52 protein-coding genes (2 of these 52 only partly in view) are annotated in these 55676 nt (G+C 73.1%); 28 read left to right on the top strand and 24 right to left on the bottom strand.

What is annotated here, in order from left to right; all coding sequences use genetic code 11:
• The 3 genes from ACMT9T_RS14835 to ACMT9T_RS14845 all read left to right on the top strand — a co-directional run.
• On the top strand, positions 1–1162 hold the 3' portion of the coding sequence (locus ACMT9T_RS14835) for a tyrosine-protein phosphatase (protein ID WP_414746271.1). It extends 365 nt beyond the left edge of the window; the window shows 1162 of its 1527 coding nt (coding positions 366–1527); the start codon falls outside the window, past its left edge; its stop codon occupies positions 1160–1162.
• Positions 1159–1815 carry a sortase family protein gene (locus tag ACMT9T_RS14840; RefSeq protein ID WP_414746272.1) on the top strand — a complete coding sequence of 219 codons (657 nt, stop codon included), beginning with the start codon at positions 1159–1161 and terminating at the stop codon, positions 1813–1815. The genes ACMT9T_RS14835 and ACMT9T_RS14840 overlap by 4 nt, the downstream gene beginning before the upstream one ends.
• A 69-nt stretch (positions 1816–1884) precedes the next feature.
• Positions 1885–2982, top strand: coding sequence for an FUSC family protein (locus tag ACMT9T_RS14845; RefSeq protein WP_414746273.1), 1098 nt, complete (start codon positions 1885–1887; stop codon positions 2980–2982).
• Here ACMT9T_RS14845 and ACMT9T_RS14850 read toward each other — a convergent pair.
• Positions 2968–3945: an EamA family transporter gene (locus tag ACMT9T_RS14850; RefSeq protein ID WP_414746274.1), complete on the bottom strand. Its 978-nt coding sequence runs from the start codon at positions 3943–3945 to the stop codon at positions 2968–2970. The two genes, ACMT9T_RS14845 and ACMT9T_RS14850, sit on opposite strands and share 15 nt — an antisense overlap.
• A 73-nt stretch (positions 3946–4018) precedes the next feature.
• Here ACMT9T_RS14850 and ACMT9T_RS14855 point away from each other — a divergent pair, with 73 nt between their 5' ends.
• The gene (locus ACMT9T_RS14855) at positions 4019–4579 is read left to right on the top strand and encodes a CGNR zinc finger domain-containing protein (protein WP_414746275.1); all 561 of its coding nucleotides are present in this window, start codon (positions 4019–4021) and stop codon (positions 4577–4579) included.
• 10 nt (positions 4580–4589) lie between these two features.
• Here ACMT9T_RS14855 and rsmI read toward each other — a convergent pair whose 3' ends face one another.
• Genes rsmI through ACMT9T_RS14870 form a run of 3 tightly spaced genes read right to left on the bottom strand, consistent with a single transcriptional unit; the run spans position 4590 to position 6244 of the window.
• The gene (gene rsmI / locus ACMT9T_RS14860; protein ID WP_414746276.1) at positions 4590–5405 is read right to left on the bottom strand and encodes a 16S rRNA (cytidine(1402)-2'-O)-methyltransferase; all 816 of its coding nucleotides are present in this window, start codon (positions 5403–5405) and stop codon (positions 4590–4592) included.
• Positions 5402–5743: a hypothetical protein gene (locus ACMT9T_RS14865; protein WP_414746277.1), complete on the bottom strand. Its 342-nt coding sequence runs from the start codon at positions 5741–5743 to the stop codon at positions 5402–5404. The genes rsmI and ACMT9T_RS14865 overlap by 4 nt, the downstream gene beginning before the upstream one ends.
• 3 nt (positions 5744–5746) lie before the next feature.
• Positions 5747–6244, bottom strand: coding sequence for an SRPBCC family protein (locus tag ACMT9T_RS14870; RefSeq protein ID WP_414746278.1), 498 nt, complete (start codon positions 6242–6244; stop codon positions 5747–5749).
• 123 nt (positions 6245–6367) lie between these two features.
• On the opposite strand from ACMT9T_RS14870, the gene ACMT9T_RS14875 reads away from it, so the two are divergent.
• Complete coding sequence (locus ACMT9T_RS14875; RefSeq protein ID WP_414746279.1) at positions 6368–6718, top strand: hypothetical protein; 351 nt, start codon at positions 6368–6370, stop codon at positions 6716–6718.
• Between the two features lie 214 nt (positions 6719–6932).
• Positions 6933–9191, top strand: a complete 2259-nt coding sequence (gene treS, locus ACMT9T_RS14880; RefSeq protein ID WP_414746280.1) for a maltose alpha-D-glucosyltransferase — start codon at positions 6933–6935, stop codon at positions 9189–9191.
• A 25-nt stretch (positions 9192–9216) separates the two neighbouring features.
• On the opposite strand, the gene ACMT9T_RS14885 is transcribed toward treS, so the two are convergent.
• Together ACMT9T_RS14885 and ACMT9T_RS14890 are read right to left on the bottom strand one after the other, a co-directional pair.
• Positions 9217–9753, bottom strand: coding sequence for a hypothetical protein (locus tag ACMT9T_RS14885; RefSeq protein WP_414746281.1), 537 nt, complete (start codon positions 9751–9753; stop codon positions 9217–9219).
• 1 nt (position 9754) lies between these two features.
• Complete coding sequence (locus tag ACMT9T_RS14890; protein WP_414746282.1) at positions 9755–10312, bottom strand: hypothetical protein; 558 nt, start codon at positions 10310–10312, stop codon at positions 9755–9757.
• A gap of 237 nt (positions 10313–10549) precedes the next feature.
• Here ACMT9T_RS14890 and ACMT9T_RS14895 point away from each other — a divergent pair, with 237 nt between their 5' ends.
• From ACMT9T_RS14895 to ACMT9T_RS14920, 6 genes are all read left to right on the top strand, one after another.
• Positions 10550–12244, top strand: a complete 1695-nt coding sequence (locus tag ACMT9T_RS14895) for a dolichyl-phosphate-mannose--protein mannosyltransferase (protein ID WP_414746409.1) — start codon at positions 10550–10552, stop codon at positions 12242–12244.
• The gene (locus tag ACMT9T_RS14900) at positions 12244–13248 is read left to right on the top strand and encodes a YeiH family protein (RefSeq protein WP_414746283.1); all 1005 of its coding nucleotides are present in this window, start codon (positions 12244–12246) and stop codon (positions 13246–13248) included. The genes ACMT9T_RS14895 and ACMT9T_RS14900 overlap by 1 nt, the downstream gene beginning before the upstream one ends.
• Positions 13249–13612: 364 nt before the next feature.
• A complete protein-coding gene (locus ACMT9T_RS14905; RefSeq protein ID WP_414746284.1) occupies positions 13613–14116 on the top strand; it encodes a hypothetical protein in 504 nt (167 codons plus the stop codon).
• On the top strand, positions 14109–14642 hold the full coding sequence (locus ACMT9T_RS14910) for a hypothetical protein (RefSeq protein WP_414746285.1): 534 nt from the start codon (positions 14109–14111) through the stop codon (positions 14640–14642). The genes ACMT9T_RS14905 and ACMT9T_RS14910 overlap by 8 nt, the downstream gene beginning before the upstream one ends.
• 348 nt (positions 14643–14990) lie before the next feature.
• Complete coding sequence (locus ACMT9T_RS14915; RefSeq protein WP_246929624.1) at positions 14991–16286, top strand: O-acetylhomoserine aminocarboxypropyltransferase/cysteine synthase family protein; 1296 nt, start codon at positions 14991–14993, stop codon at positions 16284–16286.
• 224 nt (positions 16287–16510) lie between these two features.
• On the top strand, positions 16511–17041 hold the full coding sequence (locus ACMT9T_RS14920; RefSeq protein ID WP_414746410.1) for a CoA-binding protein: 531 nt from the start codon (positions 16511–16513) through the stop codon (positions 17039–17041).
• Between the two features lie 36 nt (positions 17042–17077).
• On the opposite strand, the gene ACMT9T_RS14925 is transcribed toward ACMT9T_RS14920, so the two are convergent.
• A complete protein-coding gene (locus ACMT9T_RS14925; protein WP_414746286.1) occupies positions 17078–17587 on the bottom strand; it encodes a DUF427 domain-containing protein in 510 nt (169 codons plus the stop codon).
• A 184-nt stretch (positions 17588–17771) separates the two neighbouring features.
• Between ACMT9T_RS14925 and ACMT9T_RS14930 the strand changes: the two genes are divergently transcribed.
• The 3 genes from ACMT9T_RS14930 (at position 17772) to ACMT9T_RS14940 (ending at position 20190) form a co-directional block, all read left to right on the top strand.
• Positions 17772–18032 (top strand): GlsB/YeaQ/YmgE family stress response membrane protein, encoded by a 261-nt coding sequence (locus ACMT9T_RS14930; RefSeq protein ID WP_414746287.1) that lies wholly within the window; start codon positions 17772–17774, stop codon positions 18030–18032.
• 121 nt (positions 18033–18153) lie between these two features.
• Positions 18154–18813, top strand: a complete 660-nt coding sequence (locus tag ACMT9T_RS14935; RefSeq protein ID WP_414746288.1) for a hypothetical protein — start codon at positions 18154–18156, stop codon at positions 18811–18813.
• 9 nt (positions 18814–18822) lie between these two features.
• The gene (locus ACMT9T_RS14940) at positions 18823–20190 is read left to right on the top strand and encodes an L-serine ammonia-lyase (RefSeq protein ID WP_414746289.1); all 1368 of its coding nucleotides are present in this window, start codon (positions 18823–18825) and stop codon (positions 20188–20190) included.
• Between the two features lie 73 nt (positions 20191–20263).
• Here ACMT9T_RS14940 and ACMT9T_RS14945 read toward each other — a convergent pair whose 3' ends face one another.
• Complete coding sequence (locus ACMT9T_RS14945; protein WP_414746290.1) at positions 20264–20698, bottom strand: hypothetical protein; 435 nt, start codon at positions 20696–20698, stop codon at positions 20264–20266.
• Between the two features lie 175 nt (positions 20699–20873).
• On the opposite strand from ACMT9T_RS14945, the gene ACMT9T_RS14950 reads away from it, so the two are divergent.
• Entirely contained in the window at positions 20874–21269 is a 396-nt protein-coding gene (locus ACMT9T_RS14950; RefSeq protein ID WP_414746291.1) for an SdpI family protein, read from the top strand.
• Here the strand turns inward: ACMT9T_RS14950 and ACMT9T_RS14955 are convergent.
• Genes ACMT9T_RS14955 through ACMT9T_RS14970 form a run of 4 tightly spaced genes read right to left on the bottom strand, consistent with a single transcriptional unit; the run spans position 21266 to position 26871 of the window.
• The gene (locus ACMT9T_RS14955) at positions 21266–23179 is read right to left on the bottom strand and encodes a thioredoxin domain-containing protein (protein ID WP_414746292.1); all 1914 of its coding nucleotides are present in this window, start codon (positions 23177–23179) and stop codon (positions 21266–21268) included. The two genes, ACMT9T_RS14950 and ACMT9T_RS14955, sit on opposite strands and share 4 nt — an antisense overlap.
• A gap of 38 nt (positions 23180–23217) precedes the next feature.
• Positions 23218–24384 carry a magnesium and cobalt transport protein CorA gene (locus ACMT9T_RS14960; protein ID WP_414746293.1) on the bottom strand — a complete coding sequence of 389 codons (1167 nt, stop codon included), beginning with the start codon at positions 24382–24384 and terminating at the stop codon, positions 23218–23220.
• A gap of 58 nt (positions 24385–24442) precedes the next feature.
• Positions 24443–25282 (bottom strand): aldo/keto reductase, encoded by an 840-nt coding sequence (locus ACMT9T_RS14965; protein ID WP_414746294.1) that lies wholly within the window; start codon positions 25280–25282, stop codon positions 24443–24445.
• Entirely contained in the window at positions 25279–26871 is a 1593-nt protein-coding gene (locus ACMT9T_RS14970) for a long-chain-fatty-acid--CoA ligase (protein WP_414746295.1), read from the bottom strand. Before ACMT9T_RS14970 ends, ACMT9T_RS14965 begins: the two co-directional genes overlap by 4 nt.
• A gap of 144 nt (positions 26872–27015) precedes the next feature.
• Here ACMT9T_RS14970 and hrpA point away from each other — a divergent pair, with 144 nt between their 5' ends.
• From hrpA to ACMT9T_RS14985, 3 genes are all read left to right on the top strand, one after another.
• Positions 27016–30834 carry an ATP-dependent RNA helicase HrpA gene (hrpA, locus tag ACMT9T_RS14975; RefSeq protein ID WP_414746296.1) on the top strand — a complete coding sequence of 1273 codons (3819 nt, stop codon included), beginning with the start codon at positions 27016–27018 and terminating at the stop codon, positions 30832–30834.
• A 66-nt stretch (positions 30835–30900) separates the two neighbouring features.
• On the top strand, positions 30901–31371 hold the full coding sequence (locus ACMT9T_RS14980) for a shikimate kinase (RefSeq protein ID WP_414746297.1): 471 nt from the start codon (positions 30901–30903) through the stop codon (positions 31369–31371).
• Between the two features lie 138 nt (positions 31372–31509).
• Positions 31510–32676 (top strand): PP2C family protein-serine/threonine phosphatase, encoded by a 1167-nt coding sequence (locus ACMT9T_RS14985; protein ID WP_414746298.1) that lies wholly within the window; start codon positions 31510–31512, stop codon positions 32674–32676.
• Here the strand turns inward: ACMT9T_RS14985 and ACMT9T_RS14990 are convergent, their stop codons facing one another.
• The gene (locus ACMT9T_RS14990; RefSeq protein ID WP_414746299.1) at positions 32677–33525 is read right to left on the bottom strand and encodes a sulfurtransferase; all 849 of its coding nucleotides are present in this window, start codon (positions 33523–33525) and stop codon (positions 32677–32679) included.
• A 48-nt stretch (positions 33526–33573) separates the two neighbouring features.
• Here ACMT9T_RS14990 and ACMT9T_RS14995 point away from each other — a divergent pair, with 48 nt between their 5' ends.
• The 5 genes from ACMT9T_RS14995 (at position 33574) to ACMT9T_RS15015 (ending at position 38615) form a co-directional block, all read left to right on the top strand.
• Positions 33574–34314, top strand: coding sequence for a response regulator transcription factor (locus tag ACMT9T_RS14995; protein ID WP_414746300.1), 741 nt, complete (start codon positions 33574–33576; stop codon positions 34312–34314).
• Positions 34311–35393, top strand: coding sequence for a sensor histidine kinase (locus ACMT9T_RS15000; protein WP_414746301.1), 1083 nt, complete (start codon positions 34311–34313; stop codon positions 35391–35393). Before ACMT9T_RS14995 ends, ACMT9T_RS15000 begins: the two co-directional genes overlap by 4 nt.
• 156 nt (positions 35394–35549) lie before the next feature.
• Positions 35550–36179, top strand: a complete 630-nt coding sequence (locus ACMT9T_RS15005; RefSeq protein WP_414746302.1) for a M15 family metallopeptidase — start codon at positions 35550–35552, stop codon at positions 36177–36179.
• A 211-nt stretch (positions 36180–36390) separates the two neighbouring features.
• The gene (gene alr / locus ACMT9T_RS15010) at positions 36391–37584 is read left to right on the top strand and encodes an alanine racemase (protein WP_414746303.1); all 1194 of its coding nucleotides are present in this window, start codon (positions 36391–36393) and stop codon (positions 37582–37584) included.
• Positions 37581–38615: a D-alanine--D-alanine ligase gene (locus ACMT9T_RS15015; protein ID WP_414746304.1), complete on the top strand. Its 1035-nt coding sequence runs from the start codon at positions 37581–37583 to the stop codon at positions 38613–38615. Before alr ends, ACMT9T_RS15015 begins: the two co-directional genes overlap by 4 nt.
• Here the strand turns inward: ACMT9T_RS15015 and ACMT9T_RS15020 are convergent.
• From ACMT9T_RS15020 to ACMT9T_RS15030, 3 genes are all read right to left on the bottom strand, one after another.
• The gene (locus ACMT9T_RS15020) at positions 38578–39114 is read right to left on the bottom strand and encodes a GNAT family N-acetyltransferase (RefSeq protein WP_414746305.1); all 537 of its coding nucleotides are present in this window, start codon (positions 39112–39114) and stop codon (positions 38578–38580) included. The genes ACMT9T_RS15015 and ACMT9T_RS15020 overlap by 38 nt on opposite strands.
• 125 nt (positions 39115–39239) lie before the next feature.
• Positions 39240–40235, bottom strand: a complete 996-nt coding sequence (locus ACMT9T_RS15025; RefSeq protein WP_012039117.1) for a ribonucleotide-diphosphate reductase subunit beta — start codon at positions 40233–40235, stop codon at positions 39240–39242.
• A 168-nt stretch (positions 40236–40403) separates the two neighbouring features.
• A complete protein-coding gene (locus tag ACMT9T_RS15030) occupies positions 40404–42908 on the bottom strand; it encodes a ribonucleoside-diphosphate reductase subunit alpha (RefSeq protein ID WP_414746306.1) in 2505 nt (834 codons plus the stop codon).
• A gap of 362 nt (positions 42909–43270) precedes the next feature.
• Here ACMT9T_RS15030 and ACMT9T_RS15035 point away from each other — a divergent pair, with 362 nt between their 5' ends.
• Positions 43271–44482: an MFS transporter gene (locus ACMT9T_RS15035; protein ID WP_414746307.1), complete on the top strand. Its 1212-nt coding sequence runs from the start codon at positions 43271–43273 to the stop codon at positions 44480–44482.
• A 99-nt stretch (positions 44483–44581) separates the two neighbouring features.
• On the top strand, positions 44582–45046 hold the full coding sequence (locus ACMT9T_RS15040; protein ID WP_414746308.1) for a hypothetical protein: 465 nt from the start codon (positions 44582–44584) through the stop codon (positions 45044–45046).
• A 66-nt stretch (positions 45047–45112) separates the two neighbouring features.
• Here ACMT9T_RS15040 and ACMT9T_RS15045 read toward each other — a convergent pair whose 3' ends face one another.
• A complete protein-coding gene (locus tag ACMT9T_RS15045; RefSeq protein WP_414746309.1) occupies positions 45113–46105 on the bottom strand; it encodes an aldo/keto reductase in 993 nt (330 codons plus the stop codon).
• Positions 46106–46259: 154 nt separating this feature from the next.
• Between ACMT9T_RS15045 and ACMT9T_RS15050 the strand changes: the two genes are divergently transcribed.
• A complete protein-coding gene (locus ACMT9T_RS15050) occupies positions 46260–47780 on the top strand; it encodes a S1C family serine protease (RefSeq protein ID WP_414746310.1) in 1521 nt (506 codons plus the stop codon).
• Positions 47781–47852: 72 nt separating this feature from the next.
• Here the strand turns inward: ACMT9T_RS15050 and arfA are convergent, their stop codons facing one another.
• The 5 genes from arfA to ACMT9T_RS15075 all read right to left on the bottom strand — a co-directional run bounded on the left by arfA (position 47853) and on the right by ACMT9T_RS15075 (position 53850).
• Positions 47853–49391 (bottom strand): arabinosylfuranosidase ArfA, encoded by a 1539-nt coding sequence (gene arfA, locus ACMT9T_RS15055; RefSeq protein WP_414746311.1) that lies wholly within the window; start codon positions 49389–49391, stop codon positions 47853–47855.
• Positions 49392–49473: 82 nt separating this feature from the next.
• A complete protein-coding gene (locus tag ACMT9T_RS15060; protein WP_414746312.1) occupies positions 49474–50394 on the bottom strand; it encodes a carbohydrate ABC transporter permease in 921 nt (306 codons plus the stop codon).
• Positions 50391–51335: a carbohydrate ABC transporter permease gene (locus tag ACMT9T_RS15065; RefSeq protein WP_414746313.1), complete on the bottom strand. Its 945-nt coding sequence runs from the start codon at positions 51333–51335 to the stop codon at positions 50391–50393. The genes ACMT9T_RS15060 and ACMT9T_RS15065 overlap by 4 nt, the downstream gene beginning before the upstream one ends.
• Positions 51336–51394: 59 nt before the next feature.
• The gene (locus tag ACMT9T_RS15070) at positions 51395–52744 is read right to left on the bottom strand and encodes an extracellular solute-binding protein (RefSeq protein ID WP_414746314.1); all 1350 of its coding nucleotides are present in this window, start codon (positions 52742–52744) and stop codon (positions 51395–51397) included.
• Positions 52745–52848: 104 nt separating this feature from the next.
• Complete coding sequence (locus tag ACMT9T_RS15075; RefSeq protein ID WP_414746315.1) at positions 52849–53850, bottom strand: LacI family DNA-binding transcriptional regulator; 1002 nt, start codon at positions 53848–53850, stop codon at positions 52849–52851.
• A gap of 119 nt (positions 53851–53969) precedes the next feature.
• On the opposite strand from ACMT9T_RS15075, the gene ACMT9T_RS15080 reads away from it, so the two are divergent.
• On the top strand, positions 53970–54407 hold the full coding sequence (locus ACMT9T_RS15080; protein WP_414746316.1) for a pilus assembly protein CpaE: 438 nt from the start codon (positions 53970–53972) through the stop codon (positions 54405–54407).
• 7 nt (positions 54408–54414) lie between these two features.
• Here the strand turns inward: ACMT9T_RS15080 and ACMT9T_RS15085 are convergent, their stop codons facing one another.
• A complete protein-coding gene (locus tag ACMT9T_RS15085; RefSeq protein WP_414746317.1) occupies positions 54415–54810 on the bottom strand; it encodes a DUF3054 domain-containing protein in 396 nt (131 codons plus the stop codon).
• Positions 54811–54819: 9 nt separating this feature from the next.
• Positions 54820–55676 carry the 3' portion of a DUF7059 domain-containing protein gene (locus ACMT9T_RS15090; protein WP_414746318.1) on the bottom strand. It continues 766 nt past the right edge of the window, so the window shows 857 of its 1623 coding nt (coding positions 767–1623); its start codon lies off the right edge, out of view; the stop codon is at positions 54820–54822.

Here is a 55676-nt window from a genome sequence, read left to right on the forward strand (position 1 = left end):
GCCGATCCCCGGCGCGAAGACCGTCGCCATCTCCCTCTTCGGCGCCGACGGCGACTACCCGGACGACACGGTCATGTACCAGGACCTCATCGACAAGGGCCACGTCGACGCCGCCCACCCGGGCGTCATGATCAGCGCCTACCGCCAGGTGCTGCAGGCCATCGCATCGCACACCGGGAACGGCACGATCCTCATCCACTGCTCGCACGGCATGGACCGCACGGGCACCGTCGTCGACCTGCTCGACCGGATCCTCGGCGTCGGCAGCTCCGACATCCTCCACGACTACCTGCTCTCGAACACGCAGCTCGGCGTCGACTGGGCGAAGCCCGCGCTCCTCCAGGGCACGTTCGAGGCGGGCATCGCGTCGCGCTACGCCGGCATGGACTCCTACATCCGCACGACCCTCGGCGTGGACGACCAGGAGATGCGGGCCCTGCGCGCGGAGTTCCTCGTCTCGGACGACGCGTCCGCGGCCTCCATCACCGTCGGCGGCGTGACCGTGCCGCTCGGCGACGCGGCCGGATCCGCGGGCGCCGTCGTGCCCGTCGGCCTCCCCGCCCTCACGGCCGGCGACGTCCGGGTGACCACCGCGGACGGATCCGCCACCTCGTCCGTCGCCATCGACGGCCGCACCGTCACCGTCACGGTGACCGCGGCGGACGGGCGCACGACGCGCACGTACCGCGTCACGGCCGGGCTCGCGGAGATCGCGCTGCCGGGCGGATCCGCGCCCGCCGCGGGAGGCACCGTCGCGTTCCGCGCGGCGGGGCTCACCCCGGGCGCCGCCTACCGTGTGGTCCTCCACTCGACGCCGACCGACGTCGGATCCGTCACCGCGGCCTCCGACGGCACCGCGTCGGGCACCGTCACGATCCCCGTGGGCACCGACCCGGGCGCGCACACGCTGACGCTCGTCGACGCGCAGGGCCGGGCGGTCACGGATCCCGCGACCATCACGGTGAGCGACTCGGCCGTCGCCTCGGTCACGGCCACCGCGACCGGCGCGCGCCACGCGGGCCCCGCGGTCGCGACGGGCGGCACCTCCGTCGCGTCCGACCCGTGGCCGGGCGTCGCGCTGGCCGCCCTCGGCCTCGCGGGCCTCGCCGCGCTCGCGGGCCGGGCGGCCGTGCGCCGTCGCGTCGCGCAGCGCCAGCGGTGACGACCGATCCCCGGGCGACCCGGCGGCGGCTCCTCGCCGCCGCCGGGGTCGTCGTCGCATCCGCGGCCGTCGTCGTCGGCACGCTGATGGCCGTGGGCGCCCTGCCCGCGGCGGACGCCCCGCGCGACCTCGCGGGCGCCCCCGTCCAGGCCGACGTGCCCGCGTCCGCGTCCGCGGCGAGCGCGGACGGATCCCCCGACACGTCCGTGGACTCCGGCCTCGGCCGCCTCCTGGCGCCGTCGGTCGGGCTCGACGTGCCGCTCGGCGGGGTCGACGTGGTCGGCGGCGTCGTGGATCCCCCGGGCTTCGCCTCCGCCTACCGCGTGCGCGACCTCGGGGTCGCGCCCGAGGACGCGGCGACGGGCACGGTGTTCGTCGTGATGCACTCGGTCCGCGGCGGGGGCGTCGGCCCGGGCGACCTCCTCATCGATCCCGGCTCCGGCACCGCGCGCATCGCCGCGGGCGCGCGGATCGAGGTCGCGGGCGTCGACTACGCGGTGGGCTCCAGCCGTGCCGTGCCGAAGGGCGCCCTCCCCGACGACGCCGAGGTCTGGGCGGACACCCCCGGCCGCCTCGTCGTCATCACGTGCCTCCAGCGCCCGGACGGCAGCCCGTCCCGGGACGACATGGTGATCGAGGCCACCCGGGCCTGATCCCCACGGGAGCGCGCGACGGCCGATGCGGTCGCGCGCTCCCCGCGTCGCTAGCCTCAGGACATGAGGATGGACAGGGCACGTCACGAGGTCGCGCGCGCCTGGCACGCGGCCGTCTCCCCCGACCGCCTCCTCCTCGCCGCGAAGACCGCGCTCGCGGTCGGCATCGCCTGGGCCGTCGCGCCGTACGTGCCCGGCGTCGCCAACGAGTACCCCTACTACGCGCCGCTCGGCGCGCTCGTGAGCATGTACCCGACCCTCATGGGATCCGCGCGCACGGGCCTGCAGACGCTCCTCGGGCTCGCGGCCGGCATCGTCCTCGCCACCGCGGTGATCATGACGACCGGCCCCTCGTGGTGGTCGATCCCCGTGATCGTCGGCATCGGCGTGGTCCTCTCCGGCTCCGGCTGGTTCGGCGCGGGCCGCGAGTACGTGCCGATGGCGGCGCTGTTCGTGCTCATCATCGGCGGCCAGGACGCCGACACCTACTCGCTCGGCTACCTCGTCCAGATGGGGGTCGGCGTCGTCACGGGCCTCGTCATCAACGTGCTCATCGCGCCGCAGCTCTCCAGCGGCGCGGCGAGCGCGCGCATCAGCGCGTTCCAGCGCGAAGTCGCCCAACGGCTGCGCGAGGTGGGCGACGCCGTCGAGTCCGAGTCGCCGCCCGAGCACGCCGCCTGGATCCGCGCCAGCGAGGACCTCGCCGGCACCGCCCGGGCCGTGCGCGTCGACCTCCGCGAGGCCGACGAGAGCCGCAAGGGCAACCCGCGCGCGCTCGTGAACAAGCGGGACGTGCGCATCGACCACGCGCGGCTCGAGGCGATGGACCAGATCGTCTTCCACGTCCGCGACGTCTCGGCGGCGCTCGCCGACACGATCTGGCAGCAGCCGGGCGCCCTGGGCCTCGACCACGAGATCACCGCGCCCATCCGCGACGCGTGCCACGCGGTCGCGGGCGTGCTCGACCTCGAGGACCCGGACTCCCCCGAGCGCCACCGCGCGATGGGCGAGGCGGCCCGGAGGGTGCGCCTGCTCGTGGAGGCGGTCGACCGTCGCGCCCAGGAGCTCGGCCAGGCGATGGGCCCGGGCGTGCTCACCGCCATGCACCTCAAGCGCGTGCTGCGCCACCTCGAGCCGGTGGACGCGGCCGAGTCACCGGCCCCGTAGCGCGGGATCCGCGGACCCCGCCCCGGTCGCGACCTCCGCGGCAGCCGGCAGCGCATCCGCCCGCGCGTCGAACCGCACGGCCACGATGCCGGCGACGATCAGCACGCCGCCCACGAGCTGCAGCGCCGTCAGCTCCTCGCCGAGCAGCAGCCACGCCCAGGCGCCGGCGGCCGCCACCTCGAGCAGGCCCACGAAGGACGCGAGGCGGGATCCGAGCATCGCGCTCCCCGTGATCCCCGCCCCGTACGCGAGTGCGGTCGCGACCACGCCCACCACGAGCATGGGCACCCACCACGGCACGACGTTCCCGAGCACGGTCACGTCGGCGACCGACCCCGTGAACGGCAGGATCCCCGTGATCCCCACCAGCCCCAGCACGACGGCCGCGACGAGCAGCCCCGCCGCGGCGAGCGCCACCGGCGGCAGTCCGTCCGCACCCCGGGCCGCGATCGCGAAGTAGCCCGCGCAGCCCACCATCGCGCCGAGCGCGAGCAGCACGCCCACGGGATCCAGCGCCCCGCCGCCCGACGGCGCCACCACGAGCGCGAGCCCGCCCGCCGCCGCGACGGATCCGAGGAGCACCGGCACCGCGGGCCGCCGCCGGGTCATCGCCCACGCCATCGCGACGAGCAGCAGCGGCGCCATGAACTCGATGAGGATCGCCGTGCCGACGGGGATCCGCTCGATGGCCGCGAAGTACATGGCCTGCGCGCCGGCCACGCCCACGAGCGCCATGCCGAGCACGCGGCGCCAGGCCCGGAGGACGGGCCGCAGGTCGCCGCGCAGCTGCGCGAGCGCGACGGGCGCGAGCACCACGCCGCCGATGAGCGCCCGCAGCGCGACCGCGGCGACGGGGCTCCAGCCCGACTCGAGCAGCGGCTTGACGAACGCGCCCGACAACCCGAAGGACGCGGCGGCGACGATCGCGAGGACCAGTCCGCTGGTGAGGTGGCGTCGTTCCATGGTCAGCTCGTCTCGTCAGGGGCCATGCGGCCTACGGTCCTGACGTTAGACTGGTCGCGGATAAGGAGTCAACTTGCTTTTCGCCCCTGACACCGAGGACGTGCTCACGTTCGACGCGGTGATCCTCAACACGGCCCCGCGCGCCACCCGCTCCGGCGACGACCTGCTGGCGACACCCGAGCAGCTCGCCAACCTGATGACCCGCAGCGGCTTCTCCGGCCGCTTCGACCGCGACGAGCGCGAGCTCCGCGAGGTGCACCGCGCCCGCGCCCGCCTGCGGGAGATCTGGGGCCTCGACCGCGACGCCATGGTGGGTCCCGTCAACGAGCTGCTCGCCCGCCACCGCGCCTCGCCGCGGCTCGTCCGGCACGACGCCCTCGACTGGCACCTGCACGCGACGCCCGACGACGCGCCGCTCGCCGACCGGATCCTCGTGGAGGCCGCCATGGCCCTCGTCGACGTCGTGCGCTCCGACGCCACCGACCGCCTGCGCGTCTGCGCGGCCGACGACTGCGACGGCGTGCTCGTCGACCTCTCGCGCAACGGCTCGAAGCGCTTCTGCAGCGTGCGCTGCGGCAACCGGATGAACATGGTCGCGTTCCGCGAGCGCCGCGCGCAGGATCCGCTGGGCTAGGCCCCGGAGGTCACCGCGCCTGGAGCGCCGCCTGGTACAGGTCGCGCTTGCCGAGGCCGGTCGCCTCGGCGATGGTGCCGGCCGCGTCCTTGAGGCGCGCGCCGTCGGCCACGAGCTCGAGCACTTGGGTCACGCCCGTGGCGAGGTCGACCTCGAGCGCCGCGGCGCCCTCCGCGACCACGACGATCTCGCCGCGCACGCCCTCGGCGGCCCAGGCGGCGAGCTCGGCGGCGGATCCGCGGCGCACCTCCTCGTAGAGCTTCGTCAGCTCCCGGCACACGACGAGCCGGCGATCCGGACCCCACTCGGCGACGACGTCCTCGAGCGACGCCTGCAGCCGGTTCGGCGACTCGAAGAAGACCATGGTGCGGCGCTCGCGCACCAGATCGCGGAGCACGCGGCGCCGGTCGCCGCCCTTGCGCGGGAGGAAGCCCTCGAACGTGAAGCGGTCGGTGGGGAGGCCGGAGACGGCGAGCGCGCTGAGCACGGCGCTCGGGCCGGGGATCACGGTGACGCGGACGCCCGCCGCGGCGGCCGCCTCCACCAGGTGGAAGCCGGGGTCGGAGATCGCGGGCATGCCGGCGTCGGAGAGCACGAGCACGTCGGTCTCGCGCGCCAGCTCGACGAGGTCGGCGGAGCGCTCCTGCTCGTTGTGGTCGTGCAGCGCGATGAGGCGCGGCCGGTTCTCGACGCCGAGCGCCGTGAGCAGGCGGATGGTCGTGCGGGTGTCCTCGGCCGCGATCACCGTGGCTGAGGTGAGCGCCTCCACGAGCCGCCGCGACGCGTCGCCCAGGTTGCCGATGGGGGTCGCGCCGAGGATGATCACCGGTCGATCATCCCATCCGGGGCCGGGCGGTCGGGGCCCGTGGCGCCGGAGCCGGGAGCCCCCTCGTCGTGCAGGCCGGCCCGATCGCCCACGAGCGCGGGGTCGTCGACCTCCTGGTCGCCCGGGTCGCTCCAGCCGCGGATCCAGTTCGCGATCCCGCAGCCGATCGAGAGGAGTCCGAGGGGCACGCCGAACAGGACGATGGTGTCGAAGCGCCCGGCGCTGCTGATCTCGCCGAAGGCGCCCGTGAGCCCGAGGACCGAGATCACGCACAGGGCGATCCCCAGGATCCACAGCCCCAGCGTCGCGCGCCACCGGGCCCGGCTCCGCAGGAACACGCGTCAGCCCGCCGCGGGCGCGCCCGCGCCCACCGCCGCCAGCACGACCGGGTCCGCGCAGCCGCGCGCGTAGCCGTCGATGCGGCGGTCCATGTCGCGCTGCAGGATCCACGCCCCGATGCGCTCGGCGACGGGCGCGAGCCACGCGGGCCGGCACGCGAAGTTGTAGCGCCAGATCGCGAGCGTCTGCCGCGGCTCGCCCTCGACGGGCGCGAACCGCCAGCCGCCGCCCATGCGCGCGAAGAACCACGACCCCTGCGTCATCCTCATGCCCACGTTCGACGGCGGCTGGTGCGAGACGTACTCGCTCACCATGCTGAGGCCGAGGCGCGAGACGGTGAACGTGCGGACGCCCTTGGCGGGCTCGGTCGCGCCGCCCATGAGGTGCTGGTGCGCGATGAAGGGATCCCACCGCTTCCGGATCTCCCCCTGGGTCTGCGAGATCGCGAACGCCACGGCGGGCTCCACGGGGACGATGCGGCGGGACTCGACGACGGGCACGGATCCATGCTGGCACGGCGCGCTCGGGTGGCGGCGGTCGGGCGCCCCCGTCCGCGCGGGCGTCCCGGTCCCCGCGCGCCGTCGGGCCTACCGTGGAGCGAACCTCGGAAGGGACGGGACGACATGGTGATCCACGCACCGGCGCGGCAGGACAGGTGGGCGGACGTCTCCCTCGTCACCGGCATCGTGGCCCTCGGCGCCTACGCGCTGCTCTGGTGCGTCATGTGGATCCCGTACCTCCTCGACGGAAGCGGCCTGATGATCCTGTACCCCCTCTTCCTCCTCGCCTGGGTCCCCCTCGAGGCCCTGGCGCTGGTGAGCCTCGTGTTCGCGATCATCGCCCTGTCGCTGCGGCAGGGGCGGAGGGGCGCCACCATCGCCGTCCTCGTGGCGGACGCCGTGTTCGCCGTCGTCTCGCTGCCGGCGCTGTGGACGGGCTTCCCCCTGTACCTCTTCCTGCCCGTCCCGGGCTGAGGCGGCTGCCTCCACGGGACCGAGACCGCTCGACCCCGCAGGTCCGCACCCGGATCCCCGGGGCGACCGCGGGTGCATCCCGCCCGCGGCGCGCCCGGACGCCCCGCCACCCCGCACGGCGCCGCCGCATCCTGCGTACGCTCGTGGGAGCGGCCCCCGAGGGGCCGGCGGCGTTCGGATCGGGCGCCACGCACCACCACCCCGAGGAGCACCAGTGGACGACGCCATCGAGACGAACGCGATCCCCGAGCCGGAGCCCACGGAGATCACGTACGACGAGGACCGCTTCCCGGCGCGACCTGCCCGGCTCCGTTCGCGTCCCCAGCTGCGCGCCAGCGGGATCCGCCGCTCGTCGCACGACCCGCGCGCCGCCGACGCGTCGAACCCCTCCTACGTGGAGTGGCTCCGCCGCCAGGCGATGCTCGGCGACGCCGACGTGCTGAGCCGCGGCCTCTCCGGCTCGCCCAGCATGTGGTCGAACCCGTACGCGCGGCCGGACGCCCGCCGCGCCATCGACACCGCGTCGGTCTGGTTCACCGCGTACCCGATCTCGCTCATCACGAAGGACGGCGAGTCCTACCTCGGCGCGCTCGGCGACCCGCAGCTGTGGCAGATCTTCCAGTCGATCGGCATCGAGGCCGTGCACACCGGGCCCGTGAAGCTCGCCGGTGGCATCACCGAGTGGTCGCAGACCGCGAGCGTCGACGGCCACTTCGACCGCATCAGCACCCAGATCGACTCCGCGTTCGGCACGGAGGACGAGTTCCGCCGCCTCACCGAGGTCGCCGACCAGCACGGCGGCAGCGTCATCGACGACATCGTGCCCGGCCACACCGGCAAGGGCGCCGACTTCCGCCTCGCGGAGATGGGCTACAAGGACTTCCCCGGGATCTACCACATGGTCGAGATCCCCGAGGAGGACTGGAACCTGCTGCCCGACGTGCTGCCGGGCCGCGACGCCGTGAACCTCGACGTGGCCGCCGAGCAGGCGCTCGCCGACCAGGGCTACATCATCGGCCGCCTGCAGCGCGTGATCTTCTACGCGCCCGGCGTCAAGGAGACCAACTGGAGCGCCACCGCGCCCGTGCTCGGCGTCGACGGCCGCACGCGCCGCTGGGTCTACCTGCACTACTTCAAGCAGGGCCAGCCCTCCATCAACTGGCTCGACCCCACGTTCGCGGGCATGCGCATGGTCATCGGCGACGCGCTGCACTCGCTCGGCGACCTCGGCGCGAGCGCGCTGCGGCTCGACGCGAACGGCTTCCTCGGCGTGGAGAAGAGCGTCGAGGGTCCGGCCTGGTCCGAGGGCCACCCGCTCTCGGAGGCCGCGAACCACCTCATCGCGAGCATGGTGCGCAAGGTCGGCGGGTTCTCCTTCCAGGAGCTGAACCTCACGATGGAGGACATCCGCGACACCGGCCGCGTCGGCGCCGACCTCTCCTACGACTTCATCAACCGCCCCGCGTACCAGCACGCGCTCGCGACCGGCGACACCGAGTTCCTGCGACTCACGCTCCGCACCTCGCTCGAGGTCGGCGTGGAGCCCGTCACCCTCGTGCACGCGCTGCAGAACCACGACGAGCTCACCTACGAGCTCGTGCACTGGGCGACCGAGCACTGCGCCGACGTGTTCCCGTTCCGGGGCGACGAGGTGACCGGCGCGGACCTCGCCGTCACGATCCGCGGCGACCTCCTCGAGGAGCTCACGGGCGAGAGCGCCGACTACAACCACGTGTTCACCACGAACGGCATCGCCTGCACGACGGCGTCCGTCATCGCGGCCGCGCAGGGCTTCACCACCCTCGACGCGATCGGCGATGGCGACGTCGACGGGATCCGCGCCGCGCACCTCCTGCTCGCCAAGTTCAACGCGTGGCAGCCGGGCGTCTTCGCGCTCTCCGCCTGGGACCTGCTCGGCGTGCTGCCGCTGCACGCGTCGCAGGTGGCCGACCTCATCGAGGGCGGCGACACCCGCTGGGTGCACCGCGGCGGCCACGACCTGCTCGACGCGGCGCCCGAGGCGACCACCTCCGGATCCGGCATGCCGCGCGGACGCTCGCTCTACGGATCGCTGCCGGCCCAGGTCGACGACCCCGCGTCGTTCGTCTCGGGCCTCCGCGGCGTGCTCGAGGTGCGCGAGCGCTTCGACGTGGCGGTCGGCACGCAGGTCGACGTCCCGGACGTCGGCCACCCCGGCATGCTCGTCATGGTGCACCGCCTCGACAACGGCGACCCGGAGGCCGACGCCCGCCTCCAGCTGACGGTGCTCAACTTCACGGGCGAGTCGATCCTCGCGACCGTGCGCTCCGAGCACCTGCCCACCCGGCGCGCCGTCCGCGACGCCACCACGGGCGAGGAGGTCGGCACGGTCGACGACCTGTCCAGCTTCCCCGTGCAGCTCGAGCCCTACGCGGGCCTGTTCCTGCTGCTCGACGAGGAGCCGGAGGCCGACGAGGAGGACGCCGAGAGCTAGCGGTCCCCCGCCGCGCGCCGGCGGATCAGCACCACGCCTCGAGGGCGAGGTCGCGGATCCGCCGGTCGCGGATGTCCGCCCACTCCACCGCGATGCGCGGCGCGGCGATCGGGTGCCGCACCAGGTCGACGACCCGGTTCGTGAGCAGGCGGGGCGTGACGCAGCCGGACGCGAGGATCCCCGTCACGGCGACGTCGGCCGCGCGCGTGCGCTCGAGGTCGGCGTGCGCGCGGACGACCCAGGCGTCGAGCGCGCGGAGGTCGGGCCGGATCGCGCCGATGCGCCCGCCCACCACGACCACGAGGTGCCGCAGCTGCGTCAGGTGCTCGGGCACGCTCACGGCGCGCAGGGACCGGGCGGCGGCGTGCACCCCGCGGATCCCGGGGGCCGCCGCGTCGACGCCGACCACGAGGGCCCGGACGGGACGCGGATCCGCGACCTCCGGCTCCCCGAGGGCCGCGCGGAGGTCGGCGAGCACCGGGAGCGCGTCGCCCGCGAAGGCGACGCGCGGCGTGCGCGGGCGGATGGAGCCTGCGGACGGGTCCGCGACCGGCGTCCGCATGTCAGCGCCTCCTCCGGCGACGCGGCGGGACGCGGCGCTCCCCCGCGCCGCGTCCGCCCCGCACGCGTCCCGTCCCCACCGGCCGCCCGCTGAGCCGGACGTCGTGCAGCGCCGGCGCTCCCCCGCACGGCACGACGACGAGGTCGCCGACCGCGAGGTCGACCGGGAGCGCGACCGCGCCCGGATCCGCCGCCGCGCCGCCCGCGACGACGCACGCCGCGCGGCCGAGCCCGGGACCCCGCCCGAGGACGCGCGCCTCCGCCCAACGCGCGTCCACGCCGTCGAGGTGCCCGTCGACGCACACGACGCGCTCCCCGTCGGCCCCCGCGAGGACGGCCGTCACCGCCACGACGACGAGCGCGCCGCATCCGGCCGCCTCGCCGCCCCCGCGGATCTCCCCCGCCTCGCCCGAGTGGACGCACGGGGTGCCGCACACCTCCACGAGCCGGCGCATGGACACCCCCGCGACCACGACGTCATCGAGCGCGGCGACGGGCGCGGCGCCCTCCGGGAGGCGCGGCGCGCGGGCCGGCGCGACCGCCGGCGCGAGGACGCTCATCGCCGCACCCCCGTCGCGCCCGCGGGCACGGGTCGGAGGCGGACGGGGACCGGGGGCACGCGGCACGGGAAGGGCATGCGCCCAGTCCACCCGCCGCGCGGCGTCCCGCGCGAGCGCGCTCACGGGACCCCTACGGCTCCCGCGGGGAACCTCACGGGGTCCCGACGGGCGCCGCCCGCGGAGCGTCCGCGGCCCGGGCGCGCACGCACGTGCATGCGATGATGAGCCGTGCCCGACATGCCCCACCGCCCCGCCGAGCACGGCGACCACGACGCCCGTCCGGCCGAGGTCCAGGATCCCGGATCCGCCGCCCCCACGCGCATGTCGCAGCGCGCCGACGAGCGCGCGGTCACGGCCCGCGGATCCCGCCTCGACGACGTCGGGGCCCGCCTCGTCTCCACGCCCGCCCGCCGCCGCGCCTGGCACTGGGGCGCGCCCATCGCCATCACGCTGCTCGCCGCGGTCCTCCGCATCCAGAGCCTCGGCCACCCCGCGACCCTGATCTTCGACGAGACCTTCTACGTGAAGGACGCCTGGACCCTCCTCCACCTCGGCTACGAGGGCTCGTGGCCGAACGACCCGAACCCCGACTTCATCGCGGGCCAGACCGACGGCTACCTCCAGGCGCCCGCGTTCGTGGCGCATCCGCCGCTCGGCAAGTGGATCATCGCGCTGGGCCTCGCGGTCTTCGGCGCGGCGGATCCGGCCGGCTGGCGCATCGCGACGGCCGTCGTCGGCACGCTCGCGGTCGTGCTGCTCATGCTCATCGCCCGCCGCCTCACCGGATCCGGGGTCGTCGCCGCGATCGCCGGCTTCCTCTTCGCGATCGACGGCCACGCCATCGTCATGAGCCGCGTCGCGCTCCTCGACACGCACGTCATGTTCTTCGGCCTGCTCGGCTTCGGCGCGATCCTCCTCGATCGCACCTGGCACGAGCGCCGGTTCGAACGGCTCCTCGCCCTCCGCCGCGACGCCCGCCCCGACGACGCGCGCCCGCTGGAGTTCGGCCCCGTCGTGCTGTGGCGCCCGTGGCTCATCGCGGCGGGCGTCGCGTTCGGCGCGACCTCGTCGGTCAAGTGGTCGGGCGTCTTCTTCCTCGCGGGCTTCGGCCTCTACGTGGTGCTCACCGACATGCTGCTGCGCCGCCGACACGGGCTCGCCGCGTGGTTCACGGCGGGCGCCGCGGTCCAGGGCCCGATCTCGTTCCTCCTCCTCGTGCCGCCCGCGATCGCCGCGTTCCTCGCCTCCTACGCGGGCTGGTTCGCGACCTCGAACGGGTACTTCCGGAACTGGGCCGCCGAGGGCGCGAACGCGTGGCAGGGCTCTCTCGCGTGGGTGCCGCTGCCGATCCAGAGCCTGTGGCACTACCTCGCCCAGCAGTACGCGTTCAACGTCGGCCTCGACGTGACGCACCCGTACCGGGCGGATCCGCGCCTCTGGCTCCTGCTCTACCGGCCGACGCAGTTCTACTACGAGGGCTACGGATACGGCGAGGCGGGCTGCACGGTCGACGCGTGCTCGGCGTCGATCACGTCCATCGCGAACCCGATCATCTGGTGGCTCTCGGTCGCCGCGATGCTCTACCTCGTCTACCGGCTCGCCGCCCGCCGCGAGTGGCGCGTGGGCCTCGTGCTCATGGGCATGGTCGTCGGCTACCTGCCGTGGCTGCTCTACGTGAACCGCACGGTCTTCCAGTTCTACTCGATCGCCTTCGAGCCGTACCTCCTCCTCAGCCTCGCGATGGTGCTGGGGTTGATCCTCGGCGACCGCGGGGACCCGCGCGGCCGACGCACGCGCGGCCTCGTGATCGTCGCCGTGGTGCTCGTGGTGTGCGCGCTCGTCAGCGTGTTCTTCTACCCGCTCTGGACGGGGCAGCTCGTGCCGACGTGGTTCTGGCGGCTGCACGCGTGGATCCCCTCGGGCTGGATCTGATGCCCGCCACCGCGGCGCGCGTCCACCCCGCGCTCCCCGGCCTCGGCGCCGCGGCCGCCGCGGCGCTCGTCGCGTGGGCCGTGCACGCGCTCGTCCCGGCGATCCCGCTGCTCACCGTCGCGGTCGCGCTCGGCATCCTCGCCGCGCAGATCCCCGCCGCACGCCCCGCGCTCACCGGCCCGCTCAAGCCCGGCCTCACGCTCGCGTCGAAGCGGCTGATGCGGATCGGCGTGGTGCTCCTCGGCCTGCAGCTCGGCCTCTCCGACATCGTCGGCCTCGGCTGGCGGGCCGTGCTGCTCGTGGTCGCCGTCGTGGTCCTGTCGTTCGCGGGCACCTACGCCATCGCCCGCGCGCTCCGGATGCCCGGCCAGCAGCCGCTCCTCCTCGCGACCGGCTTCTCCATCTGCGGCGCGAGCGCGATCGGCGCGATGGCGGGGGTCACGCGCGCCAAGCCCGCCGACCAGGGCGCGCCCGTCGCGCTCGTCACGCTCTGCGGCACCCTCGCGATCGCCGTGCTGCCGCCGCTCGCCGGGCCGCTCGGCCTCGACGACGTCGCCTTCGGCCACTGGGTGGGCGCGGGCGTGCACGACGTGGGGCAGGTGGTCGCGACCGCGCAGATCGCGGGATCCGCCGCCCTCACCATCGCGATCGCCGTGAAGCTCACGCGCGTGCTCCTGCTCGCGCCCGTGGTCGCCGTCGCGGGCGTCGTGATGCGCCGCCGCGAGGGCCGGATCGAGGGCGCCGCGCGTCCGCCGATCGTGCCGCTGTTCGTGCTCGGCTTCCTCGCCGCCGTGCTGATCCGCACCTTCGTGCCGCTGCCCGAGGGCGTGCTCGACGCCGCGCAGGTCGCGCAGACGGCGCTGCTCGCGGTGGCGCTGGTCGCGCTCGGATCCGCGGTGCGCCTCCGCGAGCTCGTCGGCCAGGGCGGATCCGCGCTCGCCGCCGGCCTCCTCTCCTGGGCGCTCATCGCGGGCCTCGCGCTCGCGGCGGTGCGGCTGTCCTGACCCGTCGGCCTGTGAACGCCGGCCGCTCGAGTACCGGTTCCAGCTGCTATCGCGGCAAGCAGACAGCCCAATAAACGCTGAAGCGTGTAATGACTGTGTATTCGAGAGGGCCTGGCGGGCTCTTCAGGCCAAGTCGCTGCCGTTAGCGACGCTGACTCTCCAGGCTTTATGAGCTTGAAGCAGCTCGGGCTGCTGTTCGTCAGCCTGGCCGAGCCTGCCCAGCGAAGCAGGCCTCCGCTGCTGCGGTCCAGCGGCCGCATACATAACACGCTCGCCCGCGCTCGCCTTTGCCCCCCCGAAGGAGGCCGGAACGGGGTTCGTATCACCACCCCGTCCACACGTGCTGGGCCACTAGGCTCTGGCTATGACAGATCGGCGTCCGGTGTTGCGCTTCGCACGGACCGAGCTTGTCCTTGGACCTAAGGTGTGGTGGGGCTGCCTAGTGGCAGTTGCCCTGATCGGGCTCGGCATCTCCGTCACGCCTTCAAATGGCTGGGCAGGTGCTGGGATCGGTGTGGCGGGCATCCTGGGAGCCACTCTAAGTGCTCTCTTTCAAACCACACCGCGCGAGCGTGATCTATCACCCAATGGAGCAAGCGCCGTACGCGGATTACTGCACATTGCACAGGATGTCGACAACACCCAGGTACTAATCACACAGCTAGCGCAAGCGAACACAAGAAATACGCGGCTCACGCTAGGACTAGTTGACGCCCAAGATCGTTTGAAATCAATCAATTCATCTATATATTCGGCGATGGCCGAGTGGGATGCCGTCGCCCCAGGCGCCTTGAAAGAAGTTAATCGCCTTCGAGACGAGGGGCAACGGGCCTTCGAAATGCTGGCAAAGGAGAGTCAAAATGAGTGACGACAACACAGGTGCTAGCTCGAAGGCCCGAGGCACGGGAGCCGGCGAGGATTCCGAGACGCGACTACGCGGAAAAGTGGCGGAGGTGGTAAGCGATCGCGAAGTTATTCTCAACCGCGGCGCGGACCACGGAGTGCAGGTGGGAATGTATTTTGCGATACTGGATCCTGGTGCTGTCGGCATTACAGATCCAGACACAAACGAACCACTAGGTGACATCAAAGTAGTAAAAATCGTGGTGCGAGCCATCGAAGTGGCTCCAAAAATAACACTCGCCCGCACGTTTAGAACGCGGACTATAAATGTTGGAGGGACTGGGGCCCTCGGATTGCGCGGGCTCGCCTCTGCCATGCAGGAGCCGAATTTCGTGGAAAAGGTGGAAAAGCTCACCCTTGATCGAAACTCCCCTCGCAAAATCGACCCAAAGGACTCCGCCGTGGGGCGCGGAGATCCGTTTGAGTCAGCTCAGCCAGAAGAAGTTGAAGATGTCCGATCAATTACGGTATGGGAGGAGCCCACGTTCTGATCAAATTGCTTTCATGTGCCATGCCCGACTACTGGCCTACATCGATTAGACGTACGAGTCGCGCATTTATGTCGACGAAGCCACAATGCCTGCTGTTCAGCTCAATGTCTTGGCGCCGATACCAGGAGCGATGTCTCGTGTTCTCGAGGTCCGCTGATCGGCACGTATCGTGGCGATGTCCGCTATCAGAATTCCGAAGTCGACATCTCTCATCCACAATGACGGGTGACTGCAGCAGACCCCCCTCCCTTTCTCGGCAATCCACGCCTCATGTGAAGCCGCAGCCGACGAGTCGTTGTGTTACGCACGGTCGGCCGACACCCGGGAGCGCGGGTTAGCGTGAGGAACATGGTCGATCGCGAGTACGGGTTCAAGACGAGGGCGATCCACGCGGGCAACATCCCCGACGCCACCACCGGCGCTCGCGCCCTCCCCATCTACCAGTCGAGCGCGTTCGTCTTCGACGACACCGCCGATGCCGCCGCGCGCTTCGCGCTGCAGAAGTACGGCAACGTCTACTCGCGCCTGTCGAACCCCACGGTCGCGTCGTTCGAGGAACGCGTCGCGAGCCTCGAGGGCGGCCTCGGCGCGGTCGCCACGGCCAGCGGGCTGAGCGCGCAGTACATCACCTTCGCGTCGCTGGCCGGGGCCGGCGACCACATCGTCGCCTCCGCGAACCTCTACGGCGGATCCATCACCCAGCTCGACGTGACCCTCCGCCGCTTCGGCGTCGAGACCACGTTCGTGCAGTCGAGCGACCCGGCCGACTACGCCGCCGCGATCACCGACCGCACCAAGCTCGTCTTCGCGGAGACGGTCGCGAACCCGTCAGGCGAGATCGCCGACATCGAGGGCCTCGCCGCGGTCGCCCATGCGGCCGGCGTGCCGCTCGTCATCGACTCCACCATCGCCACCCCGTACCTCAACCGGCCCATCGAGTGGGGCGCCGACATCGTCATCCACTCGGCCACCAAGTTCCTCGGCGGGCACGGCACGACGCTCGGCGGCGTGGTCGTCGAGTCCGGCCTCTTCGACTGGGAGAGCGCGCGGTTCCCGCTCCTCGACCAGCCCGTGCCGAGCTACGGCGGCCTCAACTGGACCGGCAACTTCGGCGAGTACGCGTTCCTCACCCGCCTCCGCGCCGAGCAGCTCCGCGACATCGGGCCCGCGCTCGCGCCGCACTCCGCGTTCCTCCTCGCGCAGGGCGTCGAGACGCTGCCGTACCGGATGCAGGCGCACATCGACAACGCGCGGGCCGTGGCCGAGTGGCTCGATGCGGATCCGCGCATCACCGCCGTCAACTGGGCCGGCCTCCCCGCGCACCCGCACCACGAGCGGGCGCGCAAGTACCTGCCGACGGGCCCCGGATCCGTGTTCACGTTCGAGGTCGCGGGCGGCCGCGCGGTCGGCCAGCGCTTCATCGAGTCGGTGGAGCTCGCGAGCCACCTCGCCAACATCGGTGACGCGAAGACCCTCGTCATCCACCCCGCGTCCACGACCCACGCGCAGCTGAGCGAGTCGCAGCTGGTGGACGCGGGCGTGCTGCCCGGCATCGTCCGCATCAGCGTCGGGATCGAGGACGTCGCCGACATCATCCACGACCTGGACCAGGCGCTGGCCGCCGCCACGGAGGGAGCGAAGTGAGCTTCGACACCGGCGGGGTGCCGCCCGAGCAGACCGGATCCACGCCCCACCCGGCTGCGGACGCCGCCGACCTCGACCCGCTCGACCCGGCCGAGGAGGCCGCCGACCGCGCCGCCGGTGACGCGGCCGAGGCCCAGGACGTCGGCGCGGACGCCGCCGCGCCCGTCGAGCCCGTGTCGGATCCGGACGCCGACGGCACGCAGACCACACAGCTCCAGAACGGCCTGACCTGCGCGATCCCCCGCTCCAGCCCGCTCGCCGCGCTCCTCCGCAGCGAGCGCACGTGGACCGGCCCGAGCGCGAAGGAGCGCCAGGCGATCCTCCGCCGCGCGAAGAGCGTCGCCATCGTCGGCGCCTCGCCGAACCCGGCGCGCTCCAGCTACTTCGTCGGCACGTACCTCCAGCAGTCGAGCGACTACCGCGTGTACTTCGTGAACCCGAACGCCACCGAGATCCTCGGCCAGAAGGCCTACCCCGACCTCGCGTCGCTGCCCGAGGTGCCCGACATCGTCGACGTGTTCCGCAAGGCGAGCGACATCCCGTCCGTGGTGGACGACGTGGTCGCCGTCGGCGCGCCCGTCATCTGGGTGCAGCTCGGCATCTGGAACCAGGAGGCGGCCGAGGACGCGGAGGCCCGCGGCCTGACGGTCGTCATGGACCGCTGCGTCAAGGTCGAGCACGCGCGCTTCCACGGCGGCCTGCACCTGCTCGGCTTCGACACGGGCGTCATCAGCTCGCGGAAGGCGACCGCCTAGCCGAGCCGCGCGGGCGGACGACGGCGCCCGCCCGGATCACCAGCCGAGCGTGCCCGGCGCGCCCTTGAACGGGCCGACCACGCGCGGCGTGATCCAGCCGCCGTAGAAGTCGCCCTCCTGCGCCTCGACCTCGGTGCCGTCGACCGTGATCCGGTCCATCGCCGAGGGGTACACGGCGATCATGTCGGCCAGCACCTCGAAGCCGCGCGTGGGCGACGGGTACCACCAGGCGGACCGCTCGGCCGTGACGCCGCCCGCCGTGAGGGAGAGGTACGACGCCTCCCCCTTGTACTCGCACCACGACCGGCCGGCCGCGGAGGAGAGGACGCCGGCCGCGAAGTCGGCGGACGGGATGTAGTAGACGGGCGGGTGGCTCGTCTCGAGCACGCGCACGGCGGCGCGGGAGTCGGCGACCACCTGCCCGCCGAGCTCGATCACGACGTGCTCGCCGCTCGGATCCACGCGCGGCGGACGCGGGTAGTCCCACACCGACTCCTGCCCTTCGCCGGGGATCTCGCGGGGACGTCGGGCGGGTGGGATGCGCATGCGCCGACGGTACCCGGGCCTCCTGAGCGCCCCGGATCCCGCCTCCGTTCACGGCTGGGGCCCCCATCCCGTAAAGACGTATCCACTAAACGTTTTTGCACGAATGGTCCTCAGGGTGCTTGACTGGAGCACGTCCACCCGCATTCGGGTGTCACACAGCACGTCATCTTGAGGAGTAACGCACATGGGCATCATCGGTTTTCTGGTTCTGGGTCTGATCGCCGGAGCGCTCGCCAAGCTGATCCTCCCGGGCAAGCAGGGTGGCGGAATCATCGTCACGCTGATCCTGGGTGTCGTCGGCGCCTTCATCGGCGGCCTGATCGGCAGCGCGCTGTTCAGCAAGCCGGTCGACAGCTTCGACCTCGGCTCGCTCGCGCTCGCCATCGTCGGCTCGATCATCGTCCTGCTGGTCTACGGCGCGATCGTCGGCCGCAAGAAGGCCTAGTCCTTCCTGCACCACGGAGCCCTCGCCGCCTGATCCGCACCGGATCGGCGACGGGGGCTCTCCGCATGTCGGGCTCCTGATCCCGGGCGGATCCCCCGCCCGCCGTGCCTACGATGACCGCATGCCCGACGCCGTCGCCCCGCCCTCCTCCCGCTCCCGCACCGCCGCCGTCCTCGTCGCCGTCGCGCTCCCGCCGCTGGCCCTCGCCGCCGCGGGCCTCTCGCATCCGAGCTCGCTCACCGACGACACCGCCATGCACTGGCGCGACATGCACATCGCCCTGCTGCCGGTCTTCCCGCTGCTCGCGATCGCGCCGATCCTCCTCACGCGCCGCCACGACCGCCGCCTCGGGATCCTCGCGGTCGTCCTCGGCTTCGCCTACGCCGTCTGCTACCAGGCCCTCGACATCCTCGCGGGCATCGCGGCCGGCGCCCTGGAGATGGAGGGCGGCCAGGGCGTGACCACCATGTACGCGCTCGCGGACGGCATCGTCGTCACGGGCGTCTGGGCCTACGTCGCCGCGACCGTGCTGGCGAGCGCGCTCGTCATCCGGCACGCGGGGTGGCGTGCGCTGCCGGGCGCGGCGATCGCCGTGGTCGCGGCCGTCTCGTTCGTCGACAGCCACATCTTCTTCCCGCGCGGCGTGATCACCATGCTCGGCCTCGCCGTCGGCTGGACCTGGCTCGCCCTCTGCTCGTACGGGGCCGCGCGCCGGTCGGCCCGCGCGTCCGCCGGCCCCGCGGGCGCCCCCGCGCCGGACCGCGCGGAGGCCGCGGCATAGTCTGGCGGGATGACAGCGTACGTCTCGGCACTCGACCTCTTCTCCATCGGGATCGGGCCGTCGAGCTCGCACACCGTCGGCCCCATGCGCGCGGCCCGGATGTTCGCCGAGGAGTGCGCGGGGTCGGCCCGGCTGACCGAGATCACGCGCGTCACCGTGCGGCTGTTCGGCTCGCTCGGTGCCACCGGCCTCGGCCACGGCACGCCCGACGCGGTCGTCGCGGGGCTGGCCGGGCTCGCGCCCGAGACGTGCGACCCGGACGAGGTGCGCGGCCGCTGGTCCGGGCTCGGCGAGGGCGTCGACGTGCCGCTCGCGGGGATCCACCCGGTGCGGATGGTCGGGCGCGACCTCACCTTCGAGCCGTTCACGCGGCTCCCCCGGCACCCCAACGCCATGCACCTCGCCGCCCTCGACGCCGACGGCGGCACCGTGCTCGAGAGCACGTGGTTCTCGGTGGGCGGCGGATTCGTGCTGCGCGAGGACCAGGCGCCGTCGGCCGTGCTGCCCACCGGGCTCCCCCACTCCTTCTCCAATGCCGACGAGCTGATCGCGCTGGCCGAGTCGACCGGGCGCTCCATCGCGGACGTCGCGCGCGACACCGAGGAGTCGATCCACGGATCCCGCCGCGCGGTGGCCGGCCTCGACGCCATCTGGGACGCCATGGCCGCATGCGTCGCCTCCGGCCTCGACGGCCAGGGCACGCTGCCGGGCGGGCTCAACGTGCGGCGGCGAGCGGCGCGGGTCGCGTCGCAGCTCGCGACCATCGACGCCGAGGGCCAGCGCGACACCTCCCACGAGTGGCTGCACGCGTTCGCCCTCGCGGTCAACGAGGAGAACGCGTCCGGCGGGCGCGTGGTCACGGCGCCGACGAACGGCGCGGCCGGCATCATCCCCGCGGTCGGCTCCTACTACCTGCGGTTCGTGCCGGGCGCCGACCGCGACGGGATCCGCGACTTCCTGCTCACGGCCACCGCCATCGGCTCGCTCGTGAAGGCGAACGCCAGCATCTCGGGCGCCGAGGCCGGCTGCCAGGGCGAGGTGGGCACGGCGTGCGCGATGGCAGCGGGCGCGCTCTGCGCGGTGCTCGGCGGATCCCCGCGGCAGGTCGAGAACGCCGCCGAGATCGCGATGGAGCACCACCTCGGCCTCACGTGCGATCCCGTGGGCGGGCTCGTGCAGATCCCCTGCATCGAGCGGAACGCCATCGCCGCGTCGACCGCCGTGAACGCCGCGCGCATGGCGCTGCACGGCGACGGCACGCACCTCGTCTCGCTCGACACCGTGATCGAGACCATGCGGCAGACGGGCCTCGACATGTCCACCAAGTACAAGGAGACGTCCACGGGCGGGCTCGCGGTCAACGTCATCGAGTGCTGAGCGCGCCGGGAGCTGACGCCGGACGCGAAGCGGCCCCGCCCAGGAGGGCGGGGCCGCGCGGATCACCTCGGGATCAGATGTGCCACCAGGAGAACACGGGGTTCCTGACCGGGTGGAGACGGTCGTTGGGGGACGTGAACTTGTAGATGGCGTTCGTCGTCAGGTTGTAGCAGGGGTCGCCGCCGCTGCCGATGCGCTTCCCGAGCTCCTCGCACGAGATCATGTAGAACGAGTCCCCTGCGTGCGAGCCCTGCCAGGCGTTGCCGTAGTAGGAGATCATGAAGCCCAGCTTCTGCTGGCAGGTGTCGCCGCCGCGCTTGTAGACCTTCGTGACGAGGCCCGAGCCGATCTCGCCCGGGGACGCTGCCGAGTTCCAGACGCCGCACACGCGGTAGTTGTCCTGGGCCTGGGCCTCGGGCACGGGCCCGGCCGTGAGGAGGGCCGCGGAGAGGGCGAGGGCGGCGAGGCCGCCGGCGAGGAAGCGCGGGAGGGCGCGGGGGAACGTCATGGATCTTCCGTCCTGTCGGGGAGCCACGTGAGGGTGGTGCCCGGATCGTAGGGCCGGACTCATCGGCCGGGAGCGGACGCTCCCCACGACCGGACGTGCGACTGGACGTGCGAGGCCGGTCGCTGCGGGTCGATGTCCCGCGCGCGCTTCGCGGCCGGCGTGTCAGGCTGGGCGCATGGGCATCCCCGCGCTGCTGCTCGCCGTCGCGGCGCTGCTCGTCCTCGGCACCACGCAGCTCGCGGCCTGGGGCGCCCTCAAGCGCAACGGCTGGATCGGGATCCGCACCCGCCCGCTCCTCGCGAGCGACGCCGCCTGGCGCGCCGGCCACCGCGCCGCGCTGCCCGCCCTCCGCGGAACGTGCCTGCCCGTCGCGATCGGCGGGGTCATCGGCAGCATCGCCGCCGGCGCCGGCATGAACAGCGTCGCGAGCTGGGGCGCTCTGCTGCTCGTGGCCGGGATCGCGGTGGGCACGTTCCGGGCCGGGCGCGCCGCGAAGGCCGTCACCCGTCGGAGCGAGGCCGAGCGGTACGCGCCGCGCCCGCCCGAGCGCCCCGGCCCCTCCCGCCGCTAGGCGCCGCGGACCGGCGCCTCGGCGAGCTGGTCGCGCAGGCCGTCCACCGCCGTGACCGGCAGGCGGCACACGAAGTCGGCGCAGAGGTACGCGGTGCCGGCGGATCCGGCGGTGCGGTCCGCGAGGAGCTCGAAGCCGGCGTCCGCCCACTCCCCCGCAGCGGTCTCGGAGACCACGAGCGCCACGTCCGGCGGACGGATCCGGCGGCGCGCGACGTCGGCCAGCGGATCGGCCGCCGCATCGACACCGTCGGGCAGCACCACCACGAGCTGCCGGGCCGCCGCGTCGACCGCGACCGCCTGCTCGAGCGCGCCGCCGAACGCGATCGGCCGGGTCGCGCCGCCGGCCGCGACCGTGGCGAGCGCGGCGCGGGCCGCACGGTCGTAGCGCGGATCCGCCGTCAGCTGCCCGAGCACGCGCGCGGCCGACGACGCCGCGGTGAGCCCCGACGGGTAGGCGCCCTCGGACGCGTCGGCGGCGAGGTCGAGGCCGAAGCCGGCGAGCACCGGATCCGCGCCCGTCGGCACGCGGAAGCCGGCCGCACCCGGCTGCGGGTCGGCGTCGGCGGCCGCGATCAGCGCGTCCACGATCCCGCGGGCGCGCGCCCCGTACGCGACCTCGCCCGTCGCGAGCGCGAGCGCGAGCAGCCCGTCGGCGAGCATTCCGTGGTCCTCGAGCGTGGCGACGGCGGGCGAGACGCGGCCGTCGATGGAGGCGCGCACGAGGGATCCGTCGGCGCGCACGTGCTCCGCGAGCAGCATGTCGGCGGCGTCGCGCGCGGCCCGGATCCACGCGGGCCGGTCGAACGCGCGCCCGGCCCGCGCGAGCGCGCCGATCGCCAGCCCGTTCCACCCGGTGAGCACCTTGCCGTCGACCGCGGGCGGATCCTCGGCCGCGCGGCCGGCCGCGTCCAGCGCGTAGTAGCCGCCCTCCACGCGCTGCCCGCCGACCGTGCTCTCGGAGTCCTGCGCCGACGCGAACCCGCCCGACGCCCGGCGCAGCGTGGTCGTGAGGAACGCGACGATGCCGGCGGCCACGTCCTCGTCGCCCGCGCGCGCGTACGCGTCGAGGAGCAGGGCGTTGTCGTAGAGCATCCGCTCGTAGTGCGGCTCGGACCAGTCGCGGCGCGTGGAGTAGCGGAAGAAGCCGCCCTCGACGGGGTCGCGGAGGTCGGATCCGGCCATCGCGTCGAGAGTGCGGCGCACGAGCGCGCCCGTCGCCGCCGCACGCTCGGGCGCCAGCGCGCCCGAGGTCGCGAGCGTGTCGAGCAGCAGCACGACGGGCGCGACGGGGAACTTCGGCGCCGACCCGAACCCGCCGTGCTCCGGGTCCTCGAACGAGGCGAGCTCGGCGGCGACCCGGTCGAGGGCGGCGGCGTCAGGCAGGGGCGAGGGGGCGGATCCGCGCTCCGAGGCCTCGCGGATCGCCGCGCTCAGCTGCCCCGCGCCCTGCTCGACCTGGTCGCGCCGCGTGGTCCACGCGTCGGCGACGGCGTCGAGCACCTGCCGGAACGACGGGTGCCCGGCGCGCGGCTCGGGCGGCGAGTACGTGCCCGCGTGGAAGGTGCGGCCCTCGGGCGTCGTGAAGACGTTGAGCGGCCAGCCGAGCTGGTCCGTGAACGCGCCGGCCGCCGTGATGAGCGCCGAATCCACCTCGGGGTGCTCCTCGCGGTCGACCTTGATCGCGACGAACCGCTCGTTCAGCGCGGCGGCGAGGGCGGGATCCGAGAACGTCTCGCGCGCCATGACGTGGCACCAGTGGCAGGTGGCGTAGCCGACCGAGACGAGCACGGGCACGTCGCGCCTGGCGGCCTCCGCGAACGCCTCGGGGCCCCACGGCCGCCAGTCGACCGGGTTGTCCGCGTGGCTCTGGAGGTACGGGCTGACGGCGTCGGCGAGGCGGTTGGGCATGCGTCCACGCTACGCGCGGGGCCGGCGGCGGACGGGCGTCAGATCCAGTCGCGCTTGCGGAAGATGCCGTAGAGCACGCCGCTCACGCCGAGCATGAGCACGAGGGAGAAGGGGTAGCCCCAGTCCCAGTGCAGCTCCGGCATGATGTCGAAGTTCATGCCGTAGACGCTCGAGACCAGCGTGGGCGCGAAGAGGATGGCCGCCCAGCCGGAGATCTTGCGGGTCTCCACGCTCTGCCGGTTGCTCGACTCGCTGAGCTCCCGCATCTCCTCGTTCTGGCGCTGGCCGACGAGCGTCGAGTTCACCGTGAGGATGTCGCGCAGCAGCACGCGGAACTCCTCGACACGCTCGTTGACGACGATGACGTGGTCGGCCACGTCGCGGAGCGCCTGCTGCAGCTCCTCGCCCACGCGGTACTTGCCGGATCCCGCCTGCAGCTGCAGCAGCATGCCGGTGAGCGGACGGACCGCGCGCTGGAAGTCGATGACCTCGCGGCTCAGCTCGTAGATGCGGCGGGACACGGCCGGATCCCCGTCGAACACCTGGTCCTCGATCTCGTCGATGTCGTTCGCGAGGCCCGTGACGACGGGCGCGTAGCCGTCGACGACCGCGTCGAGGATCGCGTAGAGCACCGACTCGGGGCCGTTGGCGAGGAGCTCGGGACGCTCCTGCATGCGGGTGCGGACGGCGGAGAGGTCCGGCGACTCCGCGTGCCGGACGGTGATCACGAAGTTGCGGCCGAGGAACACGTGCAGCTCGCCGAACTCCACCTCCTCGCGGTCGTCCACGTAGCGGGCGGCGCGCAGCACGGTGAAGAGGGTCGAGCTGTAGCGCTCGGTCTTGGGGCGCTGGTGGGCCTGCACCGCGTCCTCCACCGCCAGCTCGTGCAGGTCGAACTCCTCGGCGAGCGCCTGCAGCTCCTCCACGGTCGGGCGGTACAGGCCGATCCACGCCATGGCGTCGGGCCGCGCGTCGAGCTCGCGGAAGGTGTCGGCGAGCGTTGCGGGCGAGGCGACGCGGCAGCCGTCGACGTACACGCCGTTGTCGACGAGGCTCGGGCGGCGCGGGCCGCCGGGCGTGCCGTGCGCGACCCCGTCCGCATCCGACCTCACGACGCCGCCGGCGCTCCCGCCGAGGGGCGCGACGCCCCGGGCGACCACGGACTTCAAGCGCGTGCGGATGCGGTGCTGGGACATGACGGACACCGTACCCGGCCGACATGACGCGTCCCCGGCGTCGTCCCGGGGCGCGCGTCCGGACGGGTCAGACCACGGCGTCCGGGTGGCTGCCCACGCGTCCCGCGGCCTCGAGCGCGGTGATCCCCGCCATCTCCTCGTCGGTCAGCGCGAAGTCGAAGACGTCGGCGTTCTCGACCAGCCGCTCGCGCCGCGTCGTCTTGGGGAAGACGATCGTGCCCTGCTGCACGTGCCAGCGCAGCACGACCTGCGCGTCGGTGCGGTCGTGCGCGCGGGCGGCGTCGCGCACCACGTCGGCGTCCGCGACGGCGCCGCGCGCGAGCGGGCTCCACGCCTGCACCGCGATCCCGTGCTCCGCGAGGTAGGAGGTCGTCTCCCGCTGCTGGTGCCGCGGGTGCAGCTCGATCTGGTCCACCGCGGGCGCGGGCAGCCCGGCGGCGGCGAGCGCCTCGAGGTGCGGCACGAGGAAGTTGGAGACGCCGATCGAGCGGGTCAGCCCCTCCGCGCGCGCCTGGGCGAGCGCCTCCCACGTCTCCACGTAGAGGCCGCGCTCGGCGGCCGGCCAGTGGATGAGGATCAGGTCGACGGCGGGCAGGCCCAGCCGCTCGAGGCTGCGGTTCATGGCGTCGTGGGCCCGGTCGCGGCCGTGGTCGTCGTTCCAGACCTTGGTCGTGACGAACAGCTCGTCGCGCGGGATCCCCGAGTCGCGGATCGCCCGCCCGACGCCCTCCTCGTTGCCGTACATGGCGGCGGTGTCGATGTGCCGGTAGCCGACCTCGAGGGCCTCGGAGACGACGCGCTCGGCGTCGTCGTCGGAGACCTTGTAGGTGCCGACGCCGAACTGCGGGATGGGGATCCCGTCGCCCATCGGCACGGACGGGATCGGGGTGCGGAGGACGCCGCTCATGCCCCGAACCGCTCGACGAGGGTCCGCTTGAGGACCTTCCCGCTCGGCCCGAGCGGCAGCGCCTCCACCACCTCGACCCGCCGCGGGTACTTGTAGGAGGCGACGCGCTCCCGCATGTACGCGACGACCTCCTCGGCGTCGACCTCCGCGTCCGCCTTCACCACGATCGCGGCGACGACCTCCTGGCCGTGCAGCTCGTGGGGCACGCCGAAGACAGCGCACTGCGCGACGGCCTCGTGCCGGGCGAGCACCTCCTCGACCTCGCGCGGGTACACGTTGTAGCCGTTGCGCAGGATCATGTCCTTCGTCCGGTCGACCACGCGGATGTAGCCCTCGTCGTCGACGGTGCCGAGGTCGCCCGTGCGGAACCAGCCGTCGACGATGGCGCGGGCCGTGTCCTCGGGGCGGTGCAGGTAGCCGTTCATGAGGTTGTGCCCGCGGATCACGATCTCGCCGAGCACGCCGCGCTCGACGAGCTCCACGCGGTCCTCGTGCTCGGGGTCGGCGATCTCGATCTGCACGCCCCAGATCGGCTTGCCCACGGTGCCCGGTCGCGCCGGGAGCCCGACGTGGTTGAACGACGCGACGGGCGAGGTCTCGGTGAGGCCGTAGCCCTCGTGGATTTCCGCGGCGAAGGCCTCCCGGAACGCCTCGATCACGGCCACCGGGAGCGCGGCGCCGCCCGAGATCGCGTACCGGAGCGGCGGACGGGCCGCGTTCCGGGCGGCGGCTCCGAGAAGCGCGATGTACATGGTCGGCACGCCCATGAACACCTGCGTCTCGTGCTCGACCATGAGCGCGAGCGCGGCGTCGCCGTCGAACCGCGGCACCATGACGATGGTGGCGCCCGCGCGGAACGACGCGTTCATGGTGCAGGTCTGGCCGAACGTGTGGAACAGGGGCAGGCAGCCGAGGATCCGGTCGCCCGCGCGCAGGTCGAAGGTGTCGAGCAGCAGCACGTCGACCTGCATGACGAGCGCGAGGTGGGATCCCTCGGCGCCCTTCGGCTGGCCGGTCGTGCCCGACGTGTAGAGGATCGTCGCCGTGTCGGACGGCCGGCGCGGCACGTAGGTGCGGATGGGCGTCGCCGCCTGCGCGAGCTCCTCCAGCCGGTCGGGCCCGCCCTCGGTGGCGGCCGGCACGAGCACGCTGATCACCGGCACGTCGGCGAGCGCCGCGCCCTTCCCGCCCTGCTCGAGCAGCGGTCCGGCGCACACCAGCAGCGCGGATCCGGAGTCGCGCAGCACGTACGCGATCTCCTCGCCCTTGAGCAGCGCGTGCACGGGCACGACCACGCCGCCGAGCGCGAGCACCGCGTAGTAGACGCGCGGGAAGTCGGCCACGTTCGGGATGAGCATCGCGACGCGCGTGCCCTCGCCCACCCCGCGCGCGGCGAGCGCCCCGGCGTAGGCGCGGGTCTCGTCCCAGAGCTCGCGGTAGGTGGTGGAGACGTCGCCGACGACCACGGCGACCCGGTCGGCGTGCCGCTCGGCGGACTCGGCGAGGACGGCGGCGACCGACATGGAGGCGAACCCCTGCGGCGGCTGGGCGTCCTCGTGCTCGGCGAGGAGGGGGCTGTCGGAGGTCATGGGCGGATCCCGTCGGTCGTGGTCGTCGTCGACTCGGACAGCGGATGCCGCCCCGGCGCCGCACGGACCGACGCCTTCCTCCCGACGATAGCCACCGGCACCCGCCGTGGGGCCGGATCGGGCCGCCGATAGGATGGGACCAGCATGGAATTCAGCATCGCGTACCCGCCGGAGCTCCCCGTCAGCCGGATGCGCGACGAGATCGCCGAGGCCATCCGCGACAACCAGGTCGTCATCGTCGCGGGCGCGACCGGCTCCGGCAAGACCACGCAGCTGCCGAAGATCTGCCTCGAGCTCGGCCGCGAGAGCATCGGCCACACGCAGCCCCGCCGGCTCGCCGCGCGCACCATCTCGGAGCGCATCGCGGAGGAGCTCGGCGGCGAGGTGGGCCAGCTCGTCGGCTACCAGGTGCGCTTCACCGACAAGGTCTCCGCCGACACCCGCATCAAGCTGATGACCGACGGGATCCTGCTCAACGAGCTGCAGCGCGACCGGCTGCTCAGGAAGTACGACACGATCATCATCGACGAGGCCCACGAGCGCAGCCTCAACATCGACTTCCTGCTCGGCTACCTCAAGCAGCTGCTGCCGCGCCGGCCCGACCTCAAGGTCATCATCACCTCGGCCACCATCGACCCGCAGAGCTTCTCGAAGCACTTCGGCGACGCGCCCATCGTCGAGGTGTCGGGGCGCACGTACCCCGTGGAGATCCGGTACCGGCCGCTCGTCGCGGAGGCGCCCGCCGCGGGCGACGACGACGACCTCGCCGACGCCCCGATGGAGCGCCCGGCCGACGACCGCGACTACCTCGAGGGGATCAACGCGGCGCTCGACGAGCTCGCGGGCGAGTCCTCGGGCGACGTGCTCGTGTTCCTCAGCGGCGAGAACGAGATCCGCGACGCCGAGGACGCGATCCGCAGCCGCAACCTCCCGCACACCGAGGTGCTGCCGCTCTACGGCCGCCTCTCCTCCGCGGACCAGCACCGCGTCTTCCAGCCGTCGACGCAGGCGGGCGTGCGCCGCCGCATCGTGCTGGCCACCAACGTCGCCGAGACGAGCCTCACCGTCCCCGGCATCAAGTACGTCATCGACGCCGGCACCGCGCGCATCTCCCGCTACTCCGTGCGCTCCAAGGTGCAGCGCCTCCCCATCGAGGCCGTGTCCCAGGCGTCGGCGAACCAGCGCTCGGGCCGCTCCGGCCGGACGAGCGACGGCATCGCGATCCGCCTCTACTCGGAGGAGGACTTCCTCCGGCGGCCCGAGTTCACCGAGCCGGAGATCCTCCGCACGAACCTCGCGGCCGTGATCCTGCAGATGGTGTCGCTCGGCCTGGGCGACATCGCCGCGTTCCCGTTCCTCCAGCCGCCGGACTCGCGCGGCATCAAGGACGGCGTCGACCTCCTCACCGAGCTGGGCGCGGTCGTCCGCTCCCCCGACGGCACGCCCGCCCTCACCAAGGTGGGCCGCGACCTGTCGCGCCTGCCCATCGACCCGCGGTTCGCCCGCATGGTCGTCGAGTCGCGCAAGCACGGCGTGAGCCGCGAGGTCATGATCATCGTGGCCGGCCTCACCATCCAGGACGTCCGCGAGCGCCCGCTCGAGAAGCGCCCGCAGGCCGACCAGCAGCACGCGCGCTTCGTGGATCCGTCGAGCGACTTCATCACCCTCCTCAACCTCTGGAACCACCTGGAGGAGAAGGAGGCCGAGCTCTCCTCGAGCGCGTTCCGCCGCATGTGCAAGGCCGAGTTCCTCAACTACGTGCGCGTGCGCGAGTGGAAGGACGTGTTCCGGCAGCTGCGCCAGCTCGCCCGCCCGCTCGACCTCCAGATGAACGAGCCGAAGGCCGACCCGGACGGGATCCACAAGTCGCTCCTCGCGGGCCTCCTCTCCCACATCGGGCTGAAGGACGCGCAGAAGAAGGACTACGTGGGCGCCCGGCAGGCCCGGTTCGTGGTGTTCCCGGGATCCGCGCTCGCGAAGAAGCAGCCCGACGCGATCATGAGCGCCGAGCTCGTGGAGACCAGCCGCCTGTTCGCGCGCACCAACGCGGCCATCGACCCGGCGTGGGCCGAGCCCATCGCGGGCTCCCTCGTGAAGCGCACCCACAGCGAGCCGCACTGGGAGAAGAAGCAGGGCGCGACCGTGGCGTGGGAGCGGGTGACGCTGTACGGCGTGCCGATCGTGCTCAAGCGCCGCGTGCAGTTCTCCCGCATCGACCCCGCGTACGCGCGCGAGCTCTTCATCCGGCACGCGCTCGTCGAGGGCGACTGGGAGTCGCAGCAGGCGTTCGACCGCGCCAACCGGAAGCTCCGCGAGGAGCTCGCCGAGGTCGAGGAGCGCACGCGCCGACGCGACATCCTCAACGACGACGAGGCCGTCTTCGAGTTCTACGACAAGCGGATCCCGCGCGACGTCGCCTCCACGCGCGCCTTCGAGGGCTGGTGGAAGAAGGCCCGGCAGGAGACGCCCGACCTCCTCACGATGACCGCCGAGGAGCTCCTCGCGGAGGACGCCGTCGACGTCGACGAGGCCGCCTTCCCGCCCACCTGGCAGCAGGGCGACCAGCGCCTCTCGCTCACCTACCGCTTCGAGCCGGGCGCGCCCGACGACGGCGTGACCGTGCAGGTGCCGCTCGCGCTGCTCGCGCGCCTCAGCCCCGCCGGCTTCGACTGGCAGGTGCCGGGCATGCGGCGCGACCTCGTCACCGCGATGATCAAGGCCCTGCCGAAGGCGCTGCGCAAGAACGTGGTGCCGGCCGCCGACTGGGCCGACCGGCTGCTCGAGGGGCTGCCCGAGCCGGATCCGCAGCACCCCGTGGCCTTCACCACCACCATCGCCGGGCTCATCATGCGGAAGGCGCACGTGCGCGTCGCCGACGACGACTTCGACCTCGACCGGATCCCCGCGCATCTCCGCATGGCGTTCCGCGTGGTCGACGAGCGCGGCCGCGAGGTCGCCGCCGGCCGCGACCTCACCGAGCTGCAGGCGCGCCTGTCCAGCCGCGCGCGCGACAGCGTCGCCCGGGCCACCGCGCGACCCGTCGAGCGCGTCGCCGGCGCGACGGCCGGCGCGACCCGCGGCATGGAGCGCACGGGCCTCACCACGTGGGACCTCGACGAGCTGCCCCGCTTCGTCGACACCGCGCAGGGCGGCACGGGCGACAGCCGGCACGTCATCCGCGCCTACCCGGCGCTCGTCGACGAGGGATCCACCGTCGCGATCCGGCTCATGGCGACCGCCGAGGACCAGGCGCGCGCGATGCCCGGCGGCGTGCGGCGCCTGCTCGTGCTCGCCATCGCGAACCCGTCGGCCTACGTGAAGCAGCACCTCACGAGCCAGGAGAAGCTGATGCTCGCGACGAGCCCGTACGCGAACGTGCAGGCGCTCTTCGACGACTGCCTGCTCGCCTGCATCGACCAGGTGCTCGAGCGCGTCGCGCCGGGCGGGGCCATCTACTCCAAGGAGCTGTTCGAGACCGCGCGCGACCGCGTCTCGGGCGTGGTCATGGACTCGATGTTCGACACCGTGGCCCTCGTCAACCGCGTGCTCACGGGTGCGCGCGATGCCGAGCGGGCCATCAAGCAGGCCACGAGCATGCAGCTGATCGGCGCCCTCACCGACGCGCGCGAGCAGCTCGCGGGCCTCGTGCACCCGGGCTTCGTCTCGGCCACCGGGCTCGCCCGGCTGCAGCGCCTGCCCGCCTACCTGTCCGGCCTCACGCACCGCGTGCAGCGCCTCCCCGACCAGCCCGCGCGCGATCGCGCGTGGATGACCGAGGTGCAGAAGGCGACCGACCTCTACCGCGAGGCCGACGGCGTCATCCCGTCCGCGCCGCACGCGCCCGAGTCGCTCGTGCACGCCCGCTGGATGCTCGAGGAGCTGCGCCTCAGCCTCTTCGCCCAGCACCTGCCGACGGCCGAGCCGGTGTCGCTGCAGCGGATCCGCAAGGTGCTCGCGGGCTGAGGCCCGGGCGGCGGTCGACGTCCGCGCGCGTGGCGGCTCCCCGCCGACGCCGCGTACCGTCGACGCATGACGCGGATCCTCCTCACCGGCATGTCCGGCGCCGGGAAGTCGACGGTCCTCGCCGAGCTCGCGCGCCGCGGGCACCGCACGCTCGACACCGACCACGACGGCTGGACGCTCCCGGACGGCCGATGGGACGAGCCCCGGATGGCGCGCCTGCTGGACCGGGAGCCGCGCATCGTCGTCTCCGGCACGGTCGAGAACCAGGGCGCGTTCCGGGACCGGTTCGCCCACGTCGTGCTCCTCAGCGCGCCGCTCGACGTCCTGCTCGCCCGTGTCGCCGCGCGCACCGGGAACGACTACGGGAAGGATCCCTCCGAGCGCGAGGAGATCCGCCGCGACACCGCGGAGGTGGAGCCGCTGCTCCGGCGCTCGGCCGACGTCGAGCTCGACGGGCGCCGCGCGATCGGGGACCTCGCCGACGAGATGGATCGGCTGCTGCAGGGACGCGCCGGACCGGGCCGCGCCGGTTCCTAGGCCTCCGCGCGCCGCGCCGGCGGCGCCCGGACGGATTCCCTCGGGCGCGTAGGCTCTGAGGAGCGCGTGCGGCCGGTCCGACGTCACGCGCGATGCGCGGATCGGGGGATCCGCCGAGGAGCACAGGGGGAGCACGGGATGGACACGGAGCTCCGGGAACGCCAGCGCCTCGAGTCGCTCGAGTCGCTGCACGTGTACGGCACGGGGCCGGAGACGCGGTTCGACCGGATCACGATGATGATCGCCGAGTTCTACCGCGTGCCGATCGCCGCGGTCGGCATCATCGGCGCCGACGCCATCTGGATGAAATCGAGCATCGGCCTGCCCAGCCCGCGTTGGGCGCGCAACGGCACGTTCACCGAGGCGGCCCTCGACGCGGACGGCATGCTCGTCGTCGAGGACGCGCGGGAGGATCCGCGCCTCGCCTCCTCGCCCAGCGCCACGGGATCGCTCGGCGTCCGCTTCTACGCGGCGCAGCAGCTGCGCGCGCCCGACGGCAACGTCATCGGCGTCTTCTTCGTCGCCGACACGGCGCCGCGGTCCTTCGACGAGTCCGACCGCGCGCGGCTCGCCCTCATCGGCGACTTCTTCGCCGAGGAGCTGGCGCGCGAGACCGACAGCCAGCGCGCCGCCGACGTCGCCCGCGCGCTCTCGCCGCAGCCGGCCCCGCACCTCGACGGCTACGAGGTCGCGGGCACGAGCATCCCCGCGCAGACGGTGGGCGGCGACGTGCACGACTGGTTCCTCGAGGGCGGCGACCTCCGCTTGACGCTCGCCGACGTGATGGGCAAGGGCGTGGGCGCCGCGATCCTCGCCGCCGGCGTCCGCGCGACCGTCCGCCTGGCGTCCCGCACGGAGGGCGTCCGCAGCACGATGGTCCGGACGGCCACCGCGCTCGTCGACGACCTGGCCTCCGCGGGATCCTTCAGCACGCTCTTCCACGCCCGGCTCGAGCTCACGACGGGCGTGCTCACCTACGTCGACGCCGGGCACGGGCTCACCCTGGTGATCCGCGCCGACGGCAGCACCGTGCGCCTGCGCGGAGACCACCTGCCGCTCGGGCTGGAGGCGCCGGACGCGTGGCAGGAGGAGTCGATCCGGCTGGAACCCGGCGACACCCTCCTGATCTTCAGCGACGGCCTCCTCGACTTCTTCGAGGACGAGGAGGCCGCCCAGGCGTACCTGGCGGAGTTCCTGACGCTCCAGGGCTCGCCGCGGCGGTTCATCGACGCGCTGAACGCGCGCACGCCGGTGAGCCAGGCGGACGACTGCACGATCATCGCCGTGCAGCGCCTGCCCCGCTGATCAGCGGTCGCCGCCCGGCTCCGCACCCGTCGCGACGGGCCGCTCGGGCCGGTTCGACCACGCCGACCAGGATCCCGGGTACAGCGCGGCGTCGATGCCCGCGATCGCGAGCGCCGCGACCTCGAGGGCCGCGCTGACGCCCGACCCGCAGTAGACCGCGACCTCGCCCGCGTCGGGCACGCCGAGCGCCTGGTAGAGGGCGCGCAGCTCCGCGGCCGGACGGAAGGTCCCGTCGGCGGCGAGGCCGTCGGTGGAGGGCGCGCTGAGGGCGCCCGGGATGTGGCCGGCGCGCGGATCCCACGGCTCGACCTCCCCGCGGTACCGCTCGCCCGCGCGGGCGTCGAGCAGGACGCCGTCGTGCGCGACGCGGGCGGCGCCGGTCTCGTCCAGGACGGCGAGGAGGCCGGAGGTCAGCGTCACGTCGCCGGGCGCCGGCATCACGGCGCCCGTCTCGAGCGGCAGGCCGGCGGCGGTCCAGGCCGGCAGCGCGCCGTCGAGGATCCGCACGTCGGCGATCCCCGCGTCGCGCAGCACCCACCACGCGCGCGCCGCCGCGAGGCTGCCCCCGCCGTCGTAGGCGACGACCACGTCGCCCTCCCGGATCCCCCAGCGGCGGGCCGCCTCCTGCAGCGCTTGGGGATCGGGCAGTGGATGCCGCCCCTCCTCGGGCGCGCCGTGCCCGGCGAGCTCCGTGTCGAGGTCGACGTACACGGCGCCCGGGATGTGCCCGGCCTCGTGCAGCGGACCGCCGGGCGGACCCCCGAGCGACCAGCGCACGTCGAGGACGCGGACGTCGTCGCGGGTGCGCAGGGCCAGGTCCAGCTCGGTCGGCGTGATGAGGATCTGCATCCGCCCATGCTGCCAGGAGGTCCCGCGCCGGACCGTAGGCTCGGGGGCATGCGCGTGCTCATCGTCGAGGACGAACCCCTGCTCGCCGCCTCGCTCCGCGACGGCCTCCGGCTCGAGGCCATCGCCGCCGACATCGCCCCGGACGGCGAGCGCGCGATGGAGGCCCTCGCCGAGAACGCGTACGACGCGATGCTCCTCGACCGCGACCTCCCGGGCATCCCCGGCGACGAGGTGGCCCGCCGCGTGGTCGCCGCGGGCATCCCGTGCCGGATCGTCATGGTCACCGCCGCCGACCGCCTGCACGAGAAGGTGCGCGGCTTCGAGCTGGGCGCCGACGACTACATCACGAAGCCCTTCGAGCTGAAGGAGGTGGTGATGCGGCTGCGCGCCATCGGACGCCGCCCCGCCGCCGCCGCGCCGCCCGTGCTCGAGCGCGCGGGCCTCCGCCTCGACCCGTTCCGCCGCGAGGTGTACCGCGACGGCCGGTACGTGGCCGTCACGCGCAAGCAGTTCCAGGTGCTCGAGGTGCTGCTGTCCGCGCAGGGCGGGGTGATCAGCGCGGAGGACCTGCTCGCCCGCGCCTGGGACGAGAACGCGGACCCGTTCACGAACGCCGTGCGGATCACCATCTCCTCGCTCCGGAAGCGGCTCGGCGACCCGTGGATCATCCACACCGTCGCGGGCGTCGGCTACCGGCTCGACGCGCCCGACGCCGGGCCGCGCGGAACCGGCACCGGCACCGGTGACGACGACAGCGACGGCGCGGCCCCCGCCGACCCGCCCGCATGAGCGCCCGCCTCCGCCTCACGCTCAGCTACGCGGGGTTCCTGCTCCTCGCGGCCGCGGCGATGCTGCTCCTGCTCGTCTACATCCTCCGCTTCGTCCCCTCCGAGCCCATCGACGCGGCCGACGGCTTCGTCCCCAGCCGGGGCGACCTGCTCACGGCGCTCTGGCCGCGGGCGCTCCAGGTGACGGCGGCGTTGCTCGTGGTCGGCCTCGTCGGCGGCTGGTTCCTGGCCGGCTGGATGCTGCGGCCGCTGCAACGCCTCGGCGCCGTCGCCGACCGGGTGGCCGACGGATCCCTCGACTCGCGCGTCGGGCTGTCCCTCGACGACGAGTTCGGCCGTCTCGGCACCGCGTTCGACTCCATGCTCGACACCCTCCAGGCGGCGTTCGCGGAGCAGGAGCGCTTCACCGCGAACGTCTCCCACGAGCTGCGGACGCCGTACGCGATCTCGCGCATCGTGCTCGACGTGGCGCTGGCGGATCCCTCGCGCGTCGACCTCCCGCAGCTCCTCGGCCGGCTCGACGCGACGACCCGGCGCGGCACCGAGGCCGTCGAGGCGCTGCTCACCATCGCGACGCTCGACCACCTCGTCGAGCTGCAGCGGCGGCCGGTCGACGTCGCCGAGCTGGTCGCCCGGGTGGTGGAGGAGGTCCAGCCGCTCGCCGCCGAGGCGCGCGTGCGGATCCGCACGGAGCTCGGCGAGGGCGACTTCGACGGCGACGAGGTGCTCGTCGGTCAGCTCGTGATGAACCTCGTCGTCAACGGCATCCGGCACAACCTGCCGGAGGGCGGCGACCTGCTCGTCACGGCCGCGACCCTCGACGACGACCGGGTCGAGGCGCGGTTCCGGAACACCGGGCCCGTGATCCGCGCGGACGTCGCCCGGACCCTCAGCGGCGCGTTCGTGCGCGGCGCCGGGCGGACGACGACGCCCGACGCCCGCTCCGCCGTCGCGGACGGCAGCGGCTTGGGGCTCACGATCGTCGCGCGGGTCGCGCGCCTGCACGGCGCCGAGCTGACGATCGACCCGCGGCCGGGCGGCGGGCTCGACGTCCGCGTGGTCTTCCCCGCGCCGCGCTGAGCGCCCGCGGCCGCGGCTCCCCGACGCGGTCCGCACCCCGCATCCTGCCCGACGCGACGTATCGCGGGCGTATGCGGAAACGGCGACGCCCCTGCGACACGGCCCCTGGTGGTGTGGACCCGCACCCCGCCCGAAGCGGCGTGCGGAAAGGCACCCGTGACCCGCATCCCCGCCCGCTCCCCCGCGCCCCGCCTCCCCCGGCGACGCCCCGCCGCCGCCCTCCTCGCGGCCGTCCTCCTCGCCCCGGCGCTCGCGGGCTGCGTCGCGACGGATCCCGCCGGCGCGCTCCTCGAGGGCTCCGACACCGGCACCGGCATCGACGCCGCCGGGTCGACCGGCGACCCGCGCACGCCCGAGGAGGGCTGGATCCCGCTCGAGGCCCCCATCTCCCCCTTCGACGACGAGCACCCCGGCATCGCTCGCATGGATCCCGACCTCCGCGCCGCCATGCAGGACGCCGCCCGCGACGCCGCCGCCCAGGGCGTCGACATGGTCGTCGCCTCGGGCTGGCGCAGCGCCCGCTACCAGCAGCGCCTCCTCGACGACGGCCTCCGCAAGTACGGCAGCGCCGCCGAGGCGCGCAAGTGGGTCAGCACGCCCGAGCGCTCCGCCCACGTCACGGGCGACGCCGTCGACATCGGCCCGACGGATGCGGACAGCTGGCTCCAGCAGCACGGCGACCGCTACGGCCTCTGCCAGACCTACGCCAACGAGATGTGGCACTTCGAGCTCGCGACGGAGCCGGGCGGCACCTGCCCGCCCGGCGAGGAGGACGCGGCGGGATGAGCGCATCCACCGGCGCCGAGCGGCCCGCGCTCGGCCGGCACCCGGCCGTCGTCGAGGGCCGGGAGCGCGTGATCCGGGTCGGCCGACGCGACGGCCGTCCCCACCCGTCAGCCGCCCCCGGGTGGCCCGACCCCGCGACACCCTATGGTTGCCGGATGCGCGGTCCCGGGCTCGAGGACGGTCTCCCGTCCTGCCAGGGCGGTGCCGGCCGATGAGCGACCCCCACGGCGGCGCGCGCGTCGAGGTCGACGCCGACGCGATCCGGCACAACACCCGGGCGTTCGTCGCACGCACCGGGACGCCCGTCATGGCCGTCGTCAAGTCCGACGGCTACGGGCTCGGAGCCCTCACCGCCGCGCGGGCGGGCGTCGAGGGCGGCGCGACCTGGATCGGCGTGACCGCCGTGCAGCACGCCGTCCGCCTCCGCCTGGCCGGGATCCGCGTGCCCGCGCTCAGCTGGCTGAACACGACCCCCGTGGACTTCGCGCTCGCGGCGGAGCACCACGTGGACGTGGCGGTGGGCACCTCCGCGGAGCTCGCGCACGCGATCGACGCGGACGGCGCCCCCCGCGTCCACCTGCAGCTCGACACCGGGCTCACGCGCGAGGGCTTCCCCGAGGCGGACTGGGAGCTCCTCGCCGCCCGCGCCGCCGAGGCCGAGCGGCGCGGCCGCATCCGCGTCGTCGGGGCCATGACGCACATGGCGTCGGCCGACCGTCCGGCCGCACCCGCGAACGAGGCCCAGCGCCGGGCGTTCGACCGCGCCTGGGACGTCCTCCGCGACGCGGGGCTGGATCCCGAGGAGCGCCACGCCGCCGGGTCCGCCGCCGCCCTCCTCGACCCCGCCTCGCGCGGCACGCTGGTGCGGATCGGCGCCGGGCTCGCCGGGATCGACGCGAGCGGCACCGCCGGCCTCCGGTGGGCGCTCACCCTCCGCGCCCCGCTCATGGACGTGCGCCGGGTCGAGGCCGGGACGTCCGTCGGGTACGGCGGCGCCTGGACCGCCGAGCGCGACACGATGCTCGGGCTGCTCCCCGTCGGCTACGCGGACGGGCTCCCCCGCGCCGCCTCCCCGTCCGCCTCCGTGCAGGTCGCCGGCCGCCGCGTGCCGGTCGCCGGCGTGCTGTCCATGAACCAGACCGTCGTCGACCTCGGGCCGGGCTCCACGGCGTCGGTCGGCGACGAGGCCGTCGTGCTCGGCGACGGATCCGACGACGCGCCGACCGCGGGCGACTGGGCCCGCTGGGCCGGCACCATCCCGCACGAGGTGCTCACCGCCGTCGGCAGCGCCCTGTCGACGCACGCCGACGGCCCGGACGCGGGATCCGCATCCGGCCTGCCGATCGCGACCGCCCCGCTCGCCACCCCCGACCCGCCCCTCGTCCGGACGGAGATCCGCGCATGACCACCACCCCGCACGCACCCCGCACCTCGCCCGACGCCCCTGCGGACGCGGACGCCGTCGCCGCGCGCACGCGCGTCGCCGTCATCGGCGGCGGGAGGAGCACCGAGCACGACGTGTCGCTCGCGTCCGCCGCGGGCGTCGCCGCCGCGCTCGACGCGGAGCGCTTCGACGTCGTCCCGCTCACGCTTCTCCGCGACCACGGCTGGCGCGACGCCACCGGCCGCGCGCTCACGCTGGCCGGCGCGGTCGACGTGCTCGCCGGCTGCGACGTCGCCATCCCGATGCTGCACGGGCGGGACGGGGAGGACGGCACGATCGCCGCGCTCCTCGAGCTCGCGGGCATCCCCTACGTCGGATCCGGCGTGCGCGCGGGAGCCATCGGCATGGACAAGCTGCAGACCAAGCTCCTCGCGACCTCGATCGGCATCGCGGTCGCGCCCGGCGTGCAGCTCACGCGCGACGCGGCGGCCGCCTACGCGTGGGACCACCCGGTCATCGTGAAGCCGGCCGTGGGCGGATCAAGCCACGGCGTCGGCCTCGCGACCACCGCCGCCGATCTCCCGGCCGCGCTCGCGGACGCCTTCGACGTCGACGACCGCGTGCTGGTCGAGGACCTGATGTCGGGCCGCGAGATCGACCTGCCCGTCATCCGCACGGCGGACGGCACGGTGCGGATCGGGCCCGCGGTGGAGATCCTCGCCGACGGCGTGTTCGACGCGGAGACGAAGTACGGCGGCGAGGCCCGGTTCCGGATCCCCGCCCCGCTCGCACCCGCCGAGCTCACCGCCCTCCACGACGCCGCCACGCGCATGGCGGAGGCGCTCGACTGCCGCGGCGTCGTGCGCGTGGACTTCTTCCTGACCGCCGACGGCCCCGTCCTCAACGAGGTGAACACGACCCCGGGCTGCACCGCCGCGTCGCAGGTCCCGCGGAGCTTCGCCGCCGAGGGCGTCGCCTTCCCCGACCTGCTCGCGCTCCTCGTCGACGACGCCCTCAGCGCAGCGGCTTCTCGAAGCAGATCGAGTTCGTGACGGGGATGTACGGCGGGTACACGTCGATCGGCAGCCAGCCCGCGGTCTCGTAGAGCCGCACGGCGTCGGGCTGCCGGTCGCCCGTCTGGAGGATCAGCCGGCTCGCGCCGCGCTCCCGCGCCACCCGCTCGAGCTCGGCCATGAGCACGCGCGCGAGGCCCGTGCCGCGGTGCGCCGGATCCACGACCACCTTCTTCAGCTCCAGCTCGCCCCGCAGCCGTCGGATGACGCCGTGCGCGGCCGCCTCGCCGTCGTCGCCCTCGGGCACGAGCAGCACGACCGCCTCGACGTCGGCCGGGTCGAGCGCGAACGCGACCGCCGCCTTCACGGGCCAGTCGGGGTCGTCCGCGTGCCGGCCCTCGTAGCGGGCGTCCATCTCGTCCTCCATGGCGCGGCGGATCCGGGCGCCGCGCGGGTCGTCCCACCCCACGACCTCGGTGCGGTACGCCCGCCCGTCGCGGGCGAGGTGACGGGCGGCGGTGTCGTGCGGGTGGTCCATGGTCCCTCTCGGTGGCGGTGGCGGTGGTGCGGGTGGCGGCACGACGCCGCCCGCCCCGGCATCCGATGGATGCGCGGCGCGGGCGGCGTCGGGTGGTGCGGTGCCGCGTGGCGCGGCGGCCGGTGCTACTTGGCGCCGACCGTGGCGGACGCGTTCGACTCGTACGACGTGTTGGTCGACTCGAAGAAGTTGACGAGCTGCAACGTGTCGTTCGCCGTCGCCATCCACTTGGCCGGGTTCGAGACCTTGTACTCGGCCTCGAAGCCGAGCTCCTCGAGGCGGCGGTCGGCGAGGTACTTCACGTACTGGTTGATGTAGTTCGCGTTGAGGCCGAGGATGCCGTTCGGCAGGAGGTCGCGGTTGTACTGCTCCTCCATCTCGACGGCGTCGAGGATCATCTGCTTGATCTCGGCGGCGAACTCCTCCGTCTGCAGGTCGGGGTTCTCCTCGAGCACCGTGAGGATGAGGTTGATCCCGAACTTGAGGTGCAGCGACTCGTCGCGGACGATCCAGTCCATGAGCGAGCCGAAGTTGCGCAGCAGGTTCCTCTGGCGGAACGACAGCGACACCATGAAGCCCGAGTAGAACCAGATGCCCTCGAGGATCACGTTGTACGCGACGAGGTTCCGGACGAAGTCCTTCTTGCCCTCGGTGGTCGTGATGTCGAGGGTCTGCTCGGTCATGCGCTTGATGAACTTGACCTCGAACTCCTCCTTGCGCGCCATCGACGGGATGTCGACGTGGGAGTTGTACGCGGCCTCGCGGTCGATCGGGAACGTCTCCAGGACGTACTCGAACGACATGCAGTGGTTCGCCTCCTCCCACATCTGCTTCGCCAGGTAGAGGTGGCACTCCGGCGCGTTGATGTAGGGGTAGACGCCGAACGCGAGCGCCTTGTTCACGAGGAGCTCGTTCGGGTTGAAGTAGCTCATGAGGAACGTGATCGCGTGGCGCTCCTCGTCCGTCATCTTCTTGAAGTCCGCGATGTCCTCGCCGAGCTGGATCTCGTTGGGGAACCACGTGTTGGCGACGGCCTGGTCGTACAGGTCCATGGCCCACTGGTAGTTGACGGGCTTGAGGAGGAGGCCCTCCTGGATTCCCGTGCCGAGGATCTTCGACATCTGCTTCTTCTTCCCTGTTGCTTCTAGCTCGTCGTTCGTGTGGGGGCGGGCCGCGCCGCGATGGCTGCGCGGCCCGCTGCGGCGGTCCTGCCTACTGGCAGGAGTCGCACTGGAGCTCGTCCATGGGGTCCATGGGGACGACGTAGTCGCCGAACGTGTCGTCGTTCATCAGCGTGCACCTCCCACTCCGCCGAAGCCGAAGCCCTTGCGGGGCGCCGGGGCGGCCTGCGGCGCCGGGGCGTCCGCGGTCGCGGTGGATGCGGGGGCAGCCGAGGCAGGGACGGCCGCGGGTGCGCCGCCGCCGAATCCGCCGAAGCCCTTGCGCTTGGTGCCGTCGGCGTCCTGCGACTTGTCGACCTTCACGGTCGACTGCTCGGCCGTGTGGCGCGGCTTCATGTGCAGGTAGTACGTGGTCTTGACCCCGCGCTCCCAGCCAGCGAAGTAGATGTCCATCATGTCGCCGAGGTCGCGCGTCTCGAGGTACATGTTGCGGCTGATGGCCTGGTCGATCCACTTCTGCGCGCGCGCCGCGACCTCGAGGAACGCGTACGGCGAGAGCTGGAAGCTCGTGCGGTACGTGGCCTTGACCGAGTCCGGGATGGCGGCGATGTTCTGGATGTCGCCCTGGCTGCGGAGAATGCTCTCGCGCACCGTCTCCCAGAGGCCGAGCTCCTGCAGGTCCTTCACCAGGTTCCGGTTGACCTCGAGGAACTTGCCCGAGGAGGTGGAGCGGCTGAAGATCTGCGAGAACTGCGGGTCGAGGCCGGGCGTGGTGCCGGCGACGAGGCCGATGGACGCGGTGGGCGCGATCGCCATGAGCGTCGCGTTGCGCATGCCGCCCTTGACCTTGGCGCGCAGCGCGTCCCAGTCGAGGCGCGTGGTGCGGTTGACCTTGACGGGCACGCCGCGGTCGGCCTCCATGAGAGCGATCGAGTCGAGCGGCACGAGGCCCTCCGACCAGCGCGAGCCCTCGAAGTTCGGGTACGCGCCGCGCTCCTGGGCGAGGTCGGCCGACTCGTCGATGGCCGCGTAGGAGACGTGCTCCATGATCTCGTCGATCAGGTCGTACGACTCCTCGGACTCGTACGAGAAGCCGAGCTTCTCGACGATGTCGGTGAAGCCCATGACGCCGAGGCCCACCGCGCGGTTCTGCTGGTTGGAGAAGTCCGCCTCCTTCACGCTGGAGCGCGTGATGTCGATGAGGTTGTCGAGCTGGCGGACCGCGAGGCGCGCGCTCTGCTCGATCTTCGCGAAGTCGACCTTGCCGTCGGAGAAGTGCTGCGACAGGTTGATCGACGCCAGGTTGCAGACGGAGACGTTGTCCTCGTCCTGCGGCAGCGTGATCTCGGTGCAGAGGTTCGAGAGGTGGATCGTGCCCGTGTTGTTGTTGAGGGCGCGGTTGTTGATCGTGTCCTTCCAGGTCAGCCACGGGTGGCTGGTGGTCTGGAGCGAGATGAGGATCGACTTGAACTGCTCGCGCGCCTTGATGCGCTTGAACATCCGGATGCGCCCGGCCTCGGCCTCGCCGACATAGAACGCGTAGCGCTCCGAGAACGCCTTGCCGTAGAGCTCGTTGAGGTCGGAGACCTCCAGCGGGTCGAAGAGGTACCAGTCCTCGTCGTTCTGGACGCGCTTCATGAACTCGTCGCTGATCCACACGGCCGTGTTGGCGGTGCGGGTGCGGCGGTACGGGTCGCCCGAGTTCTGGCGCAGGTCGAGGAACTCGGGGAAGTCGAGGTGCCAGTTCTCCATGTAGAAGCACAGGGCGCCGAACTTCTTGCCGCCGCGGCTGACCGCGCGAAGCACCGAGTCGATGGTGTGCATGAACGGGATCGGGCCCGTGGAGGTGGTGTTGTTCGAGCGGATGGGCGAGCCCTGCGCGCGCAGCTTGGAGACGGAGAGGCCGATGCCGCCCGTGCCCTTGGTGAGCCACATGACGTCGCGCGTGGTCTTCGCGATGTGCTCGATGTCGTCCTGCATCTCCATGACGAAGCAGTTCGCGAGCTGCGGGTAGATGGTGCCCGCGTTGACGAGGGTGGAGCCGGCCGCGAGGTACTCGAGCTTCGACATCTTCTCGTAGAAGGCGATGGCCGTGGCGGTGGGGTCCTGCTCGTTGAGCGTGAGGCCCATCGCGATGCGCATCCAGAAGTACTGGGGCACCTCGAGGGCGTCGCCGTTGCGGCCCTTGATGCCGTAGCGGTTGTTCAGCGTGACGACGCCGATGTACTTCAGCAGCTCGTCGTGCGCCGGCTCGAGGGCCTGGGCGAGTCGCTCCAGGTCGAACAGCTGCACGAGGCGGGAGTCGAGGAGCATCTCGTCGACGCCGCGCTGGATGTTGCGGGCGAAGTGCTCCGCGTGGAGGCGCTTGAGCTCCTCGGGCGACGAGTAGTCGCCGAGGACGCGCTTGTAGATGGTCTTGAGGAGGAGGCGCGCGGCGACGGTGTCGAACGCCGGGTCGTCCTTCACGTTCTGGAGCGCGACCTGGATGACCGCCTCATCCAGCTGCTGCGTGGTGATCCCGTCGAAGAGGGTGATCTCCAGCTCGGACGCGATCTGCGTGACCCAGCCGATGTTCTCGTCGAGGCCCTGCGTGGCGTCCTCGATGGCCAGGTTGATGCGGTTCGCGTCGTACGGCTCCCGCGTGCCGTCGCGCTTCACTACGGTGATGGACACTCTGCTCCTCGTCGTCTTCGTCGTCCGCGCTGATCGGCGCCGGACTGTCCTGCGGTCGGCGGCGACGCGATGCGGGACGTGCCCGCCGCGCCTGCGCCTCACCAGGGGAAATGCTCTGCGAGCCCTCGCCCGCCCCGCTCCGCGGAGCCGGGACGATGGGGGTTGCCCGCCGTCCCATCACTATATATGCGGGCACCCGGCCGGACCCAACCCCATATGTAGTGGGCGTGTCGTCCACAGGTGTGGACAACTCCGCGGACTTGTCCACAGGTTCCACAGGCTACGGAGGCCCGCCGACATCGCTGTCCGGTGGCGCCCGGGGCTGCGGGCGGGCACCCGCCTGGCGGTAGGCTCTGACCCTCGTGAGCACGTACGGAAGCCTCCTCAAGACCCGCGGCGTGGGCCGGATCATCGCCGCCCAGCTCGTGGCGCGCTTCCCGGGCGGCATGCTCTCGCTGGCGTTCCTCATGCACGTCGAGCGGATCCACGACTCGTACGGCGCCGCCGGCCTCGTGCTCGCGGCGACGAGCATCGGCCAGGCCGTCGCCGGACCGCTCACCAGCCGCTGGATGGGGGTCTGGGGCATGCGTCCCGTCCTCATCCTCACGTCGGCGGTGTGCACGGTGGCCGTCGTGGCCGTGGCGCTCGGCGACGCGAGCACGTCCGTCCCCGCCTTCATGGGGCTCGGTCTCCTCGCCGGCCTCGCGAACCCGCCCGTGCAGCCGGCGGTGCGCACCATCTACCCGAAGATGGTCAACTCGAAGCAGCTGACGCCCCTCTTCTCCCTCGACGCCTCGGCCCAGGAGATCATCTGGGTCCTCGGGCCCGTCATCGCGACCTTCCTGGCGATCCAGGTCGACACGAGCGCCGGGATCCTCGTCGCGGCCGCCTTCCTCGTCGGCGGCGGCGCGTGGTTCATCTCCTCCCCCGAGCTCGGCCGCGTGCGCATCCCGCGCAGCAAGCGCCGGTTCGGCGTGGTCCTCGGGCGGCCGCCCGTGCTGCTCAGCACCGTCGTCGGCTTCCTCCTCATCGCGGCGTGCGCGGCCATCGAGGCGGGCGTCGTCGCGGTGTACGGGCACGGCGGGCCGGAGGCCGGCTTCGTCCTCGCGATCTTCGCCGTCGGCTCGCTCATCGGCGGCCTCGCGCTCGGCCACATCCCCATCAGCCCGTGGGCCATGGCCCGGCGCATGACGATCATCCTGGTCGGCACGGCCCTGGCCGCCGTGTGGATGCAGTTCGCCTGGCTCTCCGTCTTCCTCTTCCTCGCGGGCGTCGGCATCGCGCCGGCGCTGGCCGTGCTGTTCGCCGTGGTCTCGTCGTCGGTGCGCTTCAGCGACACCGCGGAGGCCTACGGCTGGGTCGGCACCGGCCAGCTCATCGGCGCCGCGCTCGGATCCGCCGCGGCCGGCTTCGTCATCGACGCGCAGGGCGCGCAGGGCGCGTTCGTCGTCGCGGCGGCGCTGCTCGCGGTGGGCGCGGCCATCGCCGCCGTCTTCCACCGGCACAGCCCCGACCTCCGCGGCCGCGACGCGGGCCCCATGCCGGACACGGAGCCCGTCGCCATCGTCACCTGACCGGCGGCACCGGCCCGGCCGTGCGGATCCGCGCGAGCTGCGCCCCAGAGTCTCCGCCCCCGCGGAAAATCGGCCGGTCGCCCTGGATAGGGTGAGGGCATGACCTCTCAGCAGACCCCTCTGACCACGCGCCGTCTGCGCGCCGGGATCGCCGGACTGGGGCTCGTCCTCGGCCTCGCGCTCGCCGGGTGCAGCTCCCCCGCCGCCGACGACGCCGCCACGCCGGCGCCGTCCGCGTCCGCCTCCGCCGAGGCCGCGACCCCCACGCCCGAGGCGACCACCGAGGGCGACGCGGGATCCGGCGCGACCGGGACGGATCAGGCGACGCTCGCCAAGGTCCGTGACTTCACGTGCGGCCTCAAGGACAAGGAGGCCATCGAGGAGTCGGACGTCCAGGCCTACCGCGACCTGGCCACCGAGGCGCAGAGCAGCGGCGTGCCCAACGCCGACCAGTACGGGCAGCAGATCAACGCCGGAGCGGACCAGATGGCCATGCTCGTCGGCAAGCCGTTGCCCGATGACCTCCGCACGAGCCTGTCGAGCGCCTGCGACTCGCTGCAGTAGCGCAGGCCCACGGACGACGGCCCCGGTCAGCATCGCTGACCGGGGCCGTCGCACGTGCGGCCGGGACTACCAGCGCGGGTGCACCGCGGCGCGGAAGTACCGGTCGTAGACGTCCGCCACCTGGCGCTCGAAGACCTCGCCGAGAGCGGGGGCGTCGCCGGCGCGCGCGTTCGCCTGGGCCTGCTCCGCGTTGCGGGCGCCGGGGATCACGGTGGAGACGCCCTCGCGCTGCACGATCCAGGCGAGCGCGACCTGCGCGGGCGTGAGGTCGGGAGCGGCCTCGTGCGTGGCGGCCGCGAACTCGCGGGCCGCGGCGACGCCGTCGTCGTAGTCGACGCCCGAGAAGGTCTCGCCCACGTCGAACGCCGCGCCCCCGCGGTTGAAGTTGCGGTGGTCGGTCTCGGCGAAGGTCGTGTCGGCCGTGTAGCGGCCGCTCAGCAGGCCCGACGCGAGCGGGACGCGCGCGATGATGCCGACGCCCGCCTCCGCCGCGGCCGGCAGCACGCGGTCGAGCGGCTTGAGGCGGAAGGCGTTGAGGATGATCTGCACGCTCGCGACGCCGGGGCGCGCGATGGCGAGGAGCGCCTCGTCGGTCGTCTCGACGCTGACGCCGTAGGAGGCGATCGCTCCGTCGGCGACGAGCTCGTCGAGGGCGTCGTACACGCGGTCGCTCGAGAAGACGGGCGTGGGCGGGCAGTGCAGCTGGACGAGGTCGAGGGTCTCCACGCCGAGGTTGCGGCGCGAGCGGTCGGTCCACTCGCGGAAGCGGTCGAGCGTGAAGTTGGTGGGGTCCTGCGCGTCGCGGCGGCCCATCTTGGTGGCGACGGTCACGCCGGAGTCCGGATGCGCGCGGAGCCAGGATCCGATGATGGTCTCGCTGCGGCCGTCGCCGTAGACGTCGGCCGTGTCGAAGAAGGTGATGCCCGCGTCGGCCGCGGCGTCGAGCACGGCGAGCGCGTCGTCCTCGGCGACGTCACCCCAGTCCCCGCCGAGCTGCCAGGTCCCGAGTCCGATGACCGAGACGTTCCGATGGGTCCTGCCGAGGCTTCTCTGCTCCATGGGTCGAGCCTACGCGCGGGCCGACGCCGCGCCGGGCGGGGCGGCCCGGTGATCCATGGCCGACGCTCGTGCTCGTCATGGGGTGCTCATAGGGAGGGGCGGTGTGATCTTCCCATCGCCCCCCAACGGGCCACCCGAGACACGAAGGACCGTCATGAACGAGACACCGCAGGAGCCGACCGGACGCCCCGACGAGGCCGCGGCCGGCGACACCGGCACGACCACCCCCGCACCGTCCGCCGACGCGACGCCCACCGCCGCCACCACGCCGTCCGCCGCTGCCGCCTCGGCAGCCTGGGCCGCCCCGACCGGTCCCGCCGTCGGCGGACCCGCGGCCCCGACCGCCTCCTCCGCCACCGCGTCGCCGTCGGTCGGCCACGGCGCGCCCGCCGGATACCCCTGGCCCGCACCGGCGACCGACGCCTTCGGCCGCCCCCTGCACGTCGACGCGGCGGGGAACCCCGTCCCGCCGAAGCCCATCCGCCGCGGCCTCCGCACCGGCCTCATCGCGGGCGCGTCCGCCCTGGCCCTCCTCCTCTCCTTCGGCAGCGGCACCGCGGTGGGCTTCATGGCCGACCTCGGGCGCTCGTCGTCCTCGGCCGGCGACACGCGGATCCAGGACCCGGGCTCCTTCACGCCGGGCCAGGGCTTCGGACACGGCTCGTCCACGATGCCCGGGCAGGGACGCGGCGACGGCGCGGGATCCGGGTCCGGATCCGGATCCGGCAAGCAGTCCGGCACCGGGACCGGCACGTCGGTCACGTCGCCCGAGGCGTCGGCGGCGCAGATGTCGGGCGTCGTCACCATCGACTCCGCGCTCACCTACGAGAACGCGGCCGGGGCGGGCACGGGCATCATCCTGTCGTCCGACGGCACGATCCTCACCAACAACCACGTCGTCAGCGGCGCCACGAGCATCCGCGTCACGGTCGAGTCGACGGGCAAGGCCTACGTCGGCAAGGTCGTCGGCACCGACGCCACGAACGACGTCGCGGTGCTGAAGCTCGAGGGCGCGTCGGGCCTCACCCCCGCGAAGCTCGACCGAGACGGCGCGCAGGTCGGCGAGGCCGTCACGGGCGTCGGCAACGCGGGCGGCACGGGCACGCTCACGGCGGCGAGCGGCCAGGTCACCGCGCTCGGCCAGACCATCACCACCCAGTCCGAGGGCACGGCCGCGGGCGAGACGCTCACCGACCTCATCCAGACCGACGCGCCCATCGTCTCCGGCGACTCCGGCGGCCCCCTGGTGGACGCCGAGAACGAGGTCGTCGGCATCGACACGGCGGCGTCCTCCGGATCCGAGCAGGTCGCGGGCTTCGCCATCCCCATCGACAAGGCCATGGGCATCGCGAAGCAGATCGAGAGCGGCGTCGAGTCCGGCACCGTGAAGATCGGCTACCCCGCCTTCCTCGGCGTGCTGCTCGCGAACGGCGCGGGCTCCGTCGCCGGGGCGCCCGTGCAGGGCGTGGTCGACGGATCCGGCGCGGCCAAGGCCGGCCTCGCGCAGGGCGACGTCGTCACCTCGGTCGACGGCAAGGCCGTCGCCTCCGCGTCCGAGCTGAGCGCCGCCGTCTCCGGCCACAAGCCGGGCGAGTCCGTCAAGCTCGGCTGGACCACCGCGGCCGGCGCCGAGAAGACCGGCACCGTGACCCTCACCGAGGGCCCCGTGAGCTGATCCGATCCGCTCCCCACGACGGACGGCCCGCCCTGCATCGCGCAGGGCGGGCCGTCCGTCCTCGTGCCGGCGTCAGCTGCGCGTCACGTCCAGCACGACGACCGCCCAGGACAGCGCCGGGAGCGTGAGCGTGAGGCGCCCGCCCTCGGCGTGCACGCCCTCGAGCGGCACGAGGCCGACCTGCTCGCCGGTCTCGAGGGTGTTGCTCGAGTGCCGGTCGCCGCCCTCGGGCACGCGCAGGACCTCGGCCCGGAGGATCCGGCCGGCGTCGAGCCCGCGGAGCGCCACCTCGGTCGCGGCCTCCTCCTCGAGCCCGCGGTTGGCGAGGAAGAGCGAGACGGTCCCCGCCTCCTCGTCCCAGGTCGCGCTGACGTCCACCACATCGGCGGTGCCGAAGCGGTCGTTGTCGTAGCGGTCGCTGTCCACCTCCACCCGGAGGATGCGGCCCGTCGCGAGCTGCGCCATGCGGGCGAACGGCCAGAAGATCGACTGGCGCCAGGCGGGGCCGCCCTCCTCGCTGCGGATCGGGGCGATCACGTTCACGAGCTGCGCCTGGTTCGCGATCTTCACCCGGTCGCCGTGCCGCAGCAGCGAGTTGAGGAGCGTGCCGACGACCACCGCGTCGGTCACGCTGTACTCGTCCTCGATGACCCGCGGGTGCTCCCGCCAGCCCGCCTGCTCGATGCGGTGCGGCTGGTCCTCGCCGTCGAGTCCGCGCTGGTACCAGACGTTCCACTCGTCGAACGAGAGGTCGATCCGCTTCCGGTTCTTGAGCCGCGCGCCGGTCGCGTCCGCGGTCGCGACGACCGACTCGATGAAGAAGTCCATGTCCACGGCGCTCGCGAGGAAGCTCCGCACGTCGCCCTCGTGCTCCTGGTAGTAGGCGTGCAGCGACACGTAGTCGACGACGTCGTAGGTGTGGCCGAGCACCGTCTGCTCCCACTGGCCGAACGTCGGCATGCCCGAGTTGGAGCTGCCGCACGCGACCAGCTCGATGCTCGGATCCACCAGCCGCATGGCCTTGCCCGCCTCCTGGGCGAGGCGGCCGTACTCGTCGGGCGTCTTGTGCCCGATCTGCCACGGCCCGTCGAGCTCGTTGCCGAGGCACCAGAGCTTGATGTCGAACGGATCCTCGGCGCCGTTCGCGCGGCGCATGTCCGAGTACTTGGATCCGCCGGGGTGGTTCGCGTACTCGACGAGCGAGCGCGCCGCGTCGACGCCGCGCGTGCCGAGGTTGATGGCCTCCATCACCTCGACGCCCGCGGCCTTCGACCAGCCCATGAACTCGTGCAGGCCGAACGCGTTGGTCTCGACGGTGTGCCAGGCGCCGTCGAGGCGGCGGGGCCGGTCCTCGACGGGGCCGACCCCGTCCTCCCAGTCGTAGCCGGAGACGAAGTTGCCGCCCGGGTAGCGCACGACCGTGGCGCCGAGCTCCTTCGTGAGGTCGAGCACGTCCTGGCGGTAGCCCTCGGGCGTCGCGGTCGGGTGGCCGGGCTCGTAGATGCCGGTGTAGACGCAGCGGCCCATGTGCTCGACGAACGAGCCGAAGAGCCGGCGGGGCACGTCGCCGATGGTGAAGTCGCGGTCGATGGTGATGCGGGCGCGGGTCATGGGCGTCCTCCTGGTCGAGGGGCCCGGGCGCATGCGGCCCGGGCGGGATGGGTGGGGGTGCGGGCGGGATCGGGGCGCGGGATCACTGCCCGCCGAACCCGGTGGTCGAGATGCCCTTGATGATCTGGCGCTGGAAGAAGAGGAACACCAGGATCAGCGGCAGCGCGGCGAGCACGGCCGAGGCCATGTTCTGCGCGTACTGGATCCCGTAGGCGTTCTTCACCGTCTGCAGCCCGACCGGCAGGGTCATGAGCGACGAGTCGTTCGTGGCGATGAAGGGCCACAGGAAGTTGTTCCACGCGCCGATGAACACGAAGATCGCGACCGCCGAGAGGATGGGGCGCGACAGCGGCATCACGATCTGCAGGAACACGCGCACGCGCCCCGCGCCGTCGACGCGCGCGGCGTCCTCGAGCTCGACGGGGATCTGATCGAAGAACGCCTTCAGGATGAACACCATGGCGGGCTGCACGATCTGCGGCAGGATCACGGCCCAGAGCGTGTCCACCAGGTCGAACGCCAGCATCTGGTGGAAGAGCGGGACGATGAGGATCTGCGGCGGGATGATGATCGACGCCACGATGGCCCCCATCAGCAGCTTGCGACCGCGGAAGTCGATGCGGCTGAGCGCGTAGCCGGCCAGCGCCGAGAACACGACGGCGACGACCGTGATCACCGTGCTGGTGAGCAGGCTGTTCCAGGTCCAGAGCGGGATCGTCCCGCCGTTGAGCACGGAGGCGTAGGCGTCGAGCGTGAAGCCGCCGGCCGGGAGGATCGTCACGGGGAACGCGGCGGCGTCCGTCTCCGACTTGAACGACGTGAGCACCGCCCAGAGGAAGGGCAGCAGCCAGGCGGCCGCGAGCACGATGAGGATCACGAGCGCGGCGATGCGCGACGGCGCGAACCGGGGCGTGCCCGTGCGGCCCTGCCGGGCCGCGACGCTGGCGGCGGGCTTCCGGGCGAGCGTGCCGGAGGAGAAGGCGGGACGGGTGGCGGTGGTCATGACTTCCTCCGAGTTGCCGCGATCTGGATGACCGAGATGACCACGATCAGCGCGAAGAAGATGTAGGAGATGGCGGCCGAGTAGCCGAAGCGGAAGCCGGTGAACCCGGTCTCGAAGACGTACTGCACGACGGGCCGGGTGGATCCGCCCGGACCGCCCGCGGTCATCTGGTAGATCTGGTCGAAGACCTTGAGCGACGCGAGCACCTGCAGGATCGCGAGGAGCGCGGTGGTCGGGGCGAGCTGCGGGATCGTGATGGAGAACAGCTGCCGCCACTTCCCGGCCCCGTCGAGCGCGGCCGCCTCGTACTGCTGGTCGGGGATGTTCTGCAGCGCTGCCAGGTAGATGAGGAAGTTGAAGCCGACCGTCCACCACACCGTGGTGATCACGACGCTCGTCATGGCGAGCGCCGAGTCCTGCAGCCACGCGGGCTGCGGCAGGCCGAGGGCGCCCGCGATGGCGTTCACGACGCCGAGCTGCGGGTTGTACATCCAGAGCCAGAACAGCGACACGACGGTCGACGCCAGCAGGAACGGCAGGAAGAACGCGAGCCGCCAGAGCCACTGGCCCGGCAGGCCGAGGTTCACGAGGAGCGCGAGCACGAGGCCCACCACCAGGAGCGGGACGGTGCTCGCGATCGTGAACACCACGGTGTTGCCGAGCGAGCGCCACATCTGGGAGTCGCCGAAGGCCTCGAGGTAGTTCGCGAAGCCGATGAGCTCGCCGTTGGCGCCGGTGAGGCTCTGCCCGGTGAGGCTCTGGTAGAAGCCGTAGAGGACCGGCCAGACCAGGAACACCAGGAAGGTGATGAGGAACGGGGCGATGAAGAGCATGCCCTGGGCCTGCTCCTTCGCGCGGGTCCGGGGCCGGCCCACGGCGGGCCGCGGGGATCCGGATCCGGTCGCGGGCGCGACCGGGGCGGGTGGTGCTGCTGTCGTCACGAGTGGACTCCTTCGTCGTATCGCTGGAAGAGGGTGCGGTGCCGCGCGCGCGGCGGCCGCTACAGGGGGTTGGGCTTGGCGAGCAGCGCGTTTATCTGCGCGACGAAGGCGTCGAGGCCCGCCTCCGCGTCCTGGCGCCCGAGGAACACGTTCTGCATGTTCTCGGCGAAGTACGTCTGGAAGTCGGATCCGGATCCGGTGAAGTACGCGACCGGGTCGTACTCGATCTGCGCGGCCGCGTTCGCGTAGTGCGCCTGCGGCAGCAGCTCGGCGTACTCGGGGCTGTCGATGATCGGCTTGTACGCGGGGATGTGCCCGGCGCCCGCCCACTGCAGCGAGTTCTTCAGGAGGTCGGCCACGAACTCGTAGCTCTTCCGGCGCTTCTCGGGATCCGGCGAGCTCTGGTGCGGCAGCACGAACGCGTGCGAGTCGGCGAAGGACGCCGGCGTGCCGAACAGCGTCGGGATCGGCATGGCGTCGAAGGGCAGCTTCGCCGCCTGGAACGTGGGCAGCTCCCACACGCCCGTGAAGATCGCGCCGCTCTTGCCGCCCGCGAACTCGGCGATGGACGTGCCCGCGTCGCCGCTCGGGGTGGCGATGGTGCCGTCGAGGAGCGTGCGGATGAACTCGAGGGCCGTGAGCGCCTTCTCGCGGTCGTAGACGACCTGGCCGCCCGTGGGCAGCTCCATGTCGCCGCCCATCTGCTTGTAGAGCGTGTAGAACAGGCGCCACATCTGCGTGCCGTCGCCGAGGTAGCCGTAGCTGAGGCCGTGCACCCCCGTGACCTGCTGCATCGCCCGCATCGCGTCGGCGAACGCCTCCGGCGAGCTGATCGGCGCGAGCTGGCCGTCGTCGCCGAGGAGCCCGGCCTGGCCCGCGACGTCCGTGTTGTACATCATCACGAACGGGTGGCTGTCGAGCGCGATCGAGTAGAGCTTGCCGTCGACCACGCCCTTGTCCCAGACGCGCGGCTCGAAGTCGTCCTGCGCGATGCCGAGCCCGGCGAGCTCGTCGAGGTCCCACGGGTCGAGCAGCCCTCCGGGCGCGAAGCCCGGCACGCGCGCCGCGTGCATGACCGCCACGTCCGGCGCACGGCCGCCCACCGACGCCATGGCGAGCTTCGTGTAGTACGGCTGGCCCCAGGCGAGGACCGTGGCGGTGACGTCGAACCCGTCGCCCGTCTCCTCCGCCTCCTTGACCATCTCCGTCATCCGGATGCCGTCGCCCCCGGACAGCAGGTGCCAGTACTTCAGGTCGACGATGCCGCCGGCCGACGCCGCCTGGGGCGCGCAGCCGGCGAGGCCTCCGACGAGGAGCGCGCTGCCCAGAGCAGCCGCGCCGCCCATGAGGACCTGGCGCCTCGACCATGCCGAGGACTGTCCCCCGGCCTTTCCCTTGACAGGTTCCATTGACCACTCCTTCGTGATGCGACGATCATTACATCGTTGTAATGCGGAGCGCAACGTTTCGTGCAGGAGTTCTCGCGCGTCTTCGCGGAGGAGGCCGACGCGGGTCAGGCGGACGCGCGCGTGCTGCCGCGGACCACGATGCGGTGCGGGATGACGAGCTGCACGGGCGGCCCCTCGCGCTCCTCGATCCGGCGCACCAGCTGGCCCACCGCCGCCTCCGCGTAGGCGCGGAGGTCGAAGTGGACGGTGGTGAGGGTCGGGATCGAGAAGCGCGCCTGGTCCACGTCGTCGAAGCCCGCGACCTGCACGTCCTCGGGCACGCGCACGCCGTGGTCGGCGAGCGCGCGCAGCACGCCGAACGCGAGGCCGTCGGTGAAGCAGAAGAGCGCATCGGGCACGGGGTTGCCGTCGGCCAGCCAGGCGTCGACGGCCTCGGCGCCCGAGGCGCTGTTCCAGCCCGTCCGGTCGATCTCGATGGGCGCCTGGCCCGCCTCCTCCATCGCGCGCCGGTAGCCGATGCGCCGGAGGTCGCCCGCGGCCGACTCCTCGCGCGTGGCCGTGCCGACCGCGGCGATGCGGCGGGCGCCCGTGCCGAGGAGGAAGCGCGTCATGTCGTAGGCGGCCCGCACGCTGTCGACGCCCACCCGGTCGGCAATCTCCTGCTCGACCTCGCCGATGACCACCACAGGCGGCAGCGACTCGGCGCGCACGATCGCGCTCTGCGACAGCAGCACGGGGTTGAGGATCAGGCCGTCGACGAGGTGCTCGCGCGCCCGCGACATGAGGTCGCGCTCGCGGTCGGGGCGCGACCCGGTCTCCTCCATCTGGATGCTGTAGCCGGCCTCGTGCGCGACCTCCACCAGGTGGTGGGCGAGCTCGGCCGAGTACGCCGTGCCGAGGTCGGGAAGGGCCACCGCGATGACGCCCGTGCGGCCGTTCCGGAGGCCGCGCGCGGAGAGGTTGGGCACGTAGTCGAGCTCGGCGACGGCCTGCTCGACGCGCTCCCGGGTGGCGGGGCTCACGGCGACGCGGCCGGTGATCACGTTCGACACCGTCTTCGGGGAGACGCCGGCGCGCGCGGCGACGTCCTTCACTGTCGCGCGCATGGTCCTCCCCGGGCCGGCCGCCGGCGGGGACATGCCGCGGGCGGTGCCCCCGAATCTAATGCACACGCATTCCCTCGCCCGCCGAGGCGACGCCCGGGAGCGCCGGGCATACTGCACGCATGATCTCCACCGCGCACGCCACGACCCTCCTGGAGCTCGGCCTCGAGTGGAGCCCCGAGCCCGGCGACCGGTTCCGGATCCGCGGCCAGGGCTTCGAGTCCGACGTCTTCACCATCAGCGAGCTCACCATCGAGGCGCACGAGCACGCCACCGGCACCGTGCTCGGCTTCAACGGCACGACCGAGTGGGCGCTCGACTCCGTCGCGCTCGAGGACAGCCTGTGGCTGCCGCGCGAGGACCAGCTGCGGGCGCTGCTCGGCGGCGCCTTCCGGTCGCTGCGGCGCGAGATCGGCGGGGCCGAGGACGGCGCGCACGTGGTGCTCGTCGTGCTCGACGGCGAGGAGGTCGAGCACCGCGACCTGGAGGCCGAGGAGGCCTACGCCAAGGCGCTCATCGCGGTGATGGAGGCGGCGGCCCCGACCCCGCCCGCGGCGTAGGGGCCGCTCAGGCCCGCGCGCGCCGACGCACGACGACGGCCGAGACGGCGCGCCAGCCGAGCATCAGGATCCCGAGGATGATCGCGGTCGTGATGACGAACGGCACCACGACGCCCTCGCCGGTGAGCGCGCGGAGCACCATGCCGACCACCACGGTCACGCCCCACACGATGAGGCCGACCGGCGCGACGCGCGACGGAGCACGCCAGGCCCGGGCGACGATCCACCCGACGATGCCGCCCGCGAGGAACGGCCACGCGGTGCCGAGGACGCCCGACGGCGCGAGGTCCTCCCCGTGGCTCGCGCGGCCCACGAGGGCGAAGACGACGACGACCGCGGCGTCGAGGACGGCGGCGCGGACGATCTCGGGGCGGGCGGCGGGGCGGGCGGTTCGGCGGGTCACCCCGCGATCCTAGGCGTCGCGCCCTGGGCGATCGGCCCCCGCGTCCGCAGCCCCCGCCGAGGACGGCAGCAGCAGGAACCCGTCGGCGACGAGCGCGCGGATCCGCGGCAGGAGCTCCGCGCGCAGGGCGGCCGCGTCCACCGAGGTCAGCTGCGCGACCGCGTCGACGATCGCGCCGACGGCCAGCTCGCCGTCGCACGCGCCGACGAGCGCCGCCAGCCCCGTGTCGAGCGGCACCTCGCGGCCGAAGCCGGCGCCCTGGCGCAACGTCATGACCGTGGGATCCTCGGCGCCCGGCCAGTAGTGCCGCTCCTCCGTCACATCGCCCGCGACGACGAGCGCGAGCCCCGCGAGGGCGCGGTCGTCGATCCCCGCGAGCGCGTCATGCGCGGCGAGCGATGCCTGCAGGTGGTCGCCGAGCCCGGTCGGGTTGTGCCCCAAGCCGCCGTGCAGCCGCTCGAGGCGACGCAGCGTCGGCGATCCGTCGGCCGGCCGGCGGAGGGTGAGGTAGCCGAAGCCGACCGCGTCCACCCCGCGCGCGGCGAAGTCGTCGAGCCAGGCGTCGACGAGCGCCTCCGACTCGGGGGTGCCCGCGCGCGTGCCGCCGTCGCGGATCCACGTCTCGGCGTACAGGGCGGCGTCCTGCACCTCGCGCTCCACGACCCAGGCGTCGAGGCCGGATCCGGTGCGCGCGGCCGCCCGGTCGAGCCAGCCCGCGACCCGCTCGAGGCCCGGCTCGCCCGCCCGGTGCTCCCAGTTGCCGAGGAGCTGCGCGACGCCGCCCGGGGTCAGGTGGTCGGCGAGGTCTGCGACCACGCCCTCGACGAGCGCGTCGCCCACGAGGCCGGCGTCGCGGTACTCGTACG

Origin of the sequence: Clavibacter vidaverae, assembly GCF_047529985.1 — a bacterium.
GTDB lineage: Bacteria > Actinomycetota > Actinomycetes > Actinomycetales > Microbacteriaceae > Clavibacter > Clavibacter nebraskensis_A.

What these genes read in the sequence shown, in the direction of transcription:
- ACMT9T_RS14990 (WP_414746299.1), bottom strand. Translation starts at nt 33,525, where the DNA reads ATGCAGATCCTCATCACGCCGACCGAGCTGGACCTGGCCCTGCGCACC.
- hrpA (WP_414746296.1), top strand. Translation starts at nt 27,016, where the DNA reads ATGGAATTCAGCATCGCGTACCCGCCGGAGCTCCCCGTCAGCCGGATG.
- ACMT9T_RS14940 (WP_414746289.1), top strand. Translation starts at nt 18,823, where the DNA reads ATGACAGCGTACGTCTCGGCACTCGACCTCTTCTCCATCGGGATCGGG.
- ACMT9T_RS15025 (WP_012039117.1), bottom strand. Translation starts at nt 40,235, where the DNA reads ATGTCGAAGATCCTCGGCACGGGAATCCAGGAGGGCCTCCTCCTCAAG.
- ACMT9T_RS15020 (WP_414746305.1), bottom strand. Translation starts at nt 39,114, where the DNA reads ATGGACCACCCGCACGACACCGCCGCCCGTCACCTCGCCCGCGACGGG.
- ACMT9T_RS14925 (WP_414746286.1), bottom strand. Translation starts at nt 17,587, where the DNA reads ATGCGCATCCCACCCGCCCGACGTCCCCGCGAGATCCCCGGCGAAGGG.
- arfA (WP_414746311.1), bottom strand. Translation starts at nt 49,391, where the DNA reads ATGACCCGCGCCCGCATCACCATCGACCGCGACTTCACCATCGGCGAC.
- ACMT9T_RS15050 (WP_414746310.1), top strand. Translation starts at nt 46,260, where the DNA reads ATGAACGAGACACCGCAGGAGCCGACCGGACGCCCCGACGAGGCCGCG.
- ACMT9T_RS14910 (WP_414746285.1), top strand. Translation starts at nt 14,109, where the DNA reads ATGAGTGACGACAACACAGGTGCTAGCTCGAAGGCCCGAGGCACGGGA.
- ACMT9T_RS14900 (WP_414746283.1), top strand. Translation starts at nt 12,244, where the DNA reads ATGCCCGCCACCGCGGCGCGCGTCCACCCCGCGCTCCCCGGCCTCGGC.
- ACMT9T_RS14905 (WP_414746284.1), top strand. Translation starts at nt 13,613, where the DNA reads ATGACAGATCGGCGTCCGGTGTTGCGCTTCGCACGGACCGAGCTTGTC.
- ACMT9T_RS15075 (WP_414746315.1), bottom strand. Translation starts at nt 53,850, where the DNA reads ATGCGCGCGACAGTGAAGGACGTCGCCGCGCGCGCCGGCGTCTCCCCG.
- ACMT9T_RS15070 (WP_414746314.1), bottom strand. Translation starts at nt 52,744, where the DNA reads ATGGAACCTGTCAAGGGAAAGGCCGGGGGACAGTCCTCGGCATGGTCG.
- ACMT9T_RS15015 (WP_414746304.1), top strand. Translation starts at nt 37,581, where the DNA reads ATGACCACCACCCCGCACGCACCCCGCACCTCGCCCGACGCCCCTGCG.
- alr (WP_414746303.1), top strand. Translation starts at nt 36,391, where the DNA reads ATGAGCGACCCCCACGGCGGCGCGCGCGTCGAGGTCGACGCCGACGCG.
- ACMT9T_RS14950 (WP_414746291.1), top strand. Translation starts at nt 20,874, where the DNA reads ATGGGCATCCCCGCGCTGCTGCTCGCCGTCGCGGCGCTGCTCGTCCTC.
- ACMT9T_RS15060 (WP_414746312.1), bottom strand. Translation starts at nt 50,394, where the DNA reads ATGACCACCGCCACCCGTCCCGCCTTCTCCTCCGGCACGCTCGCCCGG.
- ACMT9T_RS14955 (WP_414746292.1), bottom strand. Translation starts at nt 23,179, where the DNA reads ATGCCCAACCGCCTCGCCGACGCCGTCAGCCCGTACCTCCAGAGCCAC.
- ACMT9T_RS14895 (WP_414746409.1), top strand. Translation starts at nt 10,550, where the DNA reads ATGCCCCACCGCCCCGCCGAGCACGGCGACCACGACGCCCGTCCGGCC.
- ACMT9T_RS14970 (WP_414746295.1), bottom strand. Translation starts at nt 26,871, where the DNA reads ATGACCTCCGACAGCCCCCTCCTCGCCGAGCACGAGGACGCCCAGCCG.
- ACMT9T_RS14945 (WP_414746290.1), bottom strand. Translation starts at nt 20,698, where the DNA reads ATGACGTTCCCCCGCGCCCTCCCGCGCTTCCTCGCCGGCGGCCTCGCC.
- ACMT9T_RS14915 (WP_246929624.1), top strand. Translation starts at nt 14,991, where the DNA reads ATGGTCGATCGCGAGTACGGGTTCAAGACGAGGGCGATCCACGCGGGC.
- ACMT9T_RS14980 (WP_414746297.1), top strand. Translation starts at nt 30,901, where the DNA reads ATGACGCGGATCCTCCTCACCGGCATGTCCGGCGCCGGGAAGTCGACG.
- ACMT9T_RS15040 (WP_414746308.1), top strand. Translation starts at nt 44,582, where the DNA reads ATGACCTCTCAGCAGACCCCTCTGACCACGCGCCGTCTGCGCGCCGGG.
- ACMT9T_RS14930 (WP_414746287.1), top strand. Translation starts at nt 17,772, where the DNA reads ATGGGCATCATCGGTTTTCTGGTTCTGGGTCTGATCGCCGGAGCGCTC.
- ACMT9T_RS14985 (WP_414746298.1), top strand. Translation starts at nt 31,510, where the DNA reads ATGGACACGGAGCTCCGGGAACGCCAGCGCCTCGAGTCGCTCGAGTCG.
- ACMT9T_RS15080 (WP_414746316.1), top strand. Translation starts at nt 53,970, where the DNA reads ATGATCTCCACCGCGCACGCCACGACCCTCCTGGAGCTCGGCCTCGAG.
- ACMT9T_RS15000 (WP_414746301.1), top strand. Translation starts at nt 34,311, where the DNA reads ATGAGCGCCCGCCTCCGCCTCACGCTCAGCTACGCGGGGTTCCTGCTC.
- ACMT9T_RS14965 (WP_414746294.1), bottom strand. Translation starts at nt 25,282, where the DNA reads ATGAGCGGCGTCCTCCGCACCCCGATCCCGTCCGTGCCGATGGGCGAC.
- ACMT9T_RS14890 (WP_414746282.1), bottom strand. Translation starts at nt 10,312, where the DNA reads ATGAGCGTCCTCGCGCCGGCGGTCGCGCCGGCCCGCGCGCCGCGCCTC.
- ACMT9T_RS14885 (WP_414746281.1), bottom strand. Translation starts at nt 9,753, where the DNA reads ATGCGGACGCCGGTCGCGGACCCGTCCGCAGGCTCCATCCGCCCGCGC.
- ACMT9T_RS14935 (WP_414746288.1), top strand. Translation starts at nt 18,154, where the DNA reads ATGCCCGACGCCGTCGCCCCGCCCTCCTCCCGCTCCCGCACCGCCGCC.
- ACMT9T_RS15045 (WP_414746309.1), bottom strand. Translation starts at nt 46,105, where the DNA reads ATGGAGCAGAGAAGCCTCGGCAGGACCCATCGGAACGTCTCGGTCATC.
- ACMT9T_RS14845 (WP_414746273.1), top strand. Translation starts at nt 1,885, where the DNA reads ATGGACAGGGCACGTCACGAGGTCGCGCGCGCCTGGCACGCGGCCGTC.
- ACMT9T_RS14995 (WP_414746300.1), top strand. Translation starts at nt 33,574, where the DNA reads ATGCGCGTGCTCATCGTCGAGGACGAACCCCTGCTCGCCGCCTCGCTC.
- ACMT9T_RS14850 (WP_414746274.1), bottom strand. Translation starts at nt 3,945, where the DNA reads ATGGAACGACGCCACCTCACCAGCGGACTGGTCCTCGCGATCGTCGCC.
- ACMT9T_RS14875 (WP_414746279.1), top strand. Translation starts at nt 6,368, where the DNA reads ATGGTGATCCACGCACCGGCGCGGCAGGACAGGTGGGCGGACGTCTCC.